The 56,903-nt window shown below is 68.9% G+C and carries 51 protein-coding genes and 2 tRNA genes (2 of these 53 only partly in view); 27 read left to right on the top strand and 26 right to left on the bottom strand.

The features are described from left to right. The 5 genes from rplI to ACFVTR_RS13375 form a co-directional block, all read right to left on the bottom strand. On the bottom strand, nt 1–362 hold the 5' portion of the coding sequence (gene rplI, locus ACFVTR_RS13395; RefSeq protein ID WP_376942724.1) for a 50S ribosomal protein L9. Its footprint begins 91 nt before the window's first position; only the first 362 of its 453 coding nucleotides appear in the window; it begins with the start codon at nt 360–362; its stop codon lies beyond the left edge, outside the window. An 11-nt stretch (nt 363–373) separates the two neighbouring features. After that, nucleotides 374–634 carry a 30S ribosomal protein S18 gene (rpsR, locus tag ACFVTR_RS13390; RefSeq protein ID WP_022889097.1) on the bottom strand — a complete coding sequence of 87 codons (261 nt, stop codon included), beginning with the start codon at nt 632–634 and terminating at the stop codon, nt 374–376. A 45-nt stretch (nt 635–679) separates the two neighbouring features. Further along, a complete protein-coding gene (locus ACFVTR_RS13385; RefSeq protein WP_157423766.1) occupies nt 680–1,198 on the bottom strand; it encodes a single-stranded DNA-binding protein in 519 nt (172 codons plus the stop codon). Between the two features lie 5 nt (nt 1,199–1,203). Next, nucleotides 1,204–1,587, bottom strand: a complete 384-nt coding sequence (gene rpsF, locus ACFVTR_RS13380) for a 30S ribosomal protein S6 (protein WP_387037988.1) — start codon at nt 1,585–1,587, stop codon at nt 1,204–1,206. 212 nt (nt 1,588–1,799) lie between these two features. Then, the gene (locus ACFVTR_RS13375; RefSeq protein WP_387037986.1) at nt 1,800–3,233 is read right to left on the bottom strand and encodes a CCA tRNA nucleotidyltransferase; all 1,434 of its coding nucleotides are present in this window, start codon (nt 3,231–3,233) and stop codon (nt 1,800–1,802) included. Nucleotides 3,234–3,347: 114 nt separating this feature from the next. On the opposite strand from ACFVTR_RS13375, the gene ACFVTR_RS13370 reads away from it, so the two are divergent. From ACFVTR_RS13370 to ACFVTR_RS13345, 6 genes are all read left to right on the top strand, one after another. Then, nucleotides 3,348–5,825: a DUF6049 family protein gene (locus tag ACFVTR_RS13370; RefSeq protein WP_387037984.1), complete on the top strand. Its 2,478-nt coding sequence runs from the start codon at nt 3,348–3,350 to the stop codon at nt 5,823–5,825. Beyond that, nucleotides 5,818–7,443 (top strand): murein biosynthesis integral membrane protein MurJ, encoded by a 1,626-nt coding sequence (gene murJ, locus ACFVTR_RS13365; RefSeq protein WP_387037983.1) that lies wholly within the window; start codon nt 5,818–5,820, stop codon nt 7,441–7,443. The genes ACFVTR_RS13370 and murJ overlap by 8 nt, the downstream gene beginning before the upstream one ends. A 160-nt stretch (nt 7,444–7,603) precedes the next feature. Then, complete coding sequence (gene trxB, locus ACFVTR_RS13360; RefSeq protein ID WP_376942714.1) at nt 7,604–8,590, top strand: thioredoxin-disulfide reductase; 987 nt, start codon at nt 7,604–7,606, stop codon at nt 8,588–8,590. Between the two features lie 81 nt (nt 8,591–8,671). Then, nucleotides 8,672–8,995: a thioredoxin gene (trxA, locus tag ACFVTR_RS13355; protein WP_022889105.1), complete on the top strand. Its 324-nt coding sequence runs from the start codon at nt 8,672–8,674 to the stop codon at nt 8,993–8,995. A 113-nt stretch (nt 8,996–9,108) separates the two neighbouring features. Further along, the gene (locus ACFVTR_RS13350) at nt 9,109–10,461 is read left to right on the top strand and encodes a PLP-dependent aminotransferase family protein (RefSeq protein WP_387037980.1); all 1,353 of its coding nucleotides are present in this window, start codon (nt 9,109–9,111) and stop codon (nt 10,459–10,461) included. A gap of 39 nt (nt 10,462–10,500) precedes the next feature. Beyond that, complete coding sequence (locus tag ACFVTR_RS13345) at nt 10,501–11,508, top strand: D-alanine--D-alanine ligase (RefSeq protein WP_387037978.1); 1,008 nt, start codon at nt 10,501–10,503, stop codon at nt 11,506–11,508. A 108-nt stretch (nt 11,509–11,616) separates the two neighbouring features. Here the strand turns inward: ACFVTR_RS13345 and ACFVTR_RS13340 are convergent, their stop codons facing one another. The 8 genes from ACFVTR_RS13340 to rpmH form a co-directional block, all read right to left on the bottom strand. Next, nucleotides 11,617–12,606 carry a ParB/RepB/Spo0J family partition protein gene (locus ACFVTR_RS13340; RefSeq protein WP_387037976.1) on the bottom strand — a complete coding sequence of 330 codons (990 nt, stop codon included), beginning with the start codon at nt 12,604–12,606 and terminating at the stop codon, nt 11,617–11,619. Next, a complete protein-coding gene (locus ACFVTR_RS13335) occupies nt 12,606–13,499 on the bottom strand; it encodes a ParA family protein (protein WP_387038485.1) in 894 nt (297 codons plus the stop codon). The genes ACFVTR_RS13340 and ACFVTR_RS13335 overlap by 1 nt, the downstream gene beginning before the upstream one ends. Nucleotides 13,500–16,730: 3,231 nt before the next feature. After that, entirely contained in the window at nt 16,731–17,366 is a 636-nt protein-coding gene (gene rsmG, locus ACFVTR_RS13330; RefSeq protein WP_387037974.1) for a 16S rRNA (guanine(527)-N(7))-methyltransferase RsmG, read from the bottom strand. Between the two features lie 16 nt (nt 17,367–17,382). Then, nucleotides 17,383–17,883 (bottom strand): protein jag, encoded by a 501-nt coding sequence (locus ACFVTR_RS13325; protein ID WP_387037972.1) that lies wholly within the window; start codon nt 17,881–17,883, stop codon nt 17,383–17,385. A gap of 2 nt (nt 17,884–17,885) precedes the next feature. Next, nucleotides 17,886–18,851 (bottom strand): membrane protein insertase YidC, encoded by a 966-nt coding sequence (yidC, locus tag ACFVTR_RS13320; RefSeq protein WP_387037970.1) that lies wholly within the window; start codon nt 18,849–18,851, stop codon nt 17,886–17,888. Between the two features lie 9 nt (nt 18,852–18,860). Continuing rightward, a complete protein-coding gene (yidD, locus tag ACFVTR_RS13315) occupies nt 18,861–19,313 on the bottom strand; it encodes a membrane protein insertion efficiency factor YidD (RefSeq protein WP_387037968.1) in 453 nt (150 codons plus the stop codon). Nucleotide 19,314: 1 nt separating this feature from the next. Further along, the gene (rnpA, locus tag ACFVTR_RS13310; RefSeq protein ID WP_387037965.1) at nt 19,315–19,671 is read right to left on the bottom strand and encodes a ribonuclease P protein component; all 357 of its coding nucleotides are present in this window, start codon (nt 19,669–19,671) and stop codon (nt 19,315–19,317) included. Nucleotides 19,672–19,678: 7 nt separating this feature from the next. Then, nucleotides 19,679–19,816 (bottom strand): 50S ribosomal protein L34, encoded by a 138-nt coding sequence (gene rpmH / locus ACFVTR_RS13305; protein ID WP_022889115.1) that lies wholly within the window; start codon nt 19,814–19,816, stop codon nt 19,679–19,681. A gap of 440 nt (nt 19,817–20,256) precedes the next feature. On the opposite strand from rpmH, the gene dnaA reads away from it, so the two are divergent. The 11 genes from dnaA (at nt 20,257) to ACFVTR_RS13250 (ending at nt 31,602) form a co-directional block, all read left to right on the top strand. Further along, nucleotides 20,257–21,678: a chromosomal replication initiator protein DnaA gene (gene dnaA / locus ACFVTR_RS13300; RefSeq protein ID WP_387037962.1), complete on the top strand. Its 1,422-nt coding sequence runs from the start codon at nt 20,257–20,259 to the stop codon at nt 21,676–21,678. 507 nt (nt 21,679–22,185) lie between these two features. Beyond that, complete coding sequence (dnaN, locus tag ACFVTR_RS13295; protein ID WP_376942694.1) at nt 22,186–23,337, top strand: DNA polymerase III subunit beta; 1,152 nt, start codon at nt 22,186–22,188, stop codon at nt 23,335–23,337. A gap of 148 nt (nt 23,338–23,485) precedes the next feature. After that, nucleotides 23,486–24,730, top strand: coding sequence for a DNA replication/repair protein RecF (gene recF, locus ACFVTR_RS13290; RefSeq protein ID WP_387037960.1), 1,245 nt, complete (start codon nt 23,486–23,488; stop codon nt 24,728–24,730). Continuing rightward, on the top strand, nt 24,723–25,214 hold the full coding sequence (locus ACFVTR_RS13285; RefSeq protein ID WP_387037957.1) for a DUF721 domain-containing protein: 492 nt from the start codon (nt 24,723–24,725) through the stop codon (nt 25,212–25,214). The genes recF and ACFVTR_RS13285 overlap by 8 nt, the downstream gene beginning before the upstream one ends. A gap of 123 nt (nt 25,215–25,337) precedes the next feature. Further along, the gene (gene gyrB, locus ACFVTR_RS13280; RefSeq protein ID WP_387037955.1) at nt 25,338–27,353 is read left to right on the top strand and encodes a DNA topoisomerase (ATP-hydrolyzing) subunit B; all 2,016 of its coding nucleotides are present in this window, start codon (nt 25,338–25,340) and stop codon (nt 27,351–27,353) included. A gap of 85 nt (nt 27,354–27,438) precedes the next feature. Beyond that, complete coding sequence (gene gyrA / locus ACFVTR_RS13275) at nt 27,439–29,964, top strand: DNA gyrase subunit A (protein ID WP_387038482.1); 2,526 nt, start codon at nt 27,439–27,441, stop codon at nt 29,962–29,964. Then, on the top strand, nt 29,957–30,361 hold the full coding sequence (locus ACFVTR_RS13270) for a DUF3566 domain-containing protein (protein ID WP_387037954.1): 405 nt from the start codon (nt 29,957–29,959) through the stop codon (nt 30,359–30,361). Before gyrA ends, ACFVTR_RS13270 begins: the two co-directional genes overlap by 8 nt. Before the next feature lie 67 nt (nt 30,362–30,428). After that, a tRNA-Ile gene (locus ACFVTR_RS13265) sits at nt 30,429–30,502 on the top strand. A gap of 44 nt (nt 30,503–30,546) precedes the next feature. After that, nucleotides 30,547–30,619 (top strand) — tRNA-Ala (locus ACFVTR_RS13260). Nucleotides 30,620–30,715: 96 nt separating this feature from the next. Further along, on the top strand, nt 30,716–31,105 hold the full coding sequence (locus ACFVTR_RS13255) for a PLD nuclease N-terminal domain-containing protein (protein ID WP_387037952.1): 390 nt from the start codon (nt 30,716–30,718) through the stop codon (nt 31,103–31,105). Between the two features lie 53 nt (nt 31,106–31,158). Beyond that, entirely contained in the window at nt 31,159–31,602 is a 444-nt protein-coding gene (locus ACFVTR_RS13250) for an NUDIX hydrolase (protein ID WP_387037951.1), read from the top strand. Between the two features lie 165 nt (nt 31,603–31,767). Here the strand turns inward: ACFVTR_RS13250 and ACFVTR_RS13245 are convergent, their stop codons facing one another. Continuing rightward, complete coding sequence (locus ACFVTR_RS13245; protein WP_387037950.1) at nt 31,768–32,016, bottom strand: hypothetical protein; 249 nt, start codon at nt 32,014–32,016, stop codon at nt 31,768–31,770. A 509-nt stretch (nt 32,017–32,525) separates the two neighbouring features. Further along, a complete protein-coding gene (locus ACFVTR_RS13240) occupies nt 32,526–33,227 on the bottom strand; it encodes a TetR/AcrR family transcriptional regulator (RefSeq protein ID WP_387037948.1) in 702 nt (233 codons plus the stop codon). Nucleotides 33,228–33,464: 237 nt separating this feature from the next. On the opposite strand from ACFVTR_RS13240, the gene ACFVTR_RS13235 reads away from it, so the two are divergent. The 5 genes from ACFVTR_RS13235 to ACFVTR_RS13215 are packed head-to-tail and all read left to right on the top strand — an operon-like array spanning nt 33,465 to nt 40,353. After that, entirely contained in the window at nt 33,465–35,153 is a 1,689-nt protein-coding gene (locus ACFVTR_RS13235; protein ID WP_387037947.1) for an amidohydrolase, read from the top strand. A gap of 20 nt (nt 35,154–35,173) precedes the next feature. Continuing rightward, a complete protein-coding gene (locus tag ACFVTR_RS13230; protein WP_387037945.1) occupies nt 35,174–36,820 on the top strand; it encodes an ABC transporter substrate-binding protein in 1,647 nt (548 codons plus the stop codon). After that, the gene (locus tag ACFVTR_RS13225; protein WP_387037944.1) at nt 36,807–37,844 is read left to right on the top strand and encodes an ABC transporter permease; all 1,038 of its coding nucleotides are present in this window, start codon (nt 36,807–36,809) and stop codon (nt 37,842–37,844) included. The genes ACFVTR_RS13230 and ACFVTR_RS13225 overlap by 14 nt, the downstream gene beginning before the upstream one ends. After that, nucleotides 37,841–38,707, top strand: a complete 867-nt coding sequence (locus ACFVTR_RS13220) for an ABC transporter permease (RefSeq protein ID WP_387037943.1) — start codon at nt 37,841–37,843, stop codon at nt 38,705–38,707. Before ACFVTR_RS13225 ends, ACFVTR_RS13220 begins: the two co-directional genes overlap by 4 nt. Continuing rightward, nucleotides 38,704–40,353, top strand: a complete 1,650-nt coding sequence (locus ACFVTR_RS13215) for a dipeptide ABC transporter ATP-binding protein (RefSeq protein ID WP_387037941.1) — start codon at nt 38,704–38,706, stop codon at nt 40,351–40,353. Before ACFVTR_RS13220 ends, ACFVTR_RS13215 begins: the two co-directional genes overlap by 4 nt. Before the next feature lie 97 nt (nt 40,354–40,450). On the opposite strand, the gene ACFVTR_RS13210 is transcribed toward ACFVTR_RS13215, so the two are convergent. Further along, complete coding sequence (locus tag ACFVTR_RS13210; protein ID WP_376942666.1) at nt 40,451–40,963, bottom strand: hypothetical protein; 513 nt, start codon at nt 40,961–40,963, stop codon at nt 40,451–40,453. A gap of 119 nt (nt 40,964–41,082) precedes the next feature. Here ACFVTR_RS13210 and ACFVTR_RS13205 point away from each other — a divergent pair, with 119 nt between their 5' ends. Both ACFVTR_RS13205 and ACFVTR_RS13200 read left to right on the top strand, forming a co-directional pair. Continuing rightward, nucleotides 41,083–41,622: a peptidylprolyl isomerase gene (locus ACFVTR_RS13205; RefSeq protein ID WP_376942664.1), complete on the top strand. Its 540-nt coding sequence runs from the start codon at nt 41,083–41,085 to the stop codon at nt 41,620–41,622. 112 nt (nt 41,623–41,734) lie between these two features. Then, nucleotides 41,735–42,490, top strand: coding sequence for a rhomboid family intramembrane serine protease (locus tag ACFVTR_RS13200; protein ID WP_387037939.1), 756 nt, complete (start codon nt 41,735–41,737; stop codon nt 42,488–42,490). Between the two features lie 192 nt (nt 42,491–42,682). Here ACFVTR_RS13200 and ACFVTR_RS13195 read toward each other — a convergent pair whose 3' ends face one another. Further along, nucleotides 42,683–42,925, bottom strand: coding sequence for a cell division protein CrgA (locus ACFVTR_RS13195; RefSeq protein ID WP_157423800.1), 243 nt, complete (start codon nt 42,923–42,925; stop codon nt 42,683–42,685). 71 nt (nt 42,926–42,996) lie between these two features. Between ACFVTR_RS13195 and ACFVTR_RS13190 the strand changes: the two genes are divergently transcribed. Genes ACFVTR_RS13190 through ACFVTR_RS13180 form a run of 3 tightly spaced genes read left to right on the top strand, consistent with a single transcriptional unit; the run spans nt 42,997 to nt 44,601 of the window. Next, on the top strand, nt 42,997–43,803 hold the full coding sequence (locus tag ACFVTR_RS13190; protein ID WP_387037937.1) for a class E sortase: 807 nt from the start codon (nt 42,997–42,999) through the stop codon (nt 43,801–43,803). Between the two features lies 1 nt (nt 43,804). Then, nucleotides 43,805–43,963: a hypothetical protein gene (locus tag ACFVTR_RS13185; protein WP_376942658.1), complete on the top strand. Its 159-nt coding sequence runs from the start codon at nt 43,805–43,807 to the stop codon at nt 43,961–43,963. Continuing rightward, entirely contained in the window at nt 43,960–44,601 is a 642-nt protein-coding gene (locus tag ACFVTR_RS13180; protein ID WP_387037935.1) for an anthranilate synthase component II, read from the top strand. Before ACFVTR_RS13185 ends, ACFVTR_RS13180 begins: the two co-directional genes overlap by 4 nt. Nucleotides 44,602–44,691: 90 nt before the next feature. On the opposite strand, the gene pknB is transcribed toward ACFVTR_RS13180, so the two are convergent. From pknB to ACFVTR_RS13135, 9 genes are all read right to left on the bottom strand, one after another. Beyond that, nucleotides 44,692–46,404, bottom strand: a complete 1,713-nt coding sequence (gene pknB / locus ACFVTR_RS13175; protein WP_387037934.1) for a Stk1 family PASTA domain-containing Ser/Thr kinase — start codon at nt 46,402–46,404, stop codon at nt 44,692–44,694. 66 nt (nt 46,405–46,470) lie between these two features. Beyond that, a complete protein-coding gene (locus ACFVTR_RS13170; RefSeq protein ID WP_387037932.1) occupies nt 46,471–48,171 on the bottom strand; it encodes a protein kinase in 1,701 nt (566 codons plus the stop codon). After that, nucleotides 48,168–49,622, bottom strand: a complete 1,455-nt coding sequence (locus ACFVTR_RS13165) for a peptidoglycan D,D-transpeptidase FtsI family protein (protein WP_387037931.1) — start codon at nt 49,620–49,622, stop codon at nt 48,168–48,170. Before ACFVTR_RS13165 ends, ACFVTR_RS13170 begins: the two co-directional genes overlap by 4 nt. Continuing rightward, nucleotides 49,619–51,025: an FtsW/RodA/SpoVE family cell cycle protein gene (locus ACFVTR_RS13160; RefSeq protein WP_387038481.1), complete on the bottom strand. Its 1,407-nt coding sequence runs from the start codon at nt 51,023–51,025 to the stop codon at nt 49,619–49,621. The genes ACFVTR_RS13165 and ACFVTR_RS13160 overlap by 4 nt, the downstream gene beginning before the upstream one ends. A gap of 19 nt (nt 51,026–51,044) precedes the next feature. After that, nucleotides 51,045–52,277 (bottom strand): PP2C family protein-serine/threonine phosphatase, encoded by a 1,233-nt coding sequence (locus ACFVTR_RS13155; protein ID WP_387037929.1) that lies wholly within the window; start codon nt 52,275–52,277, stop codon nt 51,045–51,047. 3 nt (nt 52,278–52,280) lie between these two features. Further along, on the bottom strand, nt 52,281–52,826 hold the full coding sequence (locus ACFVTR_RS13150) for an FHA domain-containing protein (protein ID WP_387037928.1): 546 nt from the start codon (nt 52,824–52,826) through the stop codon (nt 52,281–52,283). After that, nucleotides 52,823–53,569: an FhaA domain-containing protein gene (locus ACFVTR_RS13145; RefSeq protein WP_387037926.1), complete on the bottom strand. Its 747-nt coding sequence runs from the start codon at nt 53,567–53,569 to the stop codon at nt 52,823–52,825. The genes ACFVTR_RS13150 and ACFVTR_RS13145 overlap by 4 nt, the downstream gene beginning before the upstream one ends. A 65-nt stretch (nt 53,570–53,634) precedes the next feature. Next, nucleotides 53,635–56,148 carry a glycoside hydrolase family 65 protein gene (locus ACFVTR_RS13140; RefSeq protein WP_387037924.1) on the bottom strand — a complete coding sequence of 838 codons (2,514 nt, stop codon included), beginning with the start codon at nt 56,146–56,148 and terminating at the stop codon, nt 53,635–53,637. Then, nucleotides 56,145–56,903: the 3' portion of an HAD family hydrolase gene (locus ACFVTR_RS13135; RefSeq protein ID WP_387037922.1), read on the bottom strand. Its footprint extends 54 nt past the window's final position; only the last 759 of its 813 coding nucleotides appear in the window; its start codon lies off the right edge, out of view; the stop codon is at nt 56,145–56,147. Before ACFVTR_RS13135 ends, ACFVTR_RS13140 begins: the two co-directional genes overlap by 4 nt.

The following is a 56,903-nucleotide window of genomic DNA, read 5'->3' as shown; positions in this document are numbered from 1 at the left end:
GGCGTGGGGATCTGGATCTTGCGCTTGTCGACCGAGCCGAGGCCTGCGGCCTCGACTGCGTCCGCGACATCCGCCGTCTTCACCGAGCCGAACAGGCGGCCGCCGAGGCCGGCCTTGACGGCCAGCTTGACCTTGCCCGCTTCGAGCTTGGCCTTGAGGGCCTGCGCGTCTTCGAGCGAGTGCAGGGCGCGAGCCGCGCGAGCGGCCTTGATCTGCTCGACCTGCTTCTCGCCACCGCGGGTCCACGGCGTCGCGAAGCCCTGGGGAACCAGGTAGTTGCGCGCGTAGCCGTTCTTGACCTCGACGACGTCGCCGGCCGTGCCGAGGCCGGTGACCTCGTGCGTGAGAATAACCTTTGCCATTGTCGTGCTCCTTAGCGGCCGGAGCCCGAGTAGGGCAGGAGCGCCATCTCGCGCGCGTTCTTCACGGCGCGGGCGATGAGGCGCTGCTCCTGCACGGAGACACCGGTGATGCGACGGGCGCGGATCTTTCCACGCTCCGAGATGAACTTGCGAAGGGTCGCAACGTCCTTGTAGTCGATGATGCCGACCTTGATCGACTTCGCCGGGGCGGCGTTCTTCGCGCCCTTCCCGCGGCTCGGCTTGCGGCGATCGCCGCTGCTCTTTCCAGCCATTGGTTTTCCTGTCTTGAGGATGCGGGCCGCAGGGCCCGCCGAATATTAGAAGGGGGTCTCGTCGCCGTAGCCGGTGCCGGGCGTGTTCCAGACATCCCCGCCGCCCTGCTGCTGCTGGGCTGCGGGAGCGCTGGGCGCCCATGCGTCGTCGGACTGGCCGCCCCCGAAGGAGCCGCCGCCGCCGACCGCACCGCGGTTCGACTGCGCTCGAGTGACGGAAGCGGTGGCGTACCGGAGCGAGGGACCGATCTCGTCGATCTCGAGCTCCATGGTGGTGCGCTTCTCGCCTTCCTTCGTCTCGTAGGAACGCTGCTTGAGACGCCCGGAAGCGATGACCCGGGAACCCTTGGTGAGTGAACCGGCGACGTGCTCGGCGAATTCACGCCAGCAGCTCGCGCGCAGGAACAGCGCTTCACCGTCCTTCCACTCGTTCGCCTGACGGTCGAACGTACGAGGAGTGGAGGCGATGGTGAAGTTGGCAACCGCCAGACCGTTCTGCGTGTAACGCAGCTCGGGATCTGCAGTGAGGTTGCCCACCACGGTGATGATGGTCTCGCCGGCCATGGGGACTAGGCGTCCTTCTTGGCGGGGGCCTTGGCTGCGGCGGCGGCCTTCTTGGCAGCCTTCGCCTCCTGGGCCTTCGCGTGAGCGGCGACCTGGGCGATCGCCTCTTCGGCGCGGAGCACCTTCGTGCGCATGACGGCCTCGCTGAGGTTCAGCTGGCGGTCGAGCTCGTTGGTGGTCGCGGACTCGGCGGTGAAGTCGACGACGGCGTAGATGCCCTCGTTCTTCTTGTTGATCTCGTAAGCCAGGCGACGACGTCCCCAGATGTCGACCTTGTCGACAGTGCCGCCATCGTTACGGATGACGTTGAGGAACTTGTCAAGGCTGGGAGCAACGGTGCGCTCGTCGATCTCGGGATCGAGGATGACCATCAGCTCGTACTGGTGCATGACTAACCCACCTCCTTCGGACTCAGCGGCTGCAGGATCTCTGCAACAGGAGGGTTGTGCATACGTCGCACCGAGGAGGCCTCGCAATCGAGGCGCACGGGCAACCTGTCAATGGTAACGGATGCCCCGCGCTCGCGCCATTCGACAGCGAGGATGCCTCGAACTCCGCCGGGAGACGGCGAAGGCGACCACGACCGCGGCCCGGCCTCGCCTCACTCGCGAGCGGCCCACCAGGCGCGCAGGCGGTCGGCCGCGGCGTCCTCGCCGATGGGGCCCTCGTCGAGCCGCACCTCGAGCAGGTACTTGTAGGCCTCGCCGACGACGGGTCCCGGCTTGATGTCGAGCAGCTTCATGATCTGCTGGCCGTCGAGCTCGGGGCGCACCGCCGCGAGCTCCTCCTCCTCGGCGAGCACGGCGATGCGCTCCTCGAGGTCGTCGTAGGCGAACGCGAGCTGGTCGGCCTTGCGGCGGTTGCGGGTCGTCACGTCGGCGCGGGAGAGGATGTGGAGCCGCTCGAGCTGCTCGGCGTCGCCCGCGTCGCGCACGTAGCGGCGCACGGCCGAGTCCGTCCACGCGCCGTCGGTGTAGCCGAAGAACCGCAGGTGCAGCTCGATGAGGCGCGAGACCGCGGCGACCGTGTCGTTGTCGAAGCGCAGTGCGCGCAGGCGCTTGCGGGCGAGCTTCGCACCGACGACGTCGTGGTGGTAGAAGCTCACGGCCCCGCCCGACTCGTAGCGGCGCGTTGCCGGCTTGCCGATGTCGTGCAGCAGCGCCGCGAGCCGGAGCACGAGGTCGGGGCGCCCGGCTACGTCGCGCTCGCGCTCGTAGTCGATGGCCTGTTCGAGCACGGTGAGGCTGTGCTCGTACACGTCCTTGTGGCGGTGGTGCTCGTCGCGTTCGAGGCGCAGGGCCGGCAGCTCGGGCAGCACCCGTGCGGCGAGCCCCGAGTCGACGAGGAGGCGGAGCCCGGGTCGCGGCGCATCGGTGAGCAGCAGCTTGGCGAGCTCGTCGCGCACGCGCTCGGCCGAGATGCGGTCGATCTCGGGGGCGAGGTCGCTCAGCGCCTGCGTCGTGGCATCCTCGACCTCGAATCCGAGCTGCGAGGCGAAGCGCGCGGCACGGAGCATGCGCAGCGGGTCGTCGCCGAACGACTGCTCGGGGGAGGCCGGGGTGCGCAGCACCTTCGCGACGAGGTCTTCGACGCCGCCCGACGGGTCGACGAGTTCGAGCTGCGGCAGGCGCAACGCGAGCGCGTTCACGGTGAAGTCGCGCCGGGTGAGGTCGGCCTCGAGCGAGTCGCCGAAGACCACCTCGGGCTTGCGCGAGTCGCCGTCGTACGCATCGGCCCGGTAGGTCGTGATCTCGACCGTCTCGCCGGCGACCTTCGCGCCGATCGTGCCGAAGGCGCGGCCGATGTCCCAGTGGGCCTCGGCGATCGGCTTCACGATCGCGAGGATCTCGTCGGGCGTGGCATCCGTCGTGAAATCGAGGTCGTTCATCGCGCGGCCGAGGAACGCGTCGCGGACGGGGCCCCCGACGAGCGCCAGTTCGTGACCCGCCTGCTCGAACGCCGAGGCGAGCTTCGCGACGGTCGGCGAAGCCGCCGCCTCGGCCAGGCGGTCGAGGGCTGCGGCGACACTCTGCATGCCTCCCATGTTAAGCGGGCCATGTTCAGCGGGCGGGTCGGCGACGCGGGGAGCGGTTGCCGGACGGGAACGCATCGAGCGGATGCCCGGCTCGCTCACCGTAGAATCGCCTGCATGGCAGCCGACTCGACTCCTGCGCGCGCGCGCGGCGATCGGCTTCCGGCGACGGCTTCGTCGAGCGATGCGGATGTCACGGGGCTGGCCGCGCGTTCGATCGACACGGCGCACGCATCGGCGCGAACGTCCGGCACCGGACGCCGCCGCGGCGTCGCGCTGGGCATCGCCGCCGCCGCGGTGTGCGCGGTCGTCGCCGCTCCGCTCGGCGCGCTGGCGGTCGCGGGCGTGCCCGACGGCGAACGCCGCGCCGCCCCCGTCCCGATCCAGGCTCCCGCGGAGGATCCCGAGGGGATCGCACTGCACATCGCGCCCGTGAGCGCGACGACCATCACCGCCGGGCAGCCGCTGACCGTGCAGGTCGAGGTCGAGAACGCCACCGCCGAGGCCCTCGCCGCCGGCACCCTGCGTCTCACCCGCGCCGACCGCGACATCGACGACTCCGACGAACTCGACGCCTGGCTCGCGAGTGCCGGCGCGACCGACGAGAGCACCGCCCCCGACGGCGTGACGCTCGGCGAAGCCGAGACCCGACCGGTCCCGGCGGGATCGAGCACCCTCGTCTCCTTCACCGTGCCCGCTTCGGCGATCGCCGAAGCCGGCGACGCACCCGTGCTCGGGCTCGGCGCGGAACTCGTGGTCGACGACATGCTCGTCGCCTCCGGCACCGACGCCTTCGCCACGTCGGCGGCACCGTCGACGAGCGCCACTTCGGTCGCGCTCGTCTACCCGCTCACCGTTCCCGCGAGCTCGACCGGGCTCTTCGACGCCGAGTCGCTCGAGGAGTGGACGTCACCGCTCGGGCTGCTCGACCGGCAGCTCGACGCGGTCGCCGGGCGCCCGGTCGCGATCGGCGTCGACCCCCGCATCATCGCCTCGATCCGCGCGCTCGGCAGCTCTGCACCGGCGTCGGCTGTCGAGTGGCTGGACCGGCTCGGCCAGGCCGGCAACGAGATATTCCCGCTCGCGTATGCAGACGCGGATGTCGCGCTGCAGGCGCAACTCGGCCTCGAGACCCTGCTCGCGCCGACCGGTTTCGCCGACGAGCTCGACCCCGCCGACTTCCCCGAACAGCCCGCGCCCGAGGGTGAGGGCGACCAGACGGACGAGACGGAGGCACCGGTCGACGGCGCCACGGCCACGCCCGCCCCTGGCGAGACCGCGCCTGCAGAGCCCGAACCGACTCCGCCCGCACCCGGCGAGGTGCCGAGCACCGAGATGCTGCTCGAATGGCCCTACACCCGCACCGACATCGCCTGGCCCGCCGACGACACGGTCGCCGCGGGCGACCTGGCGGTGCTCGACGGGGCGGGGCTCACCACTGCCATCCTGTCGCCCGGCAACGTCACCGCTCCGGGCGGGCGCGTCGGCGCCGCCGCGTCGATCGACGGTTCGACCGCCGTCGTCGCCGACGCACGGCTGACCGCGCCGCTGCGCGAGGCATCCGTCGCCGACTCCGACACCGAATGGCGCTCGGCGACCGGACACCTCCTCGCGGAACTCGCACTCGATTCGGGCGATTCGCCCTCGGCGCTGCTCGCGACCTTCGGCCGCGACGCGGGCGACCACTCGACTCGGGTGGCCGCGACGCTCGACGAGCTCGTCAGGGCGTCGTCGGCGAGCACCGCGGGTCTCGCCGAGGCGATCGGCGCGCCGCCCACCTCCCGCGCACTCGTCGACCTCGCCGAGGACGCCTCCCGCGTCGACTCCGCCGAGCGGATGCTCGCCGCCGCGGACTCGGTCGCCGAGTTCTCGACCGTGCTCGACGACCCTGCGCTGCTGAACGATCCGGTCCGGCGCGACCTCCTCGCGATGCTCGACGTCGCCTGGCTCTCCGACCGTGCGGCATGGGAGACCGCGGTCGCCGAATGGCTCGCCGCGCGACGCGCGACGACCGAGTCCGTGTCGGTCGTGCCCTCCTCGAGCGTCAACATCTTCGCGCGCGAGACGCCGCTGCCGGTCACCGTGCTCAACGCCCTCCCGTACCCGGTGACCGTGGTCGTCTCCGCCGACCCGTCGAACGGCCGACTCGTGGTCGAGGAGAGTGTCACCGCGACCATCCCCGCCGAATCCCGGAGCACGGTGCCGGTGCCGATCACCGCGGGCGTCGGCCGCGGCGAGGTGACCATCGCGATCTCCCTCTCGTCGCCGACCGGAGTCTCAGTCGGACGCACCGTCTTCATCACCGGCAACGTGCAGGCCGACTGGGAGGGCCTCGGCGCCGGCATCCTCGCCACCGCACTGGTGCTCTTCTTCGGCTTCGGCATCTGGCGCAACATCCGCCGTCGCCGCAAGCAGCGCGCGGCCGAGGCGAGCGGTGCGGTCGACGCCCCTGTCGTGCAGGTCGCGGATGACACGACTTCCGAGCCGGCGGGCGCGGGCGAGGCCGATGAGCCCGCTGCGACGACCGAACCCGTTGACGAGCCCGTCGACGAGCCCACCGAAGCTTCCGACCCCGAGGATCCCAAGCGTGACTGACGACCGTATCGGCCGAGCCAGCCTGTTCCTCGCCTCCGGCACGATCGTCTCCCGGGTGCTCGGCTTCGTGAAGGCCGCGGTGCTCGTGAGCGCGATCGGCCTGACGAAGTCGCCGAGCGCCGACGCGTTCGCGGTCGCGAACCAGCTGCCGAACACGGTCTACGTCGTCGTGGCGGGCGGCGTGCTGAGCGCGGTGCTCGTGCCGCAGATCGTCCGGGCTGGTCTCCACGCCGACGGCGGCCGGGCCTACATCAACCGCCTGCTGACGCTCGCACTCGTCGTACTCGCCGGCATCACGATCCTGGCGACGATCGCGGCGCCGCTGCTCACGATGCTCTACGGCATCAAGCTCGACGAGTCGACGCGCAACCTCGCGACGCTCTTCGCGTACTGGTGCCTGCCGCAGATCTTCTTCTACGGCCTCTACACACTGCTCGGCGAGGTGCTCAACGCCCGGCGCAGCTTCGGCCCCTTCACCTGGGTGCCCGTGCTCAACAACGTGGTCGCGATCGCGGGCCTCGTCGTCTTCATGGCGATCTGGGGCAGCGACCCCGACGGCCACCGCGCACCCGAGGCATGGGATCCGGCGATGATCGCCGTGCTCGCCGGCTCGGCGACGCTCGGCATCGCGGTGCAGGCGCTCGTGCTGTTCTGGTTCTGGCGCCGGATCGGCCTCAGCTACCGCCCCGACTTCCGCTGGCGCGGCGTCGGGCTGGGCGACGCCGGGCGCATGGCGAGCTGGACCTTCGGCATGCTGCTGCTCACGACCTTCGCGGGACTCGTCGAGACGAACGTGGTCGGTACCGCCTCGGGCCAGGGTGCCTCGGTCGCGGCGCTCGGCAACGCCTGGCTCATCTTCATGCTGCCCCACTCGGTCATCACGGTCTCGATCGCGACCGCGTACTTCACCCGGATGAGCGAGCACGCCTCGCACGGCGACCTCAACCGAGTGCGCGCCGACCTCTCGAGCGCGGCGCGCGGCGTCGGCCTCATCATCGTGCTCGCCGCGATCGTGCTCGTGATGTGCAGCTACCCGTTCGCGACCGCATTCGCGAGCACCGCCTCGTTCGAGACGCACATCGAGTTCGGCAACGTCGTCGTGGCGTACATGCTCGGGCTGCTGCCGTTCAGCCTGCTGTTCATCGTGCAGCGCACCTTCTACGCCCTCGGCGACACGAAGACCCCGTTCTTCTTCACGCTCTTCCAGGTGGTGCTCTTCAGCGCGGGCGCGCTCCTCCTCCTCAACGTGCTGCCCGAGTTCATCGCGATCGGCATCGCCCTGCTCACCTCGCTCGCGTGCTGCGCACAGCTCGTGCTCGCCGCGGTACTGCTGCGACGCCGGCTCGGCACCATCGACGGCTGGCACATCGCATCGAGCTTCGTGCGCTACACGATCGGCGCCATTCCGGCCCTGCTCGTCGGCTTCGTCACCCTCGTGCTGCTCGGCGGCATCTCGCCCGACGGCTTCGCGATGTCGGGCCTCATCCCGTCGCTCATCTCGATGGCCGTCATCGGCGTCGCGATGTCGGCCGTCTACTTCGGTGTGCTCTGGCTCATCCGAACCCCCGAACTCCGCGGCTTCGCCGAGCCGGTGCTGCGCCGCCTGCGCCGCGGCTGAGTCGGGCGGCGAACCGCCCGACCCGAGGCATCCGTCACACTCTGCGCGCGCTCAGGCGGCCGGAATACGCGGCGCCTAGACTGTGTTGACCATGGCGTGACCTCCGGAATCTCCGGAGGCCGCATCACTGACGCACCGCTGAGAGCATCAAGGAGCATCGTTGCGCGACATCATCATCATCGGTTCGGGCCCGGCCGGCTTCACCGCCGCGATCTACGCCGCCCGCGCGCAGCTGAAACCCCTGCTCATCGCGAGCTCGGTCGAGATCGGCGGCGAGCTCATGAACACCACCGAGGTCGAGAACTACCCCGGGTTCCCCGAGGGCATCATGGGTCCCGACCTGATGACGAACTTCCAGCAGCAGGCCGAGCGCTTCGGCACCGAGGTCGTCTACGACGACGTCGTCGAGCTCGAGCTCGACGGCCCGGTCAAGCGCGTCAAGCTCGGCAACGGCGAGACCCACGAGGCCGCTGCCGTCATCTACGCGACGGGCTCGGCCTACCGCAAGCTCGGCCTGCCCGAAGAAGAGGTGCTGTCGGGCCACGGCCTCTCGTGGTGCGCGACCTGCGACGGCTTCTTCTTCCGCCAGAAGACGATCGCGGTCGTCGGCGGCGGCGACTCGGCGATGGAGGAGGCGACCTTCCTCACGCGTTTCGCCGACAAGGTCTACGTGATCCACCGCCGCGACACCCTCAAGGCCTCGAAGATCATGCAGCAGCGCGCCTTCGACAACGAGAAGATCGAGTTCATCTGGAACGCCGAGATCGCGGCGATCCACGGCACCGAGGCCGTCACCGGCGTCACCCTGCGCGACACCGTGAACGGCGAGGAGCGCGGCCTCGACCTCGACGGGCTGTTCGTCGCGATCGGCAACGACCCCCGCACCCACCTCGTGCACGGCAAGCTCGACCTGACCGCCGAGGGCACCATCGCGGTCGACGGGCGCAGCTCCCGCACGAGCGTGACCGGCGTGTTCGCCGCGGGCGACGTCATCGACCCGAGCTACCGCCAGGCGATCACCGCCGCCGGTTCGGGCGCCGCAGCGGCGCTCGACGCCGAGCACTACCTCGCCGCGCTCGAGTCGGGCGACGACGAAGAGGCTGCTCCAGTGGCAGCCCCCGAACTCGCCGGCGTCGCGGCCGAATAGACGCCCGGAACGCGGCATCCCCACGGGGTTCCGTGTCACCGGATCCCACCCAGCTTCCACGCTTCCACTAAGGAGAACGCAATGTCCGCACGTGCAGTGACCGAGGCCACCTTCGAGCAGGAGGTCCTCAACAACGACAAGCCCGTCATCGTCGACTTCTGGGCCGAGTGGTGCGGCCCGTGCCGCGCCGTCAGCCCGATCCTCGACCAGATCGCGACCGAGCATGCCGACAAGATCGACATCGTCAAGCTCAACGTCGACGAGCACCCGAACCTCGCGATGAAGTACCAGATCACCGCGATCCCGGCGTTCAAGGTGTTCAAGGGCGGCGAAGTCGTGCAGAGCTTCGTCGGCGCGAAGCCCAAGCCGGCCCTCGAGGCCGACCTCGCCGCCTACATCGCGTAGTCGGCGGTCGATTCGTACGAAGACCCGTCCGGCGAAAGCCGGGCGGGTCTTTCGCATCCCCACGGCGGATGCCACGTGGCATCCGTCATTTCGCCGGTTCACCGGCAACTAGCATGGAAATCCCGAGCAGAACGGAACTCGCAGTGACCTCTGACGGCGTCCCCCAGCGGACCGGCAACAACCTCGACCCCTGGTACGCGAACTACGCCGAGCGAGCCGCCGGCCTGGCCGCCTCCGAGGTTCGAGCCCTGTTCGCCGTCGCGTCGCGCCCCGAGGTGGTCTCGCTCGCCGGCGGCATGCCGTTCGTCTCCGCCCTCCCGCAGGACCTGATCGTCTCCTCGATGGACAAGGTCATGCGCGAGCAGGGCCCGACGGCCCTGCAATATGGCTCTGGTCAGGGGATTCCCGCACTTCGCGAGCAGATTCTCGAGGTCATGGCCATCGAGGGGATCCGCGGAGCGGTCGACGACGTCGTGACGGCGACGGGCTCGCAGCAGGCGCTCGACCTCGTCGCCAAGCTCTTCCTCGACCCCGGTGACGTGGTGCTCGCCGAGGCGCCGTCGTACGTCGGCGCGATGGGCGTGTTCCGCTCGTACCAGGCGAGCGTGATGCACGTCGCGATGGACGAGAACGGACTCATCCCCGAGGCCCTCCGCCAGACCATCGCGCACCTGCGCGGCCAGGGGCGACGCATCAAGTTCCTCTACACGATCCCGAACTTCCACAACCCCGCCGGTGTGACGCTCTCCGCCGAGCGCCGCCCCGAGATCCTCGAGATCTGTCGCAGCAACGAGATCCTCGTGCTCGAAGACAATCCGTACGGCCTGCTGCACTTCGACGAGCCGGCCCCGAACGCGCTGCGCTCGCTCGACGCCGAAGGCGTCATCTACCTCGGCTCCTTCTCGAAGACCCTCGCGCCGGGCTTCCGGGTCGGCTGGGCACTCGCACCGCACGCGATCCGCGAGAAGCTCATCCTCGCCGCCGAGTCGGCGATCCTCTCGCCGTCGTCGTTCAGCCAGCTCGTCGTCTCCGAATACCTGGCGACCGCCGACTGGCGCGCACAGATCGACACCTTCCGCGGCGTCTACCGCGAACGCAAGGACGCGATGATCGAGGCGCTGGGGGAGTACCTGCCGCAGCTCTCGTGGACGAACCCGAACGGCGGCTTCTACGTCTGGGTCACCATGCCCGACGTGCTCGACTCGAAGCAGATGCTGCCCCGCGCAGTCAAGGAGCTCGTCGCCTACACGCCCGGCACCGCCTTCTTCGCCGACGGCCGCGGCCGCCACGCGATGCGGCTGTCGTTCTGCTATCCGACGCCCGAGGCGATTCGGCTCGGCATCCGGCGCCTCGCGACCGTCGTCAACGGCGAACTCGACCTGCTCGACACCTTCGCCGGCACGGGCACGCTGCAGCTGCCGCCGAGCGTGGGCTTCGAATCCGCTCCGCCGTCCGACCTCAAGTAGCCCTCGATCCCAACCTCGCTGAGCGGAGAATCCCTGATCATGAGCGAATCCAACGGATTGCACGTCGTCGTTCTCGCGGGTGGCATCTCGCATGAACGGGATGTCTCGCTGCGTTCGGGTCGTCGCGTCGCCGACGCCCTGACCGCAGCCGGGCACCGAGTGACGCTGCGCGATCCCGACGCCGGGCTGCTGCCCTACCTCGCTGACGAGCGACCCGACGTCGTGTTCCCCGCGCTGCACGGGTCGAGCGGTGAGGACGGTTCGCTGCTCGACCTGCTCGCGGCGCTCGGCGTCGCGACCGTGGGTTCGTCAGGGCAGGCCGCGCGGCGCGCCTGGTCGAAGCCCGTCGCGAGTTCGCTGCTCGCCGAGGCCGGCGTCGCCGTGCCCGAGTCGATCGTGCTGTCGCACGAGGCATTCCGCGAGCTCGGCGCCTCGAGCGTGCTGCGCGTCGTGCGCGAGAAGCTCGACGGCGAACTCGTCGTGAAACCGGCCTCGGGCGGATCAGCACAGGGCGTGACCATCGTCGAGACGACCGACGAGCTTCCCCGAGCCATGGTGGAGGCGTTCACCTACGCCGACGTCGCCGTCGTCGAACGACGCGTCGTCGGCACCGAGATCGCCGTGACCGTCATCGATACCGGCGACGGCCCCACCACGCTGCCCGCCGTCGAGATCGAGCCGACCACGGGCATCTACGGATTCCAGGCTCGCTACAACGCGGGGGAGACCACCTTCTACGCGCCGTCGCGACTCAGCGAGGCCGAGCTCGCGGCCGTGACTGAGGCGGCGGTCCTCGCGCACCGCACCCTCGGCCTGCGCGATCTCTCTCGCATCGACTTCATCGTGGATGCCTCGGGCACCCCGTGGTTCCTCGAGGCGAACGTGCTGCCGGGTCTCACCGAGACCTCGCTCGTGCCCCTCGCGATCGAGGCATCCGGATCGGACGCGGCGTCGATCTACGGACAGCTCGTGCGCACCGCGCACGCCCGGTCGGTTTCGGTGACGGCGGCCGGCTCAGACTCCGGTTCGGACTCTTCCGAAAGTTGACCTGAACCACGAACGGGGGTGGCCGTGGCCACCCCCGTTCTCGTGTTTCCGGACGCTCGAAATCAACGATTTCAGTTCGTCAGGAGCGATTCTGCGACGGAATCGCGATCAGACGCCGTCGAGTTCCTCGCCGAGCTCGCTCAGGATTCGGCGCAAGTCCTGAACCGTTGCGAAATCAATGCTGATCTGGCCTTTTCGGGCGCCGAGCGCGATCTTCACCCGAGTGTTGAGGCGATCGCCGAGTCGCGTCGCCAGGTCGTCGAGAAAGTCCTGCCGCTTGCCGGCCGACGGCTTGAGGCGCGACGCCTTCGGCTCCTTGGTGGCGATCGATTCGGCCGCGCGAACCGACAGCTCCTCGTTCACGATCTTGTCGGCGAAGCGCTGCATCTCCTCGGTGTCGCCGACCGAGAGGATCGCGCGAGCGTGACCCGCTGTCAGCACACCGGCGGCGACGCGGAGCTGCACCGGCTCGGGCAGCTTCAGCAGTCGGAGCGTGTTCGAGATCTGCGGACGCGAGCGACCGATGCGGGTGGCGAGCTGCTCCTGCGTGATGCCGAAGTCGGAGAGCAGCTGCTGGTAGGCCGACGCCTCTTCGAGGGGATTGAGCTGCGAGCGGTGGAGGTTCTCGAGGAGCGCATCGCGCAGCATGTCCTCGTTCGCGGTGTCCTTGACGACGGCCGGGATCGTGTCGAGGCCGGCGGCCTTCGTCGCACGGAGTCGACGCTCACCCATGACGAGCTCGTACTTGCCGGCCTGGTCGGGGTGCGGACGAACGACGATCGGCTGCAGGACCCCGAACTCGCGGACGCTGTGCACGAGCTCGGCGAGGTCTTCGGGGTCGAACACGCTTCGCGGCTGCACCGCGTTCGGCACGATGTCGTTCGGGTCGAGGCGCGCGAGGCGCGCACCGGGCACCGCGACGAGACCCTCGGTCTCAGCAGCCTGCTCGACGACCGCGACCGCGACGGGGGAGGAGCCCGGAGTCGTGTCGGAGTCGGGGAAGAACACGTCGACCGGGCGGCTCGCCCGCGACGCGTCGTCACCACTCGGAATCAATGCGCCGATGCCACGGCCGAGTCCGGTTCGCTTGCTTGCCATCAGTTCGACTCCTCAGGGGTGGCCGCGCCGCGACGGGCGATCTCGGCGGCGGCTTCTCGGTAAGACAGGGATCCGGTCGACGCGAAGTCGTAGCTGATCACGCTCTGTCCGTAGCTGGGTGCTTCGGAGACGCGCACCGAGCGCGGAATGATCGTCTGCAGCGTCTGTACCGGGAAGTGATCGCGCACCTCCTGGGCGACCTGCTGGGCGAGGTTGGTGCGGGAGTCGTACATCGTCAGCAGGATCGTCGAGAGACGGAGCTCGGGGTTGAGGTGCTTCTCGATCAGCTCGATGTTGCTGAGCAGCTGCGAGAGGCCTTCAAGTGCGTAGTACTCGCACTGGATCGGGATGAGCACCTCGCGCGCCGCGACGAAGGCGTTGATCGTGAGCAGACCCAGCGAAGGCGGGCAGTCGATGAAGACGTAGTCGTACGGGCGCTCCATCGTTGCGAGATGCGTGTCGAGTGCGCGCCGCAGGCGCTGCTCACGGGCCACGAGCGAGACGAGTTCGATCTCGGCGCCGGCGAGGTGAATGGTCGCGGGAACGCAGTCGAGGTGCTCGTGCTCGGTCGATGGGCGAATGACCTCGGCGAGCGGGAGGTCGGCTACGAGCACCTCGTAGACACTCTTCTGCTCGGAACGATGATCGACTCCGAGCGCAGTCGAGGCGTTGCCCTGCGGGTCGAGATCGATGACGAGCACTTTCGCACCGGAACGAGCGAGTGCCGCAGCCAGGTTCACCGCGGTGGTCGTCTTGCCGACGCCGCCCTTCTGGTTCGAGATCGTGAGCACTCGCGTGGCGGGCGGCAGCGGCAGCACCGATTCCTCGAGCGCGATGCGCCGACGTGTTTCATCGGCAAGTTCGTAGGCCAGGGGAGTTCCTCCGTGATCGATCGATGTTTCACGTGAAACATCGGGGGCTGCGGTCGGCTGGACCGGTGCGGGCACCGCCGACTCCATGGTGGTCTCTACCGGCGAAGCCGGAGAAATTTCTGCGGGCTCGACGAGCTCTTCCACTGCGTTGGCAGTGGGCGCTCCTGAAGCGGCTTCTGCGAGCGCCACCGCGGGCTGTTCTGCCGCGGACTGGGTCGGGCTCGGGCTCGGGAGCGAAGGCGTCGACAGCATGGACTGCGCGGGCTGCGGACTGTCGGAGGTCGGCCGTGGGTCGCCGATCGCGCTCTCATCACTGAGGGGAGTCGTTGCACTGCTCGCCTCCGCCGCCGGCACGACCGCATCCACATGCTGCTGCACCACGACCGGCGCGGTCTGCAGGGCAGTCGCGGTATCGACTGCGGCGTCGCCGACGATCTCACGAATGAGATCTTCGAGCAGCCGATCGGGCCCATGCGCGTGCTCGACGGCATGCGCCGTCGATGCGCCAACCTCCACCGGATCATCCGAGAGCGCCGCGGCAGTCGCGGCGTCCCAGTCGATGCCCGCGGAGTAGCCCTGGGTCTGCGGCAGGGTCTGCTCAATCGGCTCGGCGTTCAGTGACGAGGGTGTCGATCCGTTGCTCGCCTGATCAGCCGGAGCGACCGGGGCGTCGACGCCCGCGGCGGGAGTGGCGGCGACGACCGGCTGGGGTACGACCGACGAGTCATCTGCGGTGTTCAGGTCTGCAGCGGCGTCGTTCTGGTGGGGGCGTTTGCGATGAAACCATCCACGTCCCCCGCCAGGTGTCATACCCTCTGCTCCAAACCGATGATGCGCCTGCGTCCCGTTTCGCGGGCGCGACCCGAGAGATAAGCCTAACCGGCCCGACCGACTTGCGCCGGTCGAAAAGGCCGCCATCGGGATGATGAAACAAGCAACTCGTCCGCGCGCTCAAGAATGGGCTGCCGCGGCGCCCGACGAAGGGTGCTCGCGATGTTTCACGTGAAACATCCGCTGCCCGCACACTCGTGCGCCCACGTGTCACTCCGAACGCTCCGCTGCGGCGCTGCAAGAGCCAGGCGACCCGAAACGTTTCGAAGTGCCCGTCGGCCACGAACGGACACTGCGTGCGCGCCCTCGGAAGGGCTCGGCGTTCGCCCCACCTTGGCTCACCGTCCGGTGCACAGGGTGGTGCCGAGTTCGGTACGTCGCGCTTCCCAGTCATGCGTGTCCTCGATGTTTCACGTGAAACACTCACGCGGCCTCGGGGGAGGGCGCACGCACTCCCACGCCGGCGCCCGACGTGATAAATCTCGGAGAACTCGCCCTCATGACCTGCCAACCACCGACTACCGAGGCTCGTCGCCCGGAATCCCGATGGAGTCGATCCTTCGCCGAACGAGCACGCGTATGACTGCTCCGTGTACCAGCGATGCTCCGGAGACTCGATGCGCGACTACCGCCGACGATCACCCGGGGCGATTCCCCCGCGCCCGCCGCGCGCCCCGCGTGAGTGTTTCACGTGAAACACGTCGGTGCCGACGTGCTCGACCGGCCTGACCATGGAGGATCGGGTCGGTCGCGAGCACGCGGGGGAGTACCCATGAGTAACTCAGAAGTCGCCACCAGTGCGACAATCAGGCGCCGCTCGAACTTCTCGGTTTCCCGTGCCCCGGAAGTGGAGCCGGTTCCCACACGGCGAGATCGAGTTGATCAACGCTGGTGCTCCGGCTCCGCGCGACGTCCAATCATCGAGGAACCGCAGCCGCCACGCGCCGCCGACACACACCGCCTCGATCCATCAGCCCGCTCGTCTCTCCGACGCACCGTTCACTTCTCTTCACGCGACCCGACCATCAGTCCCCGGCCTCCCGTGCCTCATTCGCCGGCGACGATCGACTCCAGACGCACCAGTCCCCGCAGGCTGCGGATCGACAGCAAGTCCAGCAGCGAGGCTGCGACCCCTCACACGTCTCGCAGGCCGGTACCTGCTCCGGCAGCCCGACTTGCGGGGGCGCGTCCACGATTCGACTTCGTGCCGAACGCAGGAGGGGGCCGTCTCCTCGGTCCACTTCCACGCCGTGAACCACTCGATCGCCACGCTCGCGGGCACACAGTACGATGCCGGACGACTCGAGCCCGAGCCGAAGTCCTTCCGCCGCGAAGAATCGATCATCGTCGGCGAAGCGGGGAGCTCCCACCCGTCCCAACAGCGCGCAACGAAGCAGCGACTCCAGCACATCGCACCCGAGCATGAAGAAGGTGCGATCTCGTGGCCGGCATCCATTCCGTTGGGCGAGCGGGCGATCCCCTCGGTGAGGCGGGGCGGCGAAACCGATGATCGACCTCTCGTCCACTACGTCGAGCTCCTCGACCGCGCCCCCGACCGCAGGCGTCATTGCCGCAGGTTCATCGCGAGGGACACCCCGCACCGCCGACCGCGAACTCCAGGGGACGATCGTGGTCTCGTCAGAGGCAAGCTGTTCACGCGGTCACGGTCGGTGCGATCGGGCCCGTGCTCTCCCGCAGCCCATCGCGGGCGTCCTCGAGACATGCAGTCCGCGGGCGCCCTGTCGTCGGTGAACTCGGACTACAGCTCCCGCCAGTCAGTCGTGCTGCGCCACACCTGAGGAGGGCCCGCTCAGAATGCCGACGTGGAAGCCCGTATTCGGAACCACGAATGTGTGCGCCATCTCCGCTTGAGCAGGCAATGACCCGCATCTGGGATCCGTCAGTTCTCAACCCTCCAAACCCCCGAACGTCAGCCGCCATCGGCAGCTCCGCTCGCGCTGCCACCCCCGGCGCTCCCAGTGGAGTCGGCGTGCCCCATGGTTTCGGCCCGCAATCGATCCACTCGCCCGTGCGTCGCGAGCTGGCATCGGTTCACCTTCAGAAGCACGCAGCAGGGGATCGCTCGTTCGACAGCTCGCGTCGCGAGGGACGAGGCGAATGGGGGAGTGTACGCACACCGACCGTGAGGCCTTCTTCGCCACGCGTCACACGGAGCGTGGACGCGGTTCAGGGTCCGCGAGGCGGCGATGACGAACGCCATCGAAGAAGGGCGACAGCCACCCGCCGGTCGACGATCAACGCCGACGAGGATCGCCGAACTCACCGCGACAACCCCACCTACGCCACGAATCGCCCAGACGGCAAAGGGCCCGTGGGGTCGGAGTACATCTCCGATCCACGGGCCCAACGCAGTGTTTCACGTGAAACATCGCCCGAGAGGGCGGCGACGACCTGCTGCGGTCAGTCGACCTTCGCGCGGAAGACGCGAGTGACTTCGGAGTCGGGAACGACTCCCTCGCCGAGCACGAGGACCTCGACGTCGCTCAGCTTGTACTTGCGGATGACCTTCTCGGCCGAGCCGATCTCGCCGTCGACGCCGGCGCCCTTCATGAGCACGAGCTCGCCGCCGGCACGAAGCAGGGGAGCGGTGACCGGGATGAGGGTGCGCAACGCGCTCACCGCCCGCGCAGTCACCTGGTCGAGTGAGTCGCCGAGCTTCGATTCCTCAGCGCGTGCGCGAATGACCGTGACGTTCGCGAGCTCGAGCTCCTCGGCCTGACGCTCGAGCCAGGCGACACGGCGCTCCATCGGCTCGATCAGCGTGAACTCGACGTCGGGCCGCATGATCGCGAGCACCAGACCTGGGAGACCTGCGCCCGAGCCGACGTCGCCGACCCGTCCGGGGCGAAGCAGCGGCGCGACGAGCGCACTGTTCAGTACGTGTCGCGTCCACAGCCGCGGGAGTTCGAGCGGACCGATGAGTCCGAGCTCCTCGCCGTGCCGTGCGAGCGCCGTCGTGAAGGCGCGCCCCTTCTCGAGGTGCGGGCCGAAGAGCTCCGCGGCTGCGGCGGGTTCGGGTTCGAGTCCGTCGATCATCGTTGCGTGCGAGACCTCAGGCGCCGCGGGTGATGACGGTGTGCCGATCGGCACCCTCGCCGCGCGACTCCGAGTGGAATCCGTGCTCGCCCACCAGGTCGTGCACGAGCTTGCGCTCGTACGACGACATCGGAGGGAGCGAGGCCTCGGCCGCGCCGGCTTCGATGCGCTCGACCGCACGGGTGACGAGCGAAGCCAGTTCGTCGCGACGCGCGTCGCGCGAGCCGCCGATGTCGAGGATGAGGCGCGAGAAGGCGCCGGTCTTCGTCTGCACGGCGAGGCGGGTCAGCTCCTGCAGCGCGCTGACGGTGTCGGGCTTCGAGAGCAGGTTCAGGTTCGCACCCTCACCGGCGTTCACCGAGATGTAGGCCCGGCCGTTGCGCGCGTCGATGTCGATGTCGCCGTCGAGGTCGGTGATGTCGAGCAGTTCCTCGATGTAGTCGGCGGCGATGTCGCCTTCTTCTTCGAGCTGCGAGGTCGAGCGCTCGGCTGCTGCGTCGTGCTGCACGTCGGTCATGGTTACTTCCCCTGCTTCTTGGCGCGCGTCTTGCCGATGGGCTGCTGACGCTGAGTCTTCTTGGGCTCCTCGACGGCGATCGCACCTTCGGGCTTGTCTTCGACGACGAGCTTGCCCTTCTTCGCGAGGCGGGCCTCGCGGGCCTTCGCAGCGTCACTGCCCGGCGTGGGCATGTTGCGGATGACGACGAACTGCTGGCCCATGGTCCAGAAGTTCGAGACGAGCCAGTAGAACATGACGCCGAGCGGGAAGGCGACACCCGAGAACGCGAAGACGAGGGGGAGCAGGTACAGCAGGATGCGCTGCTGACGGAACATGGGGCTCGCCTTGGTCTCGGGCGACATGTTCTTCGAGACGATCTGCAGCTGCGTGATGAACTGCGACGCGGTCATGAGCACGATCATCGTGAGGGCGATGATCATCACGTTGACGCTGAAGGCGTCGCCGGCGACCATCAGGTTCCACTCGCCGATGAAGGTCGCCTTCAGCGGGGCGCCGAGGAACTCGGCGTTGGCGAACGAGTTCGCGAGCTCCTGCGTGAAGACGCCGACGCCTGCCTTGTCGTGCTGCGCGTCGTTGAGCACCGAGAAGAGACCGAAGAAGATCGGCATCTGCAGCAGCAGAGGCAGGCACGAGGAGAGCGGGTTCGTGCCCGTCTTCTTGTAGAGCTCCATGGTCTCGCGCGACATGGCCTCGCGCGAGTACTGGTCCTTCTTGCCCTTGTACTTGTCCTGGATCTTCTTGAGCTGCGGCGCCACCTCGAGCATGCGGCGCTGGCTCTTGATCTGCCGGACGAAGATCGGGATGAGAGCGGCTCGGACGACGATCACCAGACCGACGATCGAGAGGACCCAGGTGACACCCCCGTCGGGATCCATGCCGATGAAGGTCCACAGCGAGTGGAACGCAACGAGGATCAGCTCGATGACCCACTTGATGGGCCAGAGAATCAGGCTGATGATGTCCATTTGGCGGTGTCAGTCCTTCCGGGACATGGTGGGGGAGGCGGTGACGATCGCCGCATCGTTGCGGGTCGAAGACTGAACCGGGTCGAGACCGGTGGATGCCACGTGGTGGTCGTGGTCGTGGAGGTGCGCGTGCGGCGCGGGCGCCGAGGCATCCGCGTGAACCCAAGCTGCCGGCAGGACCCAGCCGAAGCCGGTGACGCGGTAGCGCTGGTGGCGGGCGGCGCGCACATCGTCGATGCCGCCGGGCGACCAGGGGTTGCAGCGGAGGATCCGCCACGCGGTGAGGGCCGAGCCCACGAGAAGGCCTCGCTGCTGCACGGAGCCGAGTCCGTAGGCGGAGCACGAGGGGTAGTAGCGACAGACATCGCCGTAGAGGGGTGAGATCAGCTTGCGGTAGCCGCGGATCAGGAGGACCCCGGCGTTCCGGGGGAGGAGCGCGACGAAGAGCAGAGCATCACGCATGTCATCCGCCCTTCACCCGGTCTTGGACTCGGCGGTCCGAGACGGCGCCGATCACATCCGAACGGAGCGCCGACCAATCGGCGGCGGCCGCGGACGGCAGCGCTCGCACGACGATGTCGACACCGCCGAAACCGTCGCCGAGCACCTCGTGGCACGCGGCCTTGAGCCGTCGACGGACGAGGTTTCGGCGAACTGCTCCGCCGACCTTCTTCGAAACGATGAAGCCGAAGCGCGCGTCGGTGCCCGACTCCCGTGAGCGCACATAGCTCACGGTGTGGGCACCGGCGACCTTCGCACCACGGCGCACGATGACTCGGTAGTCGTCGGCGTTCGTGATGCGATTGGCTTTGGCGAGCACCGAAGAACTATGCGGAGAGTTCGGTGCGGCCCTTGGCGCGACGTGCCGACAGGATGGCACGGCCCGCGCGGGTGCGCATGCGAAGGCGGAAGCCGTGCTTCTTGGCACGACGACGGTTGTTCGGCTGGAACGTACGCTTGCTCATTCTTCTTCTCCGGCTGGTCGAATCTCCTCGCCGGGAAGTGGCTGCGACAGGTGCTGCAGCTCGGCGGCGGGAAAACTGGGTGCCCGAAAGGGCTGGGTCAACTGATTAAAACTACGGCCTCGCACGCGAACGGTCAAACCGAGACGCCGAGATGGAGGTGGAGTTCGAACCCGACAGTATCCCGTGAACCTCGACATCACCTGTGGAACGACACGCCGACGCCATCGAATCCTCGAATCGGCATTTGTCGGCAGGGCCTTCCTCGGATAGCGTTTGACACCAGTTATCCCCAGCTTCGTGCGCGGAAACACGGGCAAGTCCCCGAATCTCCCCACAGGGGGTGGATAACACTGTGAACACTCGCCTCGCGCCGCTTGCTTTCGTCGATGGGGGATCGATGAGCGGCGCACGAGACCACCAGAACCTGATTGCGGGGAACGATGACAGAACAGCCCATTTCCGACACTTGGGCGACGATCCTCGATCGACTGTCAGACGACGACGCGATCACCCCGATGCTCCAGGGGTTCCTGAACCTGGTGGAGCCGAAGGGCATCGCGGCCGGCACCTTCTACCTCGAGGTGCCGAACGACTTCACCGCGAGCATGCTGAACCAGCGCATGCGGGTGTCCCTCCTCTCCGCGATGAGCGCCGTCGAAGCGCCGTCGCCGGTCACCTCCTTCTACGTAGTGGTGAACCCCGAGCTCGAAGAGGCCGCACGCGCGGCCGACGTGCAGCCCGGCTACGGCAACGAGCCCGATCCCGTCGAGATGCCGGCCTCCCCGCAGTCGGTGTTCGAGAACACGAGCCCGGTCTCCTCGCGCGACACCCGCCTGAACCCGAAGTACGCGTTCGAGAGCTTCGTCATCGGGCAGTCGAACCGGTTCGCGCATGCCGCCGCGGTCGCGGTGGCCGAGGCGCCGGCGAAGGCGTACAACCCCCTCTTCATCTACGGCGACTCGGGCCTGGGCAAGACCCACCTCCTCCACGCCATCGGTCACTACGCGATGAGTCTGTATCCCGGCATCCGCGTGCGATACGTCTCGTCCGAGGAGTTCACGAACGACTTCATCAACTCGATCGCGAACAACCGCGGCTCGCTGTTCCAGCAGCGGTACCGCAACATCGACATCCTGCTCATCGACGACATCCAGTTCCTGCAGGGCAAGGCGGAGACGCAGGAGGCGTTCTTCCACACCTTCAACACGCTGCACGACCACAACAAGCAGGTCGTGATCACCTCGGATGTCCCGCCCAAGCACCTCACCGGCTTCGAGGACCGCATGCGCAGCCGCTTCGAGTGGGGCCTCATCACCGACGTCCAGGCGCCCGACCTCGAGACCCGCATCGCGATCCTCCGGAAGAAGGCGCAGTCCGAGCGCCTCCAGGTGCCCGACGACATCCTCGAGTACATGGCGTCGAAGGTCTCGTCGAACATCCGCGAGCTCGAGGGCACCCTGATCCGCGTGACCGCCTTCGCGAGCCTCAACCGCACGCCGGTCGACATGCCGCTCGTGCAGACGGTACTGAAGGACCTCATCACCGACGACTCCGACAACGTGGTGGCGCCGGTCGACATCATCACGGCGACGGCCGACTACTTCAAGCTCACCGTCGACGACCTGTACGGCTCGAGCCGTTCGCAGGCCGTGGCGACGGCTCGGCAGATCGCGATGTACCTCTGCCGCGAGCTCACGAACCTCTCGCTGCCGAAGATCGGCCAACTGTTCGGTAACCGCGACCACACGACGGTGATGTACGCGAACAAGAAGATCTCGGAGCTCATGAAGGAGCGACGTTCGATCTACAACCAGGTGACCGAGCTCACCGCGCGCATCAAGCAGACCACCCGCTACCGCTGATCCCACTCGGTGGTCGAGTGCCGGCGTCGCAGGTTCGGGATCTCACCGGGGCGCCGACACGCCCGTTCGACGACCCCGAAAAGGCTCTGCAGCACCCGTGCAGACCGATCTCAGCACGCTTCCCACAGTTGTGGAGAACCTGTGGATTGTTAACGAGCAACCGCCTGATGACTGTTGAGACGCGTCGCCGGCCTGTGCAGAACAGTGTGCTGCGTTCGAGTCGACCCCGACGAGACCGCGCTCGAATCCACACACCGTGCACAGATCGAACAGCCCGCGATCGGCGTCGTTCCGCGGGTCTCTGAACACCATCCACAGTTTCCACAACGGTTAACACCGTTAAGAGAGAGTTGTTTAAGGGGGATTCCCACAACCTCGTCGTCGGCGGGCCTCGAGCGGGGGCTCGGTCGGGTCGAAGCGACCCCGCGATCGGCGGATTCTCCGACGCCGTCAACAGTCGTGCGGATAGCATGGGAGCCACCAAGCGACATCCACGACGGGAGAACCGTGAAGTTCCAGGTCAACCGCGACGTCTTCAGTGAGGCCGTGTCCTTCGCCGTGAAGCTGCTTCCGCAGCGCACGACGCTGCCGATCCTCTCCGGCGTCCTCATCAAGGCGACCACCGATGGACTCGTGCTGTCCTCCTTCGACTACGAGGTGTCGTCGCAGACCGAGATCCAGGCCGACGTCGAAGAGCCGGGCACGGTGCTCGTCTCGGGTCGCCTCCTGGCAGAGATCGCGGGCCGGCTTCCGAACGCCCCCGTCCGCATCGCGACCGAAGAGAGCCGCATCTCGGTGAGCTGCGGCTCCGCGAGCTTCACGCTGCTGTCGATGCCGGTCGAGGAGTACCCGTCGATCCCCGAGATCGGCGAGCAGTCCGGGCTCGTGCCCGCCGAGGAGTTCGCGGCCGCGGTCGCCCAGGTCGCCGTCGCCGCGTCGCGCGACGACGTGACCCCCGTCATCACGGGCGTTCAGCTCGAGGTGCGCGAGAACAGCCTCGGCCTCGTCGCGACCGACCGCTACCGCGTCGCCGTACGCGAGATCGACTGGGACGGCGGCAATGTCGCCGCCGGCGACGAGGCGATCACCGCGCTCGTCCCGGCCCGCACCCTGCAGGAGGTCGGCAAGACCCTCGGCAACGCCGGCAACATCTCCGTCGCGATCACCAGTCGCGACGACCGCGAGCTCATCGCCTTCAGCGCCGACAAGAAGACCGTCACGTCGCTGCTCATCAAGGGCAACTTCCCGCCGGTCCGCCGGCTCTTCCCCGAGACGGTCGACAACTACGCGGTCATGAACACGGCCGACCTGATCGAGGCGACGCGTCGTGTCGCCCTCGTCCTCGAGCGCGAGGCGGCGCTGCGCTACAGCTTCACGGCCGACGGTCTCACCCTCGAGGCGATCGGCTCGGAGCAGGCCCAGGCATCCGAGTCGATCGACGCGATCCTCACCGGTGACGACACCGTCGTGTCGCTGAAGCCGCAGTTCCTCCTCGACGGGCTCGGCGCCGTGCACTCGGAGTTCGTTCGCATCTCGTTCACGAAGACCGAGAACCCGAACAAGCCCGGCCCGGTGCTGATCACCAGCCAGACCTCCCGCGAGCAGGCCGGCGCCGACAGCTACCGGTACCTGCTCCAGCCGAACCTGCTGCTGCGCTGACCCGCTCGGCGCGCCGCGCCGGCGCGATCCGGTTCGACCGGGTCGCGTCGGCTCATCGGCGGCGGTCGATGATCGGGTGGATGCCGCGTGCCGCGGTGTCGGCGGACGCCGGTAGCGTAGGCGTGGTCGAACGAGAGGAGCGGTGCCCGTGCACGTCGCCCGACTCTCCCTCACCGACTACCGCAACTACGAACGCGCGGAGCTGGAGCTCGGGCCCGGCGCGACGGTGCTCGTCGGGCGGAACGGCCAGGGCAAGACCAACCTCGTCGAGTCGATCGGCTACCTCGCCACCCTCGGATCGCACCGCGTCTCGGGCGATCAGGCGCTGATCCGGGCCGGTGCCGACGCGGCGATCGTCCGGGCCCTCCTCGCGCACGGCGACCGCGAGCTGCTCGTCGAGCTGCAGCTCAACCGGCAAGGTGCGAACCGGGCCCAGCTGAACCGTTCGCCCGTGAAGACCCGCGAACTTCCGCGCTACGCGCACAGCGTGCTGTTCGCTCCCGAAGACCTGGCGATCGTCCGCGGCGAGCCGGGCGTCCGCCGGCGCATGCTCGACGAGCTGCTCGTGCAGCGGACTCCGCGCCTCGGCGGCGTCATGGCCGACTACGACCGGGTGCTGAAGCAGCGCAACACGCTGCTGAAGAGCGCCCGCGCCCGCGGGCTCGCCGCCGAGAAGCTCACGACGCTCGACATCTGGGACGAACGACTCGTCGCGCTCGGCTCGGAGCTCATCGACCAGCGCCTCGCGCTCATCGCCGAGCTCGGCGATCCCGTGGCGGCGGCCTACCGCTCGATCGTCGACGCAGATCATCGCCCCGAGCTCCGTGCGGTGCTCTCGATCGACGGCGGAGACGCCGAGGGCGACGACGGAGCCGATGCGGGTCCAGCCGCATCGGGCACGCCCCGCTCGACGGCGCCGACCGCCGACCGTTTCGCCGCCGCGCTCGGCGCGTTGCGCGGCAAGGAGCTCGAGCGGGGGGTCACCCTCGTGGGCCCGCACCGCGACGACGTCCTCCTCCTGCTCAACGGGCTGCCGGCGAAGGGCTATGCGAGTCACGGCGAGTCGTGGTCGTTCGCGCTCGCGCTGCGGCTCGCCTCGGCCGAGCTGCTCCGACGCGACTCGAGCACGGGCGATCCGGTGCTCGTCCTCGACGACGTCTTCGCCGAGCTCGACCGGCTCCGCCGGGAGCGGCTCGCGGGCGCGATCGCCGGCTTCGAGCAGGTGCTCGTCACCGCGGCCGTCCTCGAGGACGTGCCGGCGCCGCTCGTCGCGCGTATCGTGCACATCGAGTCGGGGCGCATCGTCGAGGCGCCGCCGCAGAGCGACCTCGCCGCCGCCGCACAGGTCGCCGACGAGGCATCCGATCGAGAGGGAGACCAGGCCGATGGCTGAGGCATCCGAGGCATCGCGGGTGTATCGGCACTTCCGCGAGATCTTCGGCGGCGAGCCCCGGCTGCGGGCCGGGCGCGCGACGCGGGTGCACACTCGCGACGACGGCGAGAACCAGCCGTTCACCCCGGGGCGCGACCCGAAGGCGCTCGGCGCCACGCTCGACGGCCTGAGCGCGCAGCTCGGGTGGACGGGGCCGCTGTCGCAGCACGACGTCCTCGCCTCCTGGGCCGAGATCGTCGGCGAGGAGACGGCGCGTCACTCCGAGGCCATCGCGATCGAGGGCGGCGTGCTGCAGGTGCGGTGCGAGTCGACGGCGTGGGCGACGCAGCTCAGACTGATGCGCACGCAGCTCGTCACCGAGATCGTCTCGAGGTACCCGGGGGCCGGGGTCGAGACCATCCGCTTCCAAGGGCCGGACGCCCCCACCTGGAAAAAGGGCCCCAGATCGGTTCCAGGGCGCGGTCCACGCGATACCTACGGCTGAGAAGACGAAAACGGTCACTGAACCCGATTCATTGCGCGAGAGCGGCCTTTCACGGCCTTTCACGACGGCCTCTTTGATAGGATCGAGAGTCGCCAACGCGACGGTTTGGAGCCTGATTCACCCATGACAGCGGAACCGACGAAGCCCGAGAGCGCGCCCGAATACGGTGCAGACGCGATCCAGGTTCTCGAGGGCCTCGAAGCGGTACGCAAGCGGCCCGGCATGTACATCGGCTCGACCGGGCCACGAGGACTCCATCACCTCGTCTACGAGATCGTCGACAACTCCGTCGATGAGGCGCTCGCGGGGTACGCGAGCGCGATCGACGTGACGATCCTCGCCGACGGCGGCATCCTCGTCGTCGACGACGGTCGCGGCATCCCGGTGGGCGTGCACAAGACCGAGGGTCGCTCGACGGTCGAGGTCGTCCACACGGTGCTGCACGCCGGCGGCAAGTTCGGCGGCGGCGGCTACGCGGTCTCGGGCGGCCTGCACGGCGTCGGCGCCTCCGTCGTCAACGCGCTGTCGTCGCGCTTCGAGGTCGAGGTCCGACGCGAGGGCCACGTCTGGCGGCAGGCGTACGAGATCGGCGTGCCGCTCGCTCCGCTCTCGAAGGACGAGGCGAGCGATCAGACCGGCACGACGACGACGTTCTGGGCGAGCCCCGACATCTTCGAGACGGTCGAGTACGACTACGAGACGCTGCGCGCGCGCCTGCAGCAGATGGCGTTCCTCAACAAGGGCCTGCGCATCACGCTCACCGACCTCCGGCACGCCGCCGATCCGGCAGATCCCGCCGATGTCGAGAACGTGACCGACGCTCCGGTCGAGGGCCCGCGAACCGACACGTTCCACTACGAGCGCGGCCTCGTCGACTACGTCGAGTACATCAATCGCGCGAAGAAGTCCGACGTCGTGAACGACGAGATCATCTCGTTCGAGACCGAGGACACCGAACGCAAGATCGCGCTCGAGGTCGCGATGCAGTGGACGACGGCGTACACCGAATCGGTGCACACCTACGCGAACACGATCAACACGCACGAGGGCGGCACGCACGAAGAGGGCTTCCGTGCGGCACTCACGACCCTGGTCAACAAGTACGCCCGTGAGAAGAGCATCCTCAAGGAGAAGGACGACAACCTCTCCGGTGACGACGTTCGCGAGGGATTGACCGCCGTCATCTCGGTGAAGCTCAGCGAGCCGCAGTTCGAGGGCCAGACGAAGACGAAGCTCGGCAACACCGAGGCGAAGTCGTTCGTGCAGAAGGTCACGGCCGATCAGCTCGGCGACTGGTTCGAGCGCAACCCCACCCAGGCCCGCGAGATCATCCGCAAGGCCATCCAGGCGGCGACCGCGCGCATCGCCGCGCGCAAGGCGCGCGAGGCGACCCGGCGAAAGGGCCTGCTCGAGTCGGGCGGCATGCCCGGCAAGCTGAAGGACTGCTCCTCGAAGGATCCGTCGCTCTCCGAGATCTTCATCGTCGAGGGCGACTCGGCCGGCGGCTCCGCCGTCCAGGGTCGCAACCCCGAGACACAGGCGATCCTGCCGCTGCGCGGAAAGATCCTCAACGTCGAGAAGGCGCGTCTCGACCGAGCGCTCGGCAACGCCGAGGTCCAGGCGATGATCACGGCGTTCGGCGCCGGCATCGGCGAGGACTTCAACACCGAGAAGGCCAGGTACCACAAGATCGTGCTCATGGCCGACGCCGACGTCGACGGCCAGCACATCACGACCCTGCTGCTCACGCTGCTGTTCCGCTACATGCGGCCGCTCATCGAGCTCGGTTACGTGTACCTCGCGCAGCCGCCGCTGTACCGCTTGAAGTGGACGAACGCCGACCACGAGTACGTGTACTCCGACAAGGAGCGCGACGCCCTGCTCGCCGCGGGCGTCGCGGCCGGCAAGCGCATCCCGAAGGACAACGGGGTGCAGCGGTACAAGGGTCTCGGTGAGATGAACCACCAGGAGTTGTGGGAGACCACGATGAACCCCGAGACCCGCACGCTGCTGCAGGTCACCATGGACGACGCGGCCGCCGCCGACGAGATCTTCTCGACCCTGATGGGCGAAGACGTCGAGAGCCGCCGCAACTTCATCCAGAAGAACGCGAAGGACGTGCGTTTCCTTGACATCTGATGTGATCGATCCCGGCGCGAACGGCGCCGACGAGAACGCTCCCGGCATCCACGGCAAGATCGACCAGGTCGACCTGCAGCTCGAGATGCAGCGCTCGTACCTCGACTACGCGATGAGCGTGATCGTGGGCCGTGCGCTGCCCGAGGTGCGCGACGGACTGAAGCCGGTGCACCGCCGCGTCATCTACGCCATGTACGACGGCGGCTACCGCCCCGACAAGGCGTTCTCGAAGTGCGCCCGCGTCGTCGGCGACGTGATGGGCCAGTTCCACCCGCACGGCGACACCGCGATCTACGACGCGCTCGTGCGACTCGTGCAGCCGTGGAGCCTCCGCTATCCGCTCGCGCTCGGGCAGGGCAACTTCGGCTCGCCCGGCAACGACGGCGCGGCCGCCCCCCGATACACCGAGACCAAGATGGCTCCGCTCGCGCTCGAGATGGTGCGCGACATCGACGAGGAGACCGTCGACTTCCAGGACAACTACGACGGTCGCACCCAGGAGCCGTCGATCCTGCCGGCCCGGTTCCCGAACCTGCTCGTCAACGGCTCGGTCGGCATCGCGGTCGGCATGGCGACCAACATCCCGCCGCACAACCTCCGCGAGGTCGCCTCGGGTGCCCAGTGGTACCTCGAGCACCCCGAGGCATCCCGCGAGGAGCTGCAGGAGGCGCTGCTGCAGCGCATCAAGGGACCCGACTTCCCGACCGGGGCGCAGATCCTCGGCGTGAAGGGCATCACCGACGCGTACCGCACCGGTCGCGGCTCGATCACGATGCGCGCGGTCGTCTCGGTGGAGGAGCTGCAGGGTCGCACCTGCCTCGTCGTCACCGAGCTGCCGTACCAGGTCAACCCCGACAACCTCGCGATCAAGATCGCCGACCTCGTGAAGGACGGCAAGATCGGCGGCATCGCCGACATCCGCGACGAGACCTCGGGCCGCACCGGCCAGCGCCTCGTCATCGTGCTGAAGCGCGATGCGGTGGCGAAGGTCGTGCTGAACAACCTCTACAAGCACACGCAGCTGCAGGAGAACTTCGGCGCGAACATGCTCGCGATCGTCGACGGCGTGCCCCGCACGCTCTCGATCGACGGCTTCATCGCGCACTGGGTCGACCACCAGATCGACGTCATCGTCCGCCGCACGCAGTACCGCCTCCGCAAGGCGGAGGAGCGCATGCACATCCTGCGCGGCTACCTCAAGGCGCTCGACGCGCTCGACGAGGTCATCGCGCTCATCCGGGCCTCGGCGACGGTCGACGATGCACGAACGGGCCTGAAGGACCTGCTCGACATCGACGACCTGCAGTCCGACGCGATCCTCGCGATGCAGCTGCGCCGTCTCGCCGCGCTCGAGCGCCAGAAGATCATGGACGAGGCCGAGGCGCTCGAGGCCGAGATCACGGACTTCAAGGACATCCTCGCCCGGCCCGAGCGCCAGCGCACGATCGTCTCCGAAGAGCTCGCCGAGATCGTCGACAAGTACGGCGACGAGCGCCGCACGCACATCATGCCCGGCTTCGACGGCGACATGTCGGTCGAAGACCTCATCCCCGAAGAGGAGATGGTGGTCACCGTCACCCGCGGCGGCTACGTGAAGCGCACGCGCAGCGACAACTACCGCTCGCAGCACCGCGGCGGCAAGGGCGTGAAGGGCGCGCAGCTGCGCGCCGACGACGTGGTCGAGCACTTCTTCGTGACGACGACGCACCACTGGCTCCTGTTCTTCACGAACATGGGCCGCGTGTACCGTGCGAAGGCCTACGAGATCCAGGAGGCCGGCCGCGACGCGAAGGGCCAGCACGTCGCGAACCTGCTCGAGATGCAGCCCGACGAGGAGATCGCCGAGATCCTCGACATCCGCGACTACGAGGTGGCGAAGTACCTCGTGCTCGCGACCCACGACGGGCTCGTGAAGAAGACCGCGCTCGAGGAGTACGACACCAACCGTTCACGCGGCGTCATCGCGATCAAGCTCCGCGAGGGCGACGAGCTCGTCTCGGCGATGCTCGTCGACGAGCACGACGAGATCCTCCTCGTCTCGAAGAAGGGCATGTCCCTGCGCTTCGAGGCGACCGACGAGGCGCTGCGTCCGATGGGTCGATCGACCTCGGGCGTGAAGGGCATGAGCTTCCGCGACGGAGACGCGCTGCTCGAGGCCTCGGTCGTGCCGGGTTCGGGAGCCGCCGGTGAGATCGCTGAGAATGAGCCGGATGTCGCGGCCGACGTCGACGGTGCCCAGTACGTGTTCGTCGTCACCGAGGGCGGCTACGCCAAGCGCACCGCGGTCGACCAGTATCGCCTGCAGAACCGCGGCGGACTCGGCATCAAGGTGGCGAAGCTGAACGAGGATCGCGGCGATCTGGCCGGTGCGCTCATCGTCGGATCCGACGACGAGGTGCTGGTGGTTCTTGCCAGCGGCAAGGTGGTACGCTCCGATGTCGCCGAGGTTCCTGCCAAGGGCAGGGATACGATGGGCGTCGTCTTCGCGAAGTTCGCGGTGGACGACCGCATCATCGCCATCGCGAAGAATTCCGAACGGAATCTCGTGGAGGAGGCCGCAGAGTCCGAAGCGGCCGAATCCACCGGAGAAGGAGTAACCGTCAATGAGTAGCGTCGCCGAGAAGCTGGCCCGCAAGTCGAGCAAACGCGCCCCGGCCAAGCAGGTGCGCCTGCGGCTCGTCTACATCGACTTCTGGTCGGCGGTGAAGCTGTCGTTCCTCGTGGCCGTGTGCCTCGCCGTCGTGTCGATCGTGGCGACGTTCCTCATCTGGACGGTCCTCAACTCGACCGACGTGTTCGCGAAGCTCAACGAGCTCGTGAAGGACGTCGCCGGCACCGGCGGCGACCTGTCGTCGATCCTGTCGCTCGGCAACGTGATGGGCTTCGCGGTCGTCGCCGCGCTGCTGAACCTCGTCGTGACGACCGCGCTCGGCGCGATCGTGGCGGTGCTCTACAACCTCAGTGTGAAGATCACCGGCGGCATCCTGGTCGGGTTCACGAACAACTAGGCGGCCGAGTTCGGCTCGATTCGGATATTCCTGAAGTCTCAGGTAGTCTGTCCTTCGGCCGAAACACGGGGATATAGCTCAGGCGGTTAGAGCGCTTCGCTGATAACGAAGAGGTCCGAGGTTCAAGTCCTCGTATCCCCACTCTGAAAATTCCACAACACAAGCGGATGCCTCGCATCCGGCTCGGGGCCTTAGCTCAGTTGGTAGAGCGCCTGCTTTGCAAGCAGGATGTCAGGAGTTCGAATCTCCTAGGCTCCACACTCCACAATTCCTCCCCCGCCGCGCTCCCGCATTCCGATACTGTGGGCTCAACCCGGCGATCTCGCCCGGTATTGCCTTTCAGGGGGTATTGCCATGGCATTCGACACCAACTTCTGGGACGTCTTCAGCGGCCTGTTCGGTTTCTTCGTCTTCGTCGCCTACCTGGTGGCGCTCTTCTCGGTCATCGCCGATCTGTTCCGCGATCCTGAGCTCGCCGGCTGGGCGAAGGCGGTCTGGCTGCTCTTCCTCATCTTCGTGCCGTTCATCACGGTGCTCGTCTATCTCATCGCACGCGGGAGCAGCTTCGCGGCCCGCGAGAACGCCCGGCGCAGCGCGTACCACGAGTACATCGACGACCGGGGCGAGGTGTCGCAGTACAACCCGAACGACGAGGTCGCGAGGGCGCAGGGCCTCGGAGGCGACCCGACGATCAGCGCGTCGCAGTTCGACGCCGTGCAGAACGACTCGATGCGCGAAGGCTGAGCCGCGTTCCGTGCACTCGGGCTCGACCCCGGCCGCGCGGGTAGGGTGACGGGATGGACATCCGCATCGCCGCGTATGGCGTGATCATCCGCGACGAGCGCATTCTGCTCGCGCACTGGAACGAGCACGGCCGCTCAGGCTGGACGCTTCCCGGAGGCGGCATCGAGGGCAGCGAGCACCCGGTGCAGGCCGCGCGGCGGGAGATCGCGGAGGAGACGGGCTACGAGGCATCCATCGATCGCCTGCTCGGCATCGACACCATGGTGATCCCGGCGTCGAAGCGCCGGACGGGCGCCGAGCCGCTCTACGCGATGCGGGTGATCTACCGTGCGAGCGTCATCGGCGGCGAACTGCGCGACGAGGTCGACGGTTCGAGCGACGAGGCGCGGTGGGTTCCGCTCGGGGAGGTGTCGACGCTGCACCGCGTGAGCCTGCTCGACATCGCGCTCCGCCTGAATGCGGTGGAACCGCCGAACGGGGTGCCGCCGAGCGCGTAGGGCGCGAGGCACTCGACCCCGACGTCGGAGCTCCGGCCGCGATGGCGGCCGAACCGTCGGCGACGGGGTCGAGGGCGATGCGCTGCCGCGCGAACGGCGCCGCCGCGAGGGCGACGGCGCCGTCCGGTGCTGGGATGGTCGTGAGGGTGTTCATACGATCACGACTCAGAAGTTGGGGCCGAGGAGGGCGATCCGCTGGAGATCGCCTGCGCGGACCCGGTGCGCGAGTGCGGTGTTCTGCTGGCGCAGCATCACGGCCTCGTGCGAGGTGCGTTCGCTCTGTCGACGGCTCCACGCGATGAGTGCGAGGCCGGCGCGCAGGGCGATGCGCTCGTTGAGTCGGCGTGCCTGGGCACGCATGGCGATGGCCTGTCCGGAGTCGGACTGGCCGAGGGCGAGAGAACTGGTGTTCACGTCGTGTCCTTCGTTGGGTTGGTTGGGTGCACCGGACGGTGCGGGGCGCCGGTCGGCCGGGTGGCCGAGGGCGTCGTCTGAGAGGTGGTGACTGCCGGCGCGGGTGCCTCGCAATCGGTGCGGGCGGGGCGTGCCGGGGGAGCGCGGCTGGGCCGCGGGCCTTCGAACCGGGCGGCTGACGGGCCGGGCGACCGTTCGACCGATTCGAGCAGTCGATGACGGATGCCGCGGATCGCAGCAGCTCACACCTCGAGGGCGGAATGGCGGTCGCGTACGAGAGACGCGTCGCCGGGGCGGAGAACTAGCAGGCCGGAGCGGCGAGGAGGATCACCGTGCGGCCGGCGGTAAATGCCGGGGTGAAGATGTGCTTCATCATTGGGATCAACTCCTCTCTTGGGCTCTGGCGCGTTCGCACCGGTCACTGACACTAGCGGTGAACTCACGCCGATTGCAAGGCAATTTCTCAGATTGCCTCGAAATCAGTGCAGGCACTGAGACGAGGGCGCTGCTCAGGCGCCGGCGGCGGTCCGTTCGGCGGACTGGATGATCGCCTCGACGCCCAGCACGAAGAGCTCTCGGTCCTCGAGTTCGATCAGGCTCGTGCTGTTCGACGCGATGAGCGGGTAGCGCCGCGGATCGGCCAGGATCGGCCCCTCGAACCAGGCCGAGGACGCCTCGTCGCCTTCGCCGCGCTCGCGACGCTCACCGCGCGCTCGGGCGATGCCCGCCGCGCTCGAGAGGGTGTGCGCCGCGAACAGCGCATAGTGGCGTACGACATCGTCGCCGGAGAGGCCGGCCCGTGTGAAGCACTCGAGCATGAACTCGACGGCATCGAGCTCGCCGGTGCCGTGGGTGGTGAGCACCGTCGCCTCGACGCCGATCGCAGGGTGGCTCGCGAAGTAGTCGAGCGTGGCGACGGCGATCTGACGGAGTCGGCCGCGCCAGTCGGCGGCGTCCGCGGTGATCTCCAGCATGCTGCGCTGGATGAGCTCGTCGAGGAGCGCCTGCATGAGCTGCTCCTTGTTGCGGAAGTGGCGGTAGATCGCAGTCGGGTCGGCGCCGAGCTTCGCGCCGAGTTCGCGCACCGAGAGCGAGGTCGAGGCCGACGTCGCCGCGATCTCGAGCCCGGCCGCGATGATCGAGTCGCGGTCGAGGCGGGCCTTTCCGGGCGTCGCCGTGCTGCGCCGGCGGCTCGTGCTCGTCGTGGCCATCACCCCTCCTGTCGGCGCACGCCCGGTCTCGTGGAGCGATCGAGACGCTCGTCGGTTCGGTCGTGCCTCTTCATGCTGCCACGCCCGCGACCCCTGTGTCGCGATGACCTCGCGGACGTGGCATCCGGGCCAGCATAACGACTGCGTCACCAATGCTGTCAACACTGTTGACATCGCTCGGCGAGTCGGGCTAGCGTCGCCCTCGTTCGACGCATTCGATGAGGAAATGAGGCTGACGTGTCAGTTGCCGACGTGCTGTTCACCGGGGGATCCGTGTTCACGGGCAGCGGCGAGCCGCTCGAGGGTCACGCGGTGGCCGTCACCGGTGGCCGGATCGCGGCGGTCGTGCCCGAGGCGGAGGCCTCCGCGCTCGTCGGCGAGGGAACCCGCGTGGTCGAGCTCGGCGGCGCCCTGCTCAGCCCGGGCTTCCAGGACGCCCACATCCACCCGGTCGGCGGCGGGGTCGAGCTGCTCCAGTGCAATCTCACCGATGCACGCGACGCCGACGAGGCCGTCGCCACGGTCGCGGCGTACGCCGCAGCGAACCCCGACGAGTCGTGGATCCTCGGCGGCGGCTGGTCGATGGACCACTTCCCGGGGGGCGCGCCCGTGCGCGCGCTGCTCGACGCGATCGTGCCCGACCGGCCGGTGCTGCTCTCGAGTCGCGACCACCACAGCACGTGGGCGAACACGGCGGCGATGCGGATCGCCGGAGTCGACGCCACGACCGCCGACCCCGAAGACGGCCGCATCGAACGCGAGAGCGACGGGCACCCTGCCGGCACCTTCCACGAAGGTGCCGCCGAGCTCTTCGCCTCGGTGCGGCCGCCGATCGACCCCGAACTCGTCTACCGCGGACTCCTCCGCGCGCAGGACGAGCTCATCGCGCTCGGCATCACCGGCTGGCAGGACGCCCTCATCGGGACCGCCGCGGGCGTGCCCGACGCGTACGAGGCGTACCTCCGCGCGCTCGACGAGGGCGCACTCAAGGTGCACGTCGTCGGTGCGCAATGGTGGGAGCGTTCGGGCGGCCTCGAGCAGGTCGCCGAGATGGTCCGACGCCGTGAGGAGCTGCGCGCACTCGGCCACGGAGACCGCTTCACCCTCGGCACCACGAAGATCATGGTCGACGGCGTCGCCGAGAACCAGACCGCGGCGATGCTGACGCCGTACCGCGACGCGCACGGCCACGACACGCACAACCACGGGCTCTCGTTCGTCGATCCGGCGCTGCTCGCGGAGGCCGTCACCGCGCTCGACGCGGAGGGGCAGCAGGTGCACATGCACGCGCTCGGCGATCGCGCCGTGCGCGAGGGGCTCGACGCTGTGGCGGCCGCCCGCGCCGCGAACGGCCCGAGCGACGGGCGGCACCACCTCGCCCACCTCCAGATCGTCGCCGAAGCCGAGACGGCCCGCTTCGCGGAGCTCGACGCGGTCGCGAACCTGCAGATGCTGTGGGCCACGCACGAGGACCAGATCGACGAGCTGACCCTGCCGTTCCTGCAGGACGGCCAGGAGGCGCGCCAGTACCCGTTCGGCGACCTCGTCCGCGGCGGCGCACGCCTCGCGGCCGGCAGCGACTGGCCCGTCTCGACGGCCGACCCGATCGCCGCGATCCACATCGCGGTCACCCGTGTCGCACCCGGCGTCGAGGCGGGTCCCCTCGCCGGCGCGCACCAGCGCCTCGACCTCACCACGGCGCTGGCCGCCTACACCTCGGGCACCGCCTACGTGAACCACCGCGACCACGACACCGGATACGTCCGCGAGGGCTACCTCGCGAACCTCGTCGTGCTCGAGCCCAACCCCTTCACCGTTCCCGTCGACGACCTCTACCGCACGACGGTGGCCTCGACGTGGATCGAGGGCGAAGCGGTCCACCACCGCACCGCCCTGCCCAGCACCGCCCAGTCCGCCACCGCCTGACCCCTGAGGAGTACTCCAGCATGTCCATCCTCCGCACCCCCGCCGGCCGGCGCAGCGTCGCGCTCGTCGCCGGAGGCGTCGTCGCGCTCGTCGCGCTCTCCGGATGCGCGTCCGACCCGGCCGCCGAGAAGCCCGCCGCCGGCGAGTGGGAACTCACCGCCCAGACCCCCGAGGCCTCCGGCGGCATCGACTCGTACTCGTGGGTGAGCTACGCCGAGCCGTACTCGCTCGACTACGCCTACGCCTTCGACTACGCCGACAACCAGGTGCTCGCGAACGTCTGCGAGTCCCTGCTCCGGCTCGAGCCCGACTACTCGCTCAGCCCGGGCCTCGCCGAGTCGTACGAGCAGACGAGCCCGACGACGTGGGTCTACACGATCCGCGACGGCGTCACGTTCCACGACGGCACGCCGCTCACGGCGGCCGACGCGGTCGCGTCGATGAGCCGCCACCTCGACCCCGCGGTCGGCTCGTCGTGGTACTCGGTGTACCAGAATGTCGCCTCGATCGAGCAGACGGGCGACCTGGAGGTCACCGTCACCACGACGATCCCCGACTCGCAGTTCAACCAGGGCATGGGCGGGTCGGCCGGCGTCATCGAATCGGCGGCGACGCTCGCCGAGAAGGGGGCCGACTACGGCAACTCGACCGGCCTCGTGAACTGCACCGGTCCGTTCGAGCTCACCGAGTGGAAGTCGGGCGAGTCGGTCACGCTCACCCGCTACGACGACTACTGGGACGAGGACCTCGCCGCCAAGTCGGGCGAGGTGAAGTTCGTCTTCATGGGCGACGCGACCGCGCGCGTCAACGCGCTGAAGTCGGGCGACGTCGACGGCGGCTGGATGCTGCCGGTCGACGGCATCGCCCAGCTCCAGCAGACGAGCGGCGACGTGTACTTCGGCCTCAACACCGCTGTCTCGAGCCTCATCGTGTCGAACCTCGACGGTCCGCTCGGCGATGTCCGCGTCCGCCAGGCGCTCCTCATGGCGCTCGACCGCGACGGCATCCTCGACGCGGCGGCGAAGGGCTTCGGCGAGGTGACGAGCGCACTCACGACCGAGTCGGTCTGGGGCGCGGCGAGCGATGCCACCCGCGAGGAGGCCTTCAGCGGCCTCGACGACTACGCCTACGACGTCGAGGGGGCGAAGCAGCTCGTCGAGGAGGCCGGTGCGACCGGTCAGAAGATCGTCATCAAGACCGCGCCGCTCGGCAACGACTTCGCCGTGATCTCGCAGGCGACGGTCGCCGCCGCGCAGTCGATCGGCCTCGAGGCCGAGATCGAGACCGTCACCCCGAGCGCGTACACGGCGCTCTTCAGCGACCCGAGTGCACGCGAGGGCGTCGATCTCTTCTACACGGTCTGGTACCTGTCGAGCCCCGACCCGCTCGAGATGTACGGGGTGCTGCGCACCGGCGAGTTCAGCAACTACGGCGAATGGTCGAACCCCGAGTTCGACGCGATCGCGAACGAGGCGGTCGGCATCTTCGACCCCGACGAGCGCGCGAAGAAGTCGGCCGAGCTCCAGCACATCGCGAACGAGGAGCTGCCGTGGCTGCCCCTGTTCAACGGTCCGACGACGCTCTACCTCGGTGAGCGCATCACGGGCGTCGCCCCGTCGGTCAACTACCTCTACTACCCGTGGGCGGCCACCATTGGCGCTCGATAGTTCGACCGTCGCGGTCGCCGCTCAGGACGCGGCGGCCGCGAACCCGAGGTCCGGCGGCCGGTTCACGGCCGCCGGGCTCCGGCGGGTCGCCGGCAAGCTCGGCAGCCTCGTCCTCACGCTCTTCCTGGCATCCCTGCTCGTCTTCTTCTCGCGCTTCCTAGTGCCGGGCGATCCCGTCACCTTCCTGCTGCGCGGCCGCAAGCCGAGCCCCGAGGCGATCGCCCAGGTGACCGAGCAGTACGGCCTCGACCTGCCTCCCTGGCAGCAGTACCTGAATTGGCTCACCGGGGCGCTGCAGGGCGACTTCGGTCGCTCCCTGCAGTACCGGCAGGATGTCTCGACGGTGCTCGGCGACCGGCTGCCGGTCACGCTCATGCTCGTCGCGATGGCAGGCCTCCTCATCGCGATCGTCGGCCTCAGCGCCGGCATCGTCGCCGCGCTCAACCGCGGGAAGGCCCTCGACCGCTTCACCCTCATCGGCCTGACGATGCTCAGCGCCATCCCGTCGTTCGTCGGCTCGATCGTGCTCATCGCGATCTTCGCCGTGCAGCTCGGCTGGTTCCCGACCTTCGGATCGGGGGAGGGCTTCGGCGACATGGTCTACCACCTCGTCCTGCCGTCGATCGCGCTCGCGATCGTGTTCGTCGTCCTCGTCGGCAAGGTCACCCGCTCCTCGATGGTCGAACAGCTCGACCGCGAGCACGTCGAGGTCGCGATCAGCCGCGGCCTCAAGCGGGGCACCGTGATCCGCCGCCACGTGTTCCGCAACGCGCTCGGTCCGATCCTCACCGTGAGCGGCATCCTCGTCGCCGGTCTGCTCGTCGCCTCGACGATCGTCGAGGCGGCCTTCGGGCTCGCGGGCATGGGCTCGCTGCTCGTGCAGTCGGTCGACCGGCTCGACTTCCCGGTGGTGCAGGCGATCGTCATGTTCGTGGTCACCGCCTTCGTCGTCGTCAACGCGATCATCGACATCGCCGAACCCTGGATCGATCCCCGATCCGCCGCTGGAGCTGCTGCCAGATGACCACCCCGACCCCCACCCTCGCCGTCGAGGTGATGCGAGCGCCGCGCCTGCGGCCCGCGGGCATCACCTTCGGCATCGCCCTCGGCATCGTCTCGGTGATGACGCTCGCCGCGATCTTCGCCCCGTTCATCGCGCCGTACCCGCCCGACCAGCTCGACTTCGCCGCGGTGAACGCCGGTCCGAGCGCGGCGCACTGGCTCGGCACCGACGCCCTCGGTCGCGACCTGCTGTCTCGGCTGATCTTCGGCGCGCGCACCGCGCTCCTCGGTCCGCTCCTCGTCGTGATCGGTTCGACGATCATCGGCATGCTGCTGGGCCTCCTCGCCGGCTGGCGCGGGGGATGGATCGACTCGGTGCTCGGGCGCGTCTTCGACGTCCTGTTCGCCTTCCCGTCGCTGCTGCTCGCGATCATGGCGGTCGCGCTCTTCGGCAAGGGGCTCGTCGCACCGGTGATCGCCATGAGCATCGCCTACGCCCCGTTCGTCGCCCGGCTGACCCGTGCGCTCGTGAAGGCCGAGCGCACGCGACCGTACGTGTCGGCGTATCGGGTGCAGGGCTTCAGCGGCCCCTGGATCGCCTTGCGACGCGTACTGCCGAACGTGACGCCGATCGTCGGCGCGCAGTCGACACTCAACTTCGGCTACGTGCTCGCCGAGCTCGCCGGCCTCTCGTTCCTCGGCCTCGGCGTGCAGCCCCCGACGCCCGACTGGGGCGCCATGATCAACGAGGCCCAGCCGGGCATCGTCGGCGGCTTCTTCCTGCCGGCCATCGTGCCCGCCGTCGCGGTCGTGCTCGTCGTCGTCGCCGTCAACATCATCGGAGAAGAGCTCTCCGAACGCATCGGAGGGGAGATCCCCGCATGAGCCTGCTCGACATCTCCGAGCTCACGCTCGACCTGCCGAACGGCACGCGCCTGCTCGACGGCATCTCGCTCTCGGTGGAGGCGGGCGAGACCGTCGGCCTGGTCGGCGAATCGGGCTCCGGCAAGTCGCTCACCGCCCGCACGGTGCTCGGCCTCACGCCCGACGATGCCCGGCTCGGCGGCCGGGTCGAGCTCGACGGACGCGACGTGCTCGGTGCGAGCGCGGCCGGGATCCTCGACCTGCGGCGGCACGCGGCATCCATGATCTTCCAGGACCCGAGGGCGGGCATCAACCCGATGCGCACGCTCGGCGACCACATGACCGAGACGCTGCGCCTCTGCGAGGGCCGGTCGAAGGCCGACGCGACGGCCCGCGCCGTCGAGCTGCTCGCCTCGGTGCAGCTGCCGCGCCCCGAGGAGCACCTGACGCAGTACCCGCACGAGTTCTCGGGCGGCATGCTGCAGCGCGTGATGATCGCGGGCGCCCTGACGAGTTCGCCCAAGCTACTGATCTGCGACGAGCCGACCACCGCGCTCGACGTCACCACCCAGGCCGAGATCATCCGGGTGCTCATCGAGCAGCGTTCGAGCCGGGGCATGGGCATGCTCTTCATCACGCACGATCTCAACCTCGCGGCCTCGATCTGCGACCGGGTCGTCGTGATGAGCGCGGGGCGCGTGGAGGAGACGGGCGACGCACGCCGGGTCTTCAGCGCACCGCAGGGCGAGTACACGAAGCGCCTCGTCGCGGCGACGCCGACGATCGGGGCCGCCGTCGGCGGAACGGCGGCCGACGTGGCCGACGTGGTCGAGGTGCCTCCTGCCGAGCCCGACGCCGAGCCGATGCTCGCAGCGAACGGCATCTCGAAGAGCTACCACCTGCGCGGCAGGACCGAGGTCGCCGCGGTCGTCGACGCGTCGATCTCGATCGCACGCGGCGGGGCACTGGGCGTTGTGGGCGAGTCAGGCTCGGGCAAGTCGACGCTCGCCCGCATGATCGTCGGACTCGAGCAGGCCGACGCCGGAGAGATCCGCATCGCGGGCCGCGAGCGCACCGCGATCCCGCGCGGGCGGGCCGCGCGTCTCGCGCACGCCAAGAGCGTCCAGATGGTCTTCCAGGACCCGTACCTGTCGCTCGACCCGCGCATGACGGCGGGCCGCTCGATCGAGGACGCGCTGCGACTGCACACGAAGGTCACGACGGTCGATGCCCGCGCGCGCGTGCTCGCCCTGCTCGACCAGGTCGGTCTCGGCGAGAAGCACGCGCAGGCCCGCCCGCGCACGCTCTCGGGCGGCCAGCGGCAGCGCGTCGCGATCGCTCGGGCGCTCGCCATCGATCCCGACGTGCTCGTGATGGACGAGGCCACGAGTGCACTGGATGTCTCGGTGCAGGCGCAGGTCCTCGACGTGCTCGCCGACATCCGTCGCGAACGCGGCCTGACCGTGCTGTTCATCAGCCACGACCTCGCCGTCGTGCGCCGGGTGTGCGAAGAGACCGTGGTGATGCGACGCGGTCGCATCGTCGAGCGGGGCCGCACCGCCGAGCTGCTCGCAGCCCCGGAGCATCCGTACACGCAGTTGCTCATCGACTCGGTGCCGCGGCCCGACTGGGGCCTCGACACGGTCGCCGACCGGAAGTCCGCCTGACCGAGGCGCACGAAGCGACCGCAAGGACGGGCGAGACCCGTCGCCGGAAACGCGGAACGGCCCCGCATCTGCGGGGCCGTTCCGTGAAGTCCGTGGATCAGACGGTCGTCGTGCCGTTCGGCTCGTCGTCGGCGACCCAGAGCTCGTCGTCGGCGCGGAACGTCTGCCAGACGGCGTAGGCGACTCCGGCCGCGGCGATGATGCCGGCGCCGATCGCGAGGTAGGTGCCCACGCCACGGCCCTGCTTCTTCTCGACCACTGCGACGGCGCGGGGCGAGACGCGCTCGACCGCGCGGCGCACGCGCGCGTCGTTGGCGATGTCGCCGATCGAGAGGATCGAGCCGAGCACGTTGCCGAGCCCCTGCTCGACGTTGTCGCCCGCGACCTTCGCAGCCTGGCCGACGCGTGCGACGTTCGGCCGCACATAGCTCTCGTAGCCCGTGCGCACCCGCGGCACGACCTCTTCACGCGTGAGGTGGCCCAGCTGACGGCTGGCCTCCCGTGCGACGGCATTCGCGTGCTCGAGCACGATCTGCTGGTTCCCCCACAGGTCCTCCGCGCTGCTCTGCAGTCGCTTGAGTTCCTTCCGGCGCTTGCGTGACAGGCTCATCTCGACCTCCATCGTTGTGCAGCGAACTCCTCCATCTTGCCACCGAACCGGCTGGAAGCGAGGTGAGAGTCTCATTCCGGCATGCCGCCCCGCGAATCCGCGCATGTCAGAATATGAAGATGCCGATTCACACCGCAGTCGCGACGCTCAACACCAACCACGGCCCGATCAAGGTCGACCTCTACGGCGACCACGCACCGAAGACCGTCAAGAACTTCGTCGGCCTCGCCACGGGCGAGATCGAGTGGACGCACCCCGCCACCGGGCAGAAGACCACCGACCCGCTGTACGACGGCGTCATCTTCCACCGCATCATCCCCGGCTTCATGATCCAGGGCGGCGACCCGCTCGGCCAGGGCATCGGCGGCCCCGGCTACCAGTTCGACGACGAGATCAACCCCGAGCTCGACTTCACCGAGCCCTACGTGCTCGCGATGGCCAACGCCGGCATCCAGATGGGCCGTGGCACCAACGGCTCGCAGTTCTTCATCACCGTCGGCCCCACCACCTGGCTGCAGGGCAAGCACTCCATCTTCGGCAAGGTGACGGATGCCGCGAGCCAGGCCGTCGTCGACAAGCTCGCCGCCGTGGCGACCGACGGTCGCGACAAGCCGCTCGAGGACATCGTCATCGAGAGCATCACCGTCGAGCAGGTCTGACCGAGAGGTGAGCGACCCAGCGACCGATCGGTCGAACTTCTGCTATCGGCATCCCGATCGGCAGAGCTTCGTGCTGTGCCAGCGCTGTGGTCGCACCATCTGCCCCGAGTGCATGACGCAGGCCGCGGTCGGCGTCGTCTGCCCCGAGTGCATGCGCGAACAGCGCGCGAGCGCCCCCCGCACCAAGCCGGCCGTGCTCACGCGCGTTCGCTCGGCTGCGGGGCGCGGGGCGCCGGTCGTGACGTATTCCCTGATCGGCATCACCCTCGCGGTGTTCGTGCTCCAGCTGATCCCGGGGCTCGGCGTCACGGACTGGTTGTACTTCACGCCGCTCGCGGTGAGTGACATCGCCTTCCAGCCGTGGCGCCTGTTCACGACGATGTTCGTGCACTCCACTGGGTTGATCTTCCACGTCGTCCTGAACATGTACACGTTGTGGATCTTCGGCCAGTTGCTCGAAGGTCTCCTCGGGCGGTGGCGATTCCTGACGCTCTATCTCCTCTCGGGGCTTGCCGGCTCGGTGGGCGTGATCTGGCTCGCCGACCCGAACACCTCGGTCGTCGGTGCGTCCGGCGCCATCTTCGGTCTGATGGGGGCGTTCCTGGTCATCCAGCGTCGGCTGGGAGGTCAGACGACGCAACTCTTCGTGCTGCTCGGAATCAACCTGGTGATCGGATTCGTACCCGGGTTCAACATCGCCTGGCAGGCGCACCTCGGAGGCCTCCTCGGTGGGGCCCTGATCGGCTTCATCTTCGTCGAGACGCGCAAGCGCTCACAGCAGTCGCTGCAGATATGGCTGCTGGTCGCCGTCGGGGTCGTGCTGCTTCTGCTGAGCGCCCGGTATCTCGTGTTCCCGCTCGCAGGGTGAGCAGACTTATCCACAACGCTGTCCACAGCTGTTGAGAGTTACACCGGTGTCATTCCCGAGATCCCAGTGAATACGCGGATTTCGAGTTGTGCACAACTGTGGACAACTGTGGACAATCCTGTGGAAGAGGTCGCGAGACGCGAAAAGGGCGGATGCCGAAGCATCCGCCCTTTCGCGTCTCGAGTGCCGGCGTCAGCGCCAGCGAGTGGTCATGAGGAAGCCGACGAAGGCGATGCCGAAGCCGATGAGGATGTTCCAGGAGCCGAGGTCGGCGATGGGGTAGCGGCCCTGACTGATGTAGAAGACCAGGATCCACGCGAGTCCGAGCAGCATGAAGCCGAACATGACGGGCTTGAACCAGACCGGGTTCGGCGCCTCTTCGCCGCTCGCTGCGACTTCAGCGCGCGCCGGCTTCGATGATTTCGTACGTGCCATGCCCGCGATTCTATCCGAGGCGGCCGTGCACTCACAGCGAAGAGTCGTTTCGGCGGAATAGAATCGCCCCTATGTCCGAGTCGCTGCCCGACGGCCGGCGCGCGCGCCGTGCCTCAGGCGCGACGACGCGCCCGAAGCCGCGGGTGAGCATCGTCGGCGTCCTCGGCGAACTCCTGCTCACCGCGGGCGTGCTCATCCTGCTGTTCCTCGGCTGGCAGTTGTGGTGGAACGACGCGATCATGGCCGGGCAGCAGTCGCAGGCGGCGTCGGAGCTCAGCGGCGAATGGGCCGAGCAGGATCGCGCCGCCCGCGGCGACACCCCGCCGCCCGCCGACCCCGGCGAGCCGGTCGTCGACACCACCGAGTACGCGAACGCCGAGCCGTTCGCCGTCATGTACGTGCCGCGCTTCGACGCACCCGGCACGCACGACTCCGTGCGCAACATCGCCGAGGGCTACGGCCTCGACGTGCTCAACAGCTTCGAGCTCGGCGTGGGCCACTACCCGGGCACGCAGATGCCGGGCGAGGTCGGCAACTTCGCGATCGCCTCCCACCGCAGCGCCTACGGCGGCGGCATGCACGAGATCGAGCAGCTCCAGCTCGGCGACGCGATCTACATCCAGACCAAGGACGGCTGGTACACCTACCGCTTCCGCGACTTCGAGTACGTGACCCCGGCGACTACCGAGGTGCTCTCGCCGGTTCCGCACCATCCCGACCTCCAGCCGACCGACCGCATCATCACGCTCACGAGCTGCAACCCGCTCTACTCGACCGCCGAGCGCATCATCGCGTACGGCGTGCTCGAGTCGTGGCAGCCCGGGGCCGCGAACCCGCCCGCCGAGATCGCCTCGGTCGTCGCCGAATGGGAGAACTGAGATGTACGGCGCACTCTGGCGCATCCTCCCCGGTCCGGTGTGGCTCCGCATCATCCTGCTGCTCGTCCTCATCGTCGCAGCCGTCTTCGTGCTCTTCACCTGGGTGTTCCCGTGGGTCGACGCGCAGCTCAATCCGATCAACGTCACGGTGGAAGAATGACCCGCATCCTCGTCATCGACAATTACGACAGCTTCGTCTACACGCTGAACGGCTACCTGCGCGAACTCGGCGCCGAGACCGACGTCGTGCGCAACGACGACATCCCGGCCGACGAGGTCGCCGAGCGCATCGCGCAGTACGACGCCGTGCTCATCTCACCCGGACCGGGCAAGCCCTCCGACGCCGGCGTCTCCATCCCCGTCGTCGAGGCGGCGCTCGCGAGCGGTCAGCCGATCCTCGGCGTCTGCCTCGGGCACCAGGCCATCGCCGAGGCGTTCGGCGCGGTCGTCACGAACGCCGAGGAGCTGATGCACGGCAAGACCTCGCGCATCGAGCACGACGGCAGCGCGTTCTACGACGGCGTGCCGCAGCCGTTCACGGCCACCCGGTATCACTCGTTGGCGGTGGTGGATGACACGGTGCCGTCGTCGCTCGTCGTGACGAGCCGCACGAGCGGCGGCGTGATCATGGGCCTCCGCCACGAGTCGGCGCCGATCTTCGGCGTGCAGTTCCACCCCGAGTCGGTGCTCACCGAGGGCGGCTACCGCATGCTCGGCAACTGGCTCGCCGTCGCGGGGCTGCCCGAGGCGCGCGAACGCGCCGAGCACCTGAGCCCGCTGGTGCGCGCGAACGCCTGACGCCCGGTCGCGCGGGCGATCCAAGCGTCGCGTCGTCGCCGCAGCGTCGACCCGTCGCCGAGCCGGGCCTGTCCGTTCCGAGGCCCGGGATCAGCCCGCGCAGTACGTCAGCTCGACGTCGGAACGCTGCGGCACGCCGCCGGGAGGAAGCGACTGCTGCGTCACGATGGAGCCGGGCACCGTCGGGCACGAGGGGTCGGGCTTCGGGACCGGGTTCAGCTGCAGCTCGTCCGATGTCAGGAAGTCGGTTGCGGCGGACAGGGTCTGCCCCGTCAGGTCGGGCAGCGTGACCTGACCGTTCGACAGGACGAAGTCGACGGTCGAGCCCTTCTCGACCGAAGCACCGCCCTCGGGCGCGGTCTGCATGACGGTGTCGGCCGCAACGCTCGGAGAGTTCTGGCGCATCTCCTTGCCGGCGACGAGCCCGGCGGCCTCGAGCGCGGCCTTGGCGTCGGTCAGCGTCATGTTCACGGTGTCGGGGACCGCGACGGCTTCGCGCCCGGTCGAGATGTAGACCGAGATCGCCGTGCCCGCGTCGACGATCTCGCCCGAGGCGGGATCGGTGCGGACGACCTGATCGGCCGGGACCGTCTCGCTCGTCTCCTCGAGGCGGGTGGCCGGGAGTCCCAGGGACTGCAGCTCCTCGACGGCCTGCTCGTAGGTCATTCCGGTGAGGACCGGCACCTCGCGCGCGTTCGACGGGAGGTCGTCCTTGGGCTGCAGGTTGAATGCCCAGTACATCACCGCGATCACGATCACGACGACGGCGACGATGCCCGCCCAGATCCAGATGGCCGGGGGGCGCCGCTGGGTCCGGGACATGGTCTCGTCCTCGGTGAGCTGGCGCAGCGCGAGCTCCGAGCTCGACAGCGACGCCGTCGGCGCACCGAACAACATGGTGGCCTGGTCGGGTTCGCGGTGCACGGGCACCCGGCCGGCGGCCGCCGTGTCGACGTCGGCGCGGAACTCAACGGCCGTCTGGTAGCGCTGCTCGCGGTCCTTGGCGAGTGCGTGGAGCACCACTGCGTCGAGCGCGGGCGAGACCTTCGGGTTGATGATGCTCGGCTTGACCGGGCGTTCGCTGACGTGCTGGTAGGCGACGGCGACCGGGGTGTCGCCGCGGAACGGCGGTCGTCCGGTGAGCATCTCGAAGAGCACGACGCCCGTCGAGTAGAGGTCGGTGCGCGCATCGACCGTCTCGCCCTTCGCCTGTTCGGGCGAGAAGTACGAGGCCGTGCCGAGGATCGCGGTCGTCTGGGCGACGGTCGTCGCCGAGTCGGAGACCGCGCGGGCGATGCCGAAGTCCATCACCTTCACCTGGCCGGTGGTGGTGATCATGATGTTGCCGGGCTTGATGTCGCGGTGCACGACGCCGGCGCGGTGCGAGTACTCGAGGGCGGTCAGCACCCCGTCGATGACCCGTACGGCCGCCGCCGGCTCGAGCGGGCCGTCGTGGATGATGTCCTTGAGCAGGCGCCCCTCGACGAACTCCATGACGATGAACGGCAGCTGAACCTCTTGACCGGCCGCGTCGACCACGGTCTCCTCGCCCGCGTCGAAGACGCGGACGATCGTCGGGTGCGCCATGCGCGCGGCGGACTGCGCCTCCTGGCGGAAGCGCATGCGGAATGCCGGGTCGGTCGCGAGCTGCGGCTTCAGCAGCTTGATCGCGACCTGGCGGCCGAGCCGGGTGTCCGTGCCGACGTGCACGTCGGACATGCCTCCGCGACCGATGAGGGCGCCCACGCGATAACGTCCGGCGAGGACGCGTCCTTCATCGCTCACGGGGGCGGATCCTTTCATTCGGTTCGGAGAACGGTCTTCTTCACTGCGGTCGACGGGCGGCGCGCCGGAAGGAGCGCCCGGGCCTCACTCGGTGTCGGGCCCGTCGATGATCGTCACGGTCGCGGCGGGCGACGACGGCGAGTTCAGCTGGCCGCAGAAGTACTGGTACGTCACGTTGACGGCGTCACCGGGTGCGGCGTCGGCGTTCGTCGTGATCGTCACGTTCCTCGCGCCGGCACCGAGCGGCGGTGCGGCGGCGGCCGGGCCGTCGACGTTCACCTGGTAGCCCGACAGCGTCTGCCCGGCGGGGCACTGGGCCGCCGGCCACTTCACCTCGAACGAGGCACCGGGCGCGACGTCGGTGGGCGTCACCGTCGGTGCCGACCCCGGTGCGGCCGGCGTCTCGGGCGAGGCGTAGTACGTGATCGTGACCTCGCTGCCGATCTTCACCGGGCCCGTCGGGTTGACCTCGTACACGATGCCCGCCTGCGACGGGTCGGTCGCGGCGCTGCCCTCGACGGCGTTGGCCACCATGCCGAGGTCGCGGAGCTTGGCGCTCGCGTCACCGCTGGAGAGCCCGATGAAGTCGTCGGGGTTGATCTGCTCCGTGGTCGGGGCCTCGCTCGTCGGCGGCGGCGGGGAGCTCGGCTGCGCCGACGAGCTCTGCGGCGGGGTCGACGGCGTGCTCGACTTCACCGGGTCCTTCGCACCCGAGTTCAGCGCGATGGCGATGATGGTGCCGATCAGCACGATCGCGAGCAGGGCGATGAGCACGATCAGCGGCCACGTCCATGGGCTGCGCTTCTTCTTCTCGGGTTCGCCCTCTTCGCCGAGCTCCTCGCCGTCGGCGGCCGTCGGGAGGATGGTCGTCGCCGCGGTCGCGCCGGCCTGGGGCATCAGCATCGTCGCCGCGGTGAGGCCCGCTGCGCCGAGCACCGCGGGCACCGCGGCCGACGCCGCCTGCACGTCGCCGCGACGGAGCGCGGTCGCCGCACGGGCGAGGTGCGCCGCCGTCTGCGGACGGTCGGCGGGGTTCTTCGCGATGCACGAGTAGACGAGGTTGCGCACCGGCTCGGACACCGTGACCGGGAGGTCGGGCGGCGTCTCGTTGATCTGCGCCATGGCGATGGCCACCTGAGACTCGCCCGTGAACGGGCGGCGGCCGGCGAGGGCCTCGTAGGCGACGATGCCGAGCGAGTAGATGTCGGTCGTCGGCGACGCCGGGTGGCCAGAAGCCTGCTCGGGGGAGAGGTACTGGACCGTGCCCATGACCTGACCGGTCGCGGTCAGGGGCACCTGGTCGGCGATGCGCGCGATGCCGAAGTCGGTGATCTTGACGCGCCCGTCGGGCGTGATCAGCAGGTTGCCGGGCTTGATGTCGCGGTGCACCAGTCCGGCCGCGTGCGCGGCCTGCAGTGCCGCGGCCGTCTGCGCCACGATGTCGAGGACCTTGTCGGTCGACAGGACGTGCTCGCGCTCGAGGATGGTCGAGAGCGCCTCGCCGGGCACGAGCTCCATGACGAGGTAGGCGCTGCCCTCCTCCTCGCCGTAGTCGAAGACGTTCGCGATCCCCTCGTGGTTCACGAGTGCGGCGTGACGGGCCTCGGCGCGGAAGCGCTCGAGGAAGCCCGGGTCGCCGAGGTACTCGTCCTTCAGGATCTTGATCGCGACCTGGCGGCCGATGACGAGGTCGGTGGCTTGCCACACCTCGCCCATCCCGCCGATCGCGATGCGGGATTGCAGCTCGTAGCGCCCTCCGAAGGTGAGCCCTGCGCTCGGTCTCATTTGTTCAGCACCGCCTCTAGTACCTGCTTTGCGATGGGTGCGGCTATGAGATTGCCGTACCCCTCCTGACCAAGTCCCCCGCCATCCTCCACGAGCACCGTGATTGCATACTGAGGGTCGTCCGCGGGGGCGAATCCGGTGAACCACAAGGTATACGGGTCATCCTCGCCGTTCTCCGCTGTTCCGGTCTTCCCGGCCACGCTGACGCCGTCTATTCTTGCATTACTCGCGGCCCCGTTCTCGACGCCGTTGACCATCATCTGCACCATGGTGTCGGCCGTCGACTCACTGATCGCCCGGCCGAACTCGCTCGGCTCGAATTCCTCCAGCGGGCGGAGGTCGGGTGCCGTGATCTGATCGACGAGGTTGGGGTTCATCACGATGCCGTCGTTCGCGATCGCGGCCGACACCATCGCCATCTGCAGCGGGGTCGCCCGCACGTCGCCCTGGCCGAACGCGGTGAGTGCGGTCTGCGCGTCGTCGAGCCCCTGCGGGTAGGTGCTCGGCTCGGTCTCGGTGGGGATGAGGAACTCGCTGTCGAAGCCGAACTTCTGGGCCTGATCGCGGATCGCGTTGTCGCCGAGTTCGATGCCGAGCTCGGCGAACGGGATGTTGCACGACAGGCGCAGCGCGTCGGCGAGCGTCACGGTGTCGCCGCCGCCGCAGGTGCCGCCGCCCGAGTTGCGCACGACCGAACTCGTCCCGGGCAGCGTGAACTCGCCGGGGTTCGGGAACGTCGAATCGGGGGTGTAGCGGCCCGACTCGAGGGCCGCGGCCGTGACGACGAGCTTGAAGACCGAGCCGGGCGGGTTCATGTCTCCGCCGGTCGCCCGGTTGAACAGGGGGTCGCCGGGGTCGGCGAGGAGGCCCTCGTACGTCGCCTGCACCTGCTCGCCGTCGTGCACCGTCAGGGTGTTCGGGTCGAAGGTGGGCTTCGTGACCATCGCGAGGATGCGGCCGGTCTCGGGCTCGGTGACGATGACGGCGCCCGTGTAGTCGCCGAGCGCGTCCCAGGCGGCCTGCTGCGCCACGGGGTCGATCGCGACCTCGACCGAGGCGCCGACCGGGTCCTGGCCGGAGATCAGGCGGTTCAGCTGGTCGAAGAACTGGCTCGACGACTGCCCGCTCAGGTAGTCGTTGAGCGAGCGCTCGAGGCCGGTCGCCTCGCCGTTCACCGGGATGTAGCCGGTCACGGGCGCGTAGAGCGGCCCGTTCGAGTACGTGCGCTGGAAGCGGTAGAAATCGTCGGTCGCCGTCGAGAAGGCGATGGGGTCGCCGTCGACGAGGATCGGCCCGCGTTCGACCGAGTAGCTCTCGTAGAGCGTGCGCGAGTTGCGCGGGTCGGCGGCGAGGTTGTCGGCCTGCACGAATTGGATGATCGTCGACGACACGAGGAGCGTGACGAACATGATGAGGGCGACGATCGAGACGCGCTTGAGTTCGCGGTTCATCCGTCGATCACCAGCCTCGGATGGTTGCGGACGGTGTCGGAGAGCCGCAGCAGCAGGGCCACGATGATCCAGTTGGCCACGAGCGAGGAACCGCCCGCCGCGAGGAACGGCGTCGTGAGGCCGGTCAGCGGGATGACCCGGGTCACGCCGCCGACGACGATGAAGACCTGCAGTGCGACGACGAAGGCGAGGCCGACGCCGAGCAGCTTGCCGAAGTCGTCCTGGCCGGCGAAGCCGATGCGGAAGCCGCGGGCGACGAACAGCAGGTAGAGGGCGAGGATGGCGAAGATGCCGGCGAGGCCGAGCTCCTCGCCGAGGCTCGCGATGATGTAGTCGCTCTGCGGCACCGGGGTGAGGTCGGGACGGCCCTGGCCCCAGCCCGTGCCGATGAGCCCGCCGTTGGCGAGGCCGAAGAGCCCCTGCACGAGCTGATAGCTGCCGCCGGGGTCGGCGTTGAATCGCTCGTCGCTGAAGGGCGTGAGCCAGTTCGCGAAGCGGTTGCCGACGTAGTCGAGCGTCTGGCTCGCGATGATCGCGCCCGCGAGGAACAGCGAGAGGCCGAGCACGACCCAGGAGAGCCGGCTCGTGGCGACGTAGAGCATGACGAGGAACAGGCCGAAGTAGAGCAGGGCGGTGCCGAGGTCGCGCTGGAACACGATGACGGCCATCGACAGCGCCCAGACCACCAGCAGCGGACCGAGGTCGCGCGCGCGGGGGAACTTCATGCCGAGGAACTTCTTGCCCACCATCGAGAGCGAGTCGCGGTTGCGCACGAGGTAGCCCGCGAAGAAGACCGCGAGGGCGATCTTCGCGATCTCACCGGGCTGGAACGTGGCGATGTCGCCGAAGCCGATCCAGACCTGGGCGCCGCCGCGCGACTGCCCCAGCCCGGGGACGAGCGGGAGGATCAGCAGGATGATGGCGACGAGGCCCGCGAGGTACGTGTATCGGAAGAGCACCCGGTGGTTGCGGATGATGAAGATCGTCGCGATGGCGCAGATGATGGCGATCGCGCTCCACGCGATCTGGCGCACTGCCGCGCTCTCCCAGCCGGCGTCGCCCTCGGCGATGTCGATGCGGTAGATCATCGCGATGCCGAGGCCGTTCAGCACCGTCGCGATCGGGAGCAGGAACGGGTCGGCGTCGCGGGCGACGAAGCGCATCGCGATGTGCAGGCCGAACACGAGGATCGAGAGACCTGCGCCGAGCAGGACGAGCTGGGTGTCGATGCGGCCGAGCGCGCCGAGCTGCACGAGCACGATCGCCGAGGCGTTGATGACGCAGGCCACGGCGAGCAGCCAGAACTCGAGGTTGCGGAGCTTCTGGGGGATCCGGATGCGCCGGATGCCGCTCGGCGGCGTCGTCGGGCGCGCGGGGGCGCCGCCGTCGCCGGCGGTGGTCACGCGACCCGTCGCGGCATGGTCAGTCAAGGGACTCCTCCAAGCGCTGCACGATCTGGAAGGCCTCCGTGAACGACCCCGCGCTGATCGTCTGCTCGACCCGCTGCTGGTCGTAGGCGCGCAGCTCGGCGATGTCGATGTCGGTCTCGGTGTGCAGCTCGTGCAGCGAGATCGGGCCGAGGTTCTGCTGGATGCCCTGGTAGATGGCGACCCGTCCGTTCGACTCGCCCACGTAGAAGCGGGTCTGCGTCCACTGGTAGCTGAGCACGATCGCGGCGAAGATCGCCGCGATGAACATCGCGATCCAGAAGCCCCACACCCAGCGGCGGCGGCGACGACGGCGGGCGTCCTCTTCGATGAGCTCGTCGAAGAAGTCGGCCGAGTCGGGTTCGAAGTGCGTCTCCTGCACCGGGTGCGGCCTGAACGGCGTCAGACGGATGCCTCGCGGCCGTACCGGTTCGGAGGCCGCGCCGAAGGCGAGCGGCGCCGCGGCCGAGCCGACGATGAGCGGCGGCGTCGCCGGAGCCGCGGGCTCGCCGATGTCGACGAGCACGACCGTGACGTTGTCGGGGGCGCCGCCGTCGAGCGAGGCCTTCACGAGGCGGTCGGCGACCTGCTTCGCGCCGACGTCGGCCGACATGAACTCGTGGATCTCGTCGAAGGACACGACGCCCGACAGCCCGTCGGAGCACAGCATCCACCGGTCGCCGTCACGGGTGTCGAGCACCATCTGGTCGATCTCGGGGGAGGCCTCGACGTCGCCGAGCACGCGCATGAGCACCGAACGGCGGGGGTGCACCATGGCCTCCTCGGCCGTGATGCGCCCGGCGTCGACGAGACGCTGGACGAAGGTGTGGTCGGTCGAGATCTGGCTCAGCTCGCCCGAGCGCAGCAGGTAGATGCGCGAATCGCCGATGTGCGAGATGACGACGCGGTCGCCGAGGTACAGCATCGAGCTGACCGTCGTGCCCATTCCGGTCAGCTCGGAGTGATCGGCCACCGTCTCGGCGAGCCGTCGGTTCGCGGCGATGAGGGCGCCCTCGAGCGCCGCGGCCGCCTCGGGGGCGCTGTCGTAGTCGGTGTCGGCCTCGGCGATGCGACGGGTCGCGATCGCGCTCGCGACGTCGCCGCCGGCGTGGCCGCCCATGCCGTCGGCGACGAGGAACAACCGGCGCCCGGCGTAGCCGGAGTCCTGATTGTTCGAGCGGACCCGCCCGACGTGCGAGACCGCTGCGCTCGCCTTCACCGTCGGCATGGGCTACCGCCGCAGCTCGAACGTCGTCGCTCCGACCTTCACGGTGGCTCCGAGCGGGATCGGGGTGGGCACGGTCACTCGGGAGCCGTTGAGGAAGGTGCCGTTCGTCGAGTCGAGGTCCTGGATCATCCAGCGGTCGTTCCAGAGCATCAGACGTGCGTGGTGCGTCGAGGTGTAGTCGTCGCGGATGATGATCGCCGAGTCGCTCGAGCGGCCGATCGTGATCTCGTCGCGACCGAGCGGGAACTCGACGCCCGACTTCGCGCCGCTCGTGATCACGAGCCGCGTCGCGTTGGAGCTCGAGGCGATCTCGCCGGCGCCGCCCGAGGCGGACGGCGTCGAGACCGGGGCGGTCGGCGCCGCCGAGGGGACGGGGGAGCTCGGGAACGCGGAGGCCGCTGCGGGGGCCGCGGTCGCCGTCTCGGGCTGGAGCTTGCGCACGCGCTGCCCGAACAGGTCGCTGCGCAGCGCGTAGACGATGGCGAAGATGAACACCCACAGCAGGATCAGGAAGCCCAGCTGCAGGACGACCAGCGTCAGTTCGCTCATTCGGCCGCTCCCCAGAATCCGCCCATGTCGTGGCGCTGCGTCGCCGGTGCGGCCCGGCGGGGCTCGCCGGCGCCGCCCGCGGCCTGCGCGAGCACCCGGAACACGATACGCGAGCGACCGATGGTGATGACCGAGTCGGGCTCGAGGATCGAGTCCTTCACGGCGGCGCCGTTCAGCTGCGTGCCGTTCGTCGAGCCGAGGTCGCGCACCCGGGCGCGCGAGCCGTCCCACTGGACCTCGGCGTGCCGGCGCGAAGCGCCGGAGTCGTCGAGGGTGACGTCGGCCTCGCTGCCGCGACCGATGACGGTGCGGCCCTTGAGGATGGGGTAGCGCTTGCCGTCGACGTCGAGCACCGGGGTCCAGGCGACCTGGCCCTTCACGTTCTGCGAGTCGACCTGCACCATGCCGACGCTGAGCCCCTCGTCGGCGCGCAGGCCGATCGTGATGCCCCCGGCGAACTGGAAGTGCTGGCTCGCCGCGTGCCGCTGCACGAGGTCGACGAGCTCGTCGATGAGCGCCGGCCCGAGCGACGCCATGCGGTCGTGGTCGGCCGGCGACATGCGCACGGTGAAGTTGTTCGGCACGAGCACTCGGTCGCGCGACACGACCGCAGCCTTGGTGTCGATCTCTCGCTTCAGGGCCGAGGTGATCTCGACCGGCTGCAGCCCCGAGCGGAAGGTCTTCGCGAACGCGCCGTTGACGGCGCGCTCGAGACCTTTCTCGAAGTTGTCCAGTAGGCCCACAGGTCTCCCGATTCCGGTGTCTGACTTCGCGTCATGTTAGCGCGAGCGGCTGGCAACACCCCGGATCAGTCGATCGGGATGACCGTTTCGATGTCGTCGGCGTCGAGCGACAGGGTCGGGATCGATGCCGTCAGCAGGGTACCGTCCGCCCGCCTGGTGCCCGTGACATCCCGCATCGTCGGCGAGCCGTGCCTGCGCGGGCCCTGCCCGTCGAGCGGCACGCTCACCGGGGCATCCGCCGTGATGGTCACCTCGGTGCCGCGCACCGAGACCGTCGCGCCGGTGCCTTCCTCGACCGTGAAGGTGATGGCCCCCGGCTCGAGCTCGGCGCGCAGCCGGGTGCCGCGGAGCGTCAGCCGGAAGGTGAGCCGCGACCACCCGTCGGGCAGGCGCGGATCGAAGGTGAACCGCCCGCCGTGGTCGCGGAAGCCGCCGAAGCCCGAGACGAGCGCGCTCCAGACGCCACCGGTGGATGCCACGTGCACGCCGTCGGCCGCGTTGTGGTGCAGATCGGCGAGGTCGACGAACAGCGCCGAACGGAAGTACCGCATCGCGAGCTCGTGGTACCCGACCTCCGCCGCGATGATCGACTGGACCACCGCCGACAGCGTGGAATCGCCCGTCGTCAGCGGGTCGTAGTACTCGAAGTTCGCCCGCTTGGCCTCCGCCGAGAAGCGGTCGCCCTGCAGGTACAGGGCGAGCACCACGTCGGCCTGCTTCAGCACCTGGAAGCGGTAGATCACGAGCGGGTGGTAGTGCAGCAGCAGCGGCCGACGGTCGTCGGGCGTGTTCTCGAGGTCCCACAGCTCCTTCTGGAGGAACGCCGAGTCCTGCGGGTGGATGCCGAGCTGCTCGTCGAAGGGGATGTGCATGTGCGCCGCGGCGCGCCGCCAGCTCGCGACCTCGGCCGGCGTCACGCCGAGCCGCTCGACGAGCCGGTGGTAGCCCGGGGCGTCGTGCACCTGCAGGGTGTCGATCGCCGCGGCCGCGGCGGCGAGGTTCGCCCGCGCCATCACGTTCGTGTACAGGTTGTCGTTCACGACGGTCGTGTACTCGTCGGGGCCGGTGACGCCGTGGATGTGGAACACGTCGTCGGCGTTCGAACGCCAGAAGCCGAGGTCCTCCCACATGCGGGCCGTCTCGACGAGGATGTCGATCGCGCCTCGTGCGAGGAACTCCTCGTCGCCCGTGGCCGCCACGTACTGGCAGAGGGCATAGGAGATGTCGGCGTCGATGTGGTACTGCGCGGTGCCGGCCGCGTAGTACGCGCTCGACTCCTGGCCGTTGATCGTGCGCCAGGGGAACAGGGCCCCGAGCTGGTTGAGCTCGAGCGCCCGCGCACGGGCGGCGTCGAGCATTCGCTGGCGGAACCGCAGCACGTTGCGGGCGACGATCGGCGCCGTGTAGCTGAGGAACGGGAGGACGTAGACCTCGCTGTCCCAGAAGTAGTGCCCGCCGTAGCCCGACCCGCTCACGCCCTTCGCGGCGACACCGCCGCCGTCGGTGCGCGCCGTCGCCTGCGCGAGCTGGAACAGGTTCCACCTGGTCGCCTGCTGCAGCACCGGCTCGCCCTCGATCTCGACGTCGGACCGCGCCCAGTAGTCGTCGAGCCAGGCACGCTGCTGCGCGAACAGCTCGCCCGTGCCGAGCTCGGCGGCACGGTCGAGGGTGCGGTCGCACCGGTCGACGAGCTCGCGCGCCGGCACCTTGCGTGCCGTGTGGTAGCTCACCGTCTTCGTGATGCGGATCGGCATGCCCTGCTTCGCGTGCACCCGGTACACGTGCTTGGCGAGGTCGTCGCCGATCGTGCCCGTCTCGGTGAACGGGTTGTCGGTCGTGATCTGGTGCTCGGCGCCGACCGCGAGGGTCATGCCCGAGTTGGTGCACTGGTAGCCGAGCACGTAGCGACCGCCCTCGGCGCGGTTCACGCGCGGCTGCAGCACCCGCTCGGTGAACTGCTCGGCCTGGCGCGGGTCGAAGGCGCCCGCCGCCGTCTGCATCACGCCGCTGCGGTACTCGTCGCGGCCGTCCTGCCGGTTGAGGATCTGGCTCGAGATCGTCACCGCCGCATCGGCGTCGAGCAGCTCGACCTCGTAGTCGATGACCGCGAGGTGGCGATCGGTGAAGCTCGTCATGCGGCGGCTCGTGATGAGCACGCGCTTGCCGGCCGGCGTCCGCCATTCGATCGACCGGCTGAGGGCGCCCAGGCGGAAGTCGAGCCGGCGCTCGTACGAACGCAGCTCGGCTTCGGTGAGCACGAGCGGCTCGTCGTCGACGTAGAGGCGGATGATCTTGGCATCCGGCACGTTCACGATCGTCTGCCCGACCCGCGCGAAGCCGAACGCCTCCTCGGCGTGGCGGATCGGCCACGTCTCGTGGAACCCGTTCACGAACGTGCCGTGCATGTGGCCGTCGCGGCCCTCCTCGACGTTGCCGCGGAGGCCCAGGTAGCCGTTGCCGACGCCGAAGAGCGTCTCGGTGCGGCCCATGTCGGCATCGCCGAACTCGGTCTCGACGAGCGCCCACTCGTCGACCGGGAAGCGGCTGCGGTTCAGCGGGTCGGTGTCGGCGAACCTCATGCGTCGTCCTCTCGGGTTGCGGGGGTTCGGTCTGCGGGGGCTCCGGCGGTCGGATCTCCGGCGGAGGTCTCGATGCCGGGGATCAGCTCGTCGAGCTCGTCGACGACGACGTCGGCGCCGAGGCGTTCGAGCGTGCCGCGCCCGACCCCGCGGTCGACGCCGACCACGAGCCCGAAGTCGCCGGCAGCTCCGGCCTGCACGCCCGACTCGGCGTCCTCGACGACGGCGCAGGCGGTCGTCGGCAGGCCGAGCAGCTCGGCAGCCCGCTCGAAGGTGTCGGGCGCCGGCTTGCCGGGCAGGCGCTCGGCCGCGGCGTAGCCGCCGTCGACGACGACCTCGAAGCGATCGGCGATGCCCGCTGCAGCGAGCACCGCCGGCGCGTTCTTCGAGCTCGAGACGACGGCCACGTGGCATCCGGCCGCCTGCACCGCGTCGAGGAACGCGACGCTCGCCGGATACGCGGCCACGCCCTCGTCGGCCAGGGTCTCGTTGAACGCGGCGTTCTTTCGGTTGCCGAGGCCGTGCACGGTGTCGAGCTCGGGCGCGTCGCTCACCTCTCCCTCGGCGATCCGGATGCCGCGACTCGCGAGCAGGCTGCGGACCCCGTCGTACCGGGGCTTGCCGTCGATGTGGGCGAAGTAGTCGGCCTCGGTGTAGGGGGCCGCGCCGTGCTGCTCGAGGTACGGGGTGAACAGCCTCGCCCAGGCGTGCATGTGCACGGTCGCCGTGGGCGTCAGCACGCCGTCGAGGTCGAA

Origin of the sequence: Agromyces sp. NPDC058126 (assembly GCF_042884595.1) — a bacterium.
Taxonomy (GTDB): domain Bacteria; phylum Actinomycetota; class Actinomycetes; order Actinomycetales; family Microbacteriaceae; genus Agromyces.
The sequence above is the reverse complement of the archived record's forward strand: the minus strand, read 5'-3'. Positions and strand labels throughout refer to the sequence as shown.

What these genes read in the sequence shown, in the direction of transcription:
- ACFVTR_RS13345 (WP_387037978.1), top strand. Translation starts at nt 10,501, where the DNA reads ATGAGCGAATCCAACGGATTGCACGTCGTCGTTCTCGCGGGTGGCATC.
- ACFVTR_RS13350 (WP_387037980.1), top strand. Translation starts at nt 9,109, where the DNA reads ATGGAAATCCCGAGCAGAACGGAACTCGCAGTGACCTCTGACGGCGTC.
- ACFVTR_RS13285 (WP_387037957.1), top strand. Translation starts at nt 24,723, where the DNA reads ATGGCTGAGGCATCCGAGGCATCGCGGGTGTATCGGCACTTCCGCGAG.
- ACFVTR_RS13200 (WP_387037939.1), top strand. Translation starts at nt 41,735, where the DNA reads ATGACGCAGGCCGCGGTCGGCGTCGTCTGCCCCGAGTGCATGCGCGAA.
- rpmH (WP_022889115.1), bottom strand. Translation starts at nt 19,816, where the DNA reads ATGAGCAAGCGTACGTTCCAGCCGAACAACCGTCGTCGTGCCAAGAAG.
- yidD (WP_387037968.1), bottom strand. Translation starts at nt 19,313, where the DNA reads ATGCGTGATGCTCTGCTCTTCGTCGCGCTCCTCCCCCGGAACGCCGGG.
- gyrB (WP_387037955.1), top strand. Translation starts at nt 25,338, where the DNA reads ATGACAGCGGAACCGACGAAGCCCGAGAGCGCGCCCGAATACGGTGCA.
- dnaA (WP_387037962.1), top strand. Translation starts at nt 20,257, where the DNA reads ATGACAGAACAGCCCATTTCCGACACTTGGGCGACGATCCTCGATCGA.
- ACFVTR_RS13195 (WP_157423800.1), bottom strand. Translation starts at nt 42,925, where the DNA reads ATGGCACGTACGAAATCATCGAAGCCGGCGCGCGCTGAAGTCGCAGCG.
- ACFVTR_RS13140 (WP_387037924.1), bottom strand. Translation starts at nt 56,148, where the DNA reads ATGAGGTTCGCCGACACCGACCCGCTGAACCGCAGCCGCTTCCCGGTC.
- ACFVTR_RS13340 (WP_387037976.1), bottom strand. Translation starts at nt 12,606, where the DNA reads ATGGCAAGCAAGCGAACCGGACTCGGCCGTGGCATCGGCGCATTGATT.
- ACFVTR_RS13375 (WP_387037986.1), bottom strand. Translation starts at nt 3,233, where the DNA reads ATGCAGAGTGTCGCCGCAGCCCTCGACCGCCTGGCCGAGGCGGCGGCT.
- yidC (WP_387037970.1), bottom strand. Translation starts at nt 18,851, where the DNA reads ATGGACATCATCAGCCTGATTCTCTGGCCCATCAAGTGGGTCATCGAG.
- ACFVTR_RS13150 (WP_387037928.1), bottom strand. Translation starts at nt 52,826, where the DNA reads ATGAGCGAACTGACGCTGGTCGTCCTGCAGCTGGGCTTCCTGATCCTG.
- ACFVTR_RS13230 (WP_387037945.1), top strand. Translation starts at nt 35,174, where the DNA reads ATGTCCATCCTCCGCACCCCCGCCGGCCGGCGCAGCGTCGCGCTCGTC.
- gyrA (WP_387038482.1), top strand. Translation starts at nt 27,439, where the DNA reads ATGCAGCGCTCGTACCTCGACTACGCGATGAGCGTGATCGTGGGCCGT.
- ACFVTR_RS13220 (WP_387037943.1), top strand. Translation starts at nt 37,841, where the DNA reads ATGACCACCCCGACCCCCACCCTCGCCGTCGAGGTGATGCGAGCGCCG.
- rpsR (WP_022889097.1), bottom strand. Translation starts at nt 634, where the DNA reads ATGGCTGGAAAGAGCAGCGGCGATCGCCGCAAGCCGAGCCGCGGGAAG.
- ACFVTR_RS13215 (WP_387037941.1), top strand. Translation starts at nt 38,704, where the DNA reads ATGAGCCTGCTCGACATCTCCGAGCTCACGCTCGACCTGCCGAACGGC.
- trxA (WP_022889105.1), top strand. Translation starts at nt 8,672, where the DNA reads ATGTCCGCACGTGCAGTGACCGAGGCCACCTTCGAGCAGGAGGTCCTC.
- ACFVTR_RS13385 (WP_157423766.1), bottom strand. Translation starts at nt 1,198, where the DNA reads ATGGCCGGCGAGACCATCATCACCGTGGTGGGCAACCTCACTGCAGAT.
- ACFVTR_RS13270 (WP_387037954.1), top strand. Translation starts at nt 29,957, where the DNA reads ATGAGTAGCGTCGCCGAGAAGCTGGCCCGCAAGTCGAGCAAACGCGCC.
- ACFVTR_RS13190 (WP_387037937.1), top strand. Translation starts at nt 42,997, where the DNA reads ATGTCCGAGTCGCTGCCCGACGGCCGGCGCGCGCGCCGTGCCTCAGGC.
- ACFVTR_RS13165 (WP_387037931.1), bottom strand. Translation starts at nt 49,622, where the DNA reads ATGAACCGCGAACTCAAGCGCGTCTCGATCGTCGCCCTCATCATGTTC.
- ACFVTR_RS13185 (WP_376942658.1), top strand. Translation starts at nt 43,805, where the DNA reads ATGTACGGCGCACTCTGGCGCATCCTCCCCGGTCCGGTGTGGCTCCGC.
- pknB (WP_387037934.1), bottom strand. Translation starts at nt 46,404, where the DNA reads ATGAAAGGATCCGCCCCCGTGAGCGATGAAGGACGCGTCCTCGCCGGA.
- ACFVTR_RS13240 (WP_387037948.1), bottom strand. Translation starts at nt 33,227, where the DNA reads ATGGCCACGACGAGCACGAGCCGCCGGCGCAGCACGGCGACGCCCGGA.
- ACFVTR_RS13250 (WP_387037951.1), top strand. Translation starts at nt 31,159, where the DNA reads ATGGACATCCGCATCGCCGCGTATGGCGTGATCATCCGCGACGAGCGC.
- ACFVTR_RS13155 (WP_387037929.1), bottom strand. Translation starts at nt 52,277, where the DNA reads ATGCCGACGGTGAAGGCGAGCGCAGCGGTCTCGCACGTCGGGCGGGTC.
- ACFVTR_RS13325 (WP_387037972.1), bottom strand. Translation starts at nt 17,883, where the DNA reads ATGACCGACGTGCAGCACGACGCAGCAGCCGAGCGCTCGACCTCGCAG.
- ACFVTR_RS13205 (WP_376942664.1), top strand. Translation starts at nt 41,083, where the DNA reads ATGCCGATTCACACCGCAGTCGCGACGCTCAACACCAACCACGGCCCG.
- ACFVTR_RS13170 (WP_387037932.1), bottom strand. Translation starts at nt 48,171, where the DNA reads ATGAGACCGAGCGCAGGGCTCACCTTCGGAGGGCGCTACGAGCTGCAA.
- ACFVTR_RS13255 (WP_387037952.1), top strand. Translation starts at nt 30,716, where the DNA reads ATGGCATTCGACACCAACTTCTGGGACGTCTTCAGCGGCCTGTTCGGT.
- rpsF (WP_387037988.1), bottom strand. Translation starts at nt 1,587, where the DNA reads ATGCACCAGTACGAGCTGATGGTCATCCTCGATCCCGAGATCGACGAG.
- ACFVTR_RS13180 (WP_387037935.1), top strand. Translation starts at nt 43,960, where the DNA reads ATGACCCGCATCCTCGTCATCGACAATTACGACAGCTTCGTCTACACG.
- rsmG (WP_387037974.1), bottom strand. Translation starts at nt 17,366, where the DNA reads ATGATCGACGGACTCGAACCCGAACCCGCCGCAGCCGCGGAGCTCTTC.
- ACFVTR_RS13370 (WP_387037984.1), top strand. Translation starts at nt 3,348, where the DNA reads ATGGCAGCCGACTCGACTCCTGCGCGCGCGCGCGGCGATCGGCTTCCG.
- ACFVTR_RS13210 (WP_376942666.1), bottom strand. Translation starts at nt 40,963, where the DNA reads ATGAGCCTGTCACGCAAGCGCCGGAAGGAACTCAAGCGACTGCAGAGC.